Origin of the sequence: Phenylobacterium sp. J426 (genome assembly GCF_024699945.1) — a bacterium.
Taxonomy (GTDB): domain Bacteria; phylum Pseudomonadota; class Alphaproteobacteria; order Caulobacterales; family Caulobacteraceae; genus Phenylobacterium.
The window spans coordinates 2,325,050-2,378,004 of the sequence record NZ_JAJOMY010000001.1; the positions used below are offsets into that span (position 1 = coordinate 2,325,050).

The window sequence follows — 52,955 nt, forward strand, 5'->3', positions numbered from 1 at the left end:
GACGCATGAGGTCGACGAACTTGTCGATCTTGGACGGCGCGCCGGTCAGCTCGAAGACGAAGCTCTCGTGCGTGGTGTCGATCACCTTGGCGCGGAAGATGTCGGACACGCGCAGCGCCTCCACTCGATCGACGCCGGTCCCCTTGACCTTCACCAGCGCCAGCTCGCGCTCCAGGCCGTTCGGGTCCCGCGTAACGTCCTGGACGTGGCGGGTCGACACCATCTTCTGCAGCTGCGCCTCGATCTGGGCCAGCACCTGCGGCGTGCCGCGGGTGACGATCGTGATCCGGCTGGTGTGGGCCTTCCGATCGGTCTCCGCGACGGTCAGGCTCTCGATGTTGTAGCCCGCGCGCGGCGAACAGCCCGACCACGCGGTGCAGCACCCCCGGTTCGTTGTCCACCAGCACCGCGAAGGTCGCCAGGCTCTCCGGCGCCTCCTCGTGAGCGAGGTCGTAAACGGAGGCGGGCGCGGAAGCGGCTTGGGCGTCGGACATCGGTCGGGCTCCTTCGGTGGAGACGAGGTGTCACAGGACGCCGTCGGCCGCAACCGGCGTGGCCTCCGCGCCACAGGGGCTTAACCAATGCGTGCGCGCCGCAACCTTCGCCTTGCCCGCCGTCATCGGATCGTGAGAGACGAACGCCGTTCTCAGACGAGAGTCACCGAATGACGACGTGCAACCTCATGGCCAGCGAAACCCGCACCCGCCCCTGGGCCGGTGCGTCGGACGCTGCCGTGCGCGTCGGTTCGGATCCGGGCGCACTGATCACTCTGATCCCCCCACCGCCTGACCGCGGACGCTCCTGGAAGGAGGTCCGCTTGAGACCTCCGGGAGCTTCCAATGTTCATTCCGCTGACGGGCGCCGCTCCGGTTCCGAAAAGGGCCGCCCCGACTTCCCTCTTGCGACTGGTGGCCGGCGAGTTCGCCGACGCCGTCGCCCGCGTGTGGCCCGAGCCCCACGCCGCCTTCCTGGCCGCGCCCGCCGCGCGGCGGCACCTGGCTTGCCTGGGGTTCGCCGTGGGCGCCGAGGTCCGGGCGCTGGCGGCCGCCGTCATGGGCGCACGCCTGCGGCATGCGATCCAGGCCTTGCTGCCGCAGCCTCCGGCCGGACTGGAGCGGCTGCTGGGCCGAATGGGCGAGATCGCGCTGGACGCCGACGCCTACCGGCTGCTCCTGAGACTGCTGGATCGGCCGGCGCCCGCCAAGGTGCTGCGCCACGCCGAGCTGGTGGACGTGAGCCTGGTCCGCCGCCTGGCCGGCCTACCCGAGCCGATGGAGCAGGCGGTGCGGCTGGCCCGCGACCTGACGCCCGAGGCGATCGCGGTGCTGCGCGAGGCCTATGACGCGCTGGCCTTCCGCGACGGCCGCAACGCGGCGGAGGCCGCGGCCTCCGCCTGGGCGCGTGTGGGCTCTGCCAAGTCGCTGTTCGAGTTGGTTCGCGACGACCTGACGCCCGAGCCGGCGGCTCCGCCGCATCCGGGCGCGGGCCGGCTGCGTCCGCTTTCCAGCAAGGCTGCGATCCGCGAGGCGGCGCGCCGGTATCGGAACTGCCTGGCGGACCGGACGCCGCACGCGGCCTCCGGCTGGTCGGCCTTCTACGAGTGGGAGGGGCCGCCGGGCGCCATCGTCGAGATCAGCCGCGACCACGTGTTCGGCTGGCGGCTGGACGAGGCGCGCCTCGCCGACAACGCAGTGGTGCCGGAGCCGGTGCGCGACGAGATCGCCTGCGACCTCGCGCTCATGGGCGTCCACGTCGGCCGCTCGGGCTGGCAGCTCGACCGGCTGCTGCGCGAGGACGTCGGCCGCGGCTACCGGTTCTGGCCCGTGGAGGAAGACGTGGCGGAGGCGTTCGGCGAGGGGTGACCCCCCGCCGGACCCTCTTGGCCGTGCGCTCAAATCGGCGCGAGCACCGACTCCGGCCCGCCAGGCGTGGTACGATCGCCCGGTGACCAACAGGGTCAGACCCGAGAGCCAAAGGAGGCGGCATGTCCCCGCTCCGGATGCCTCAGCACCTCGCCGATCCTCCGCACGTCGACAGCGGCGAGGCGGTCCTGAGGTTCAAACTGCTCGAAGAGCTCGACACCGGCCTCAAACGCAACGAGGACCGCGTCGAAGCGGCCTTGGCCGCGTTGCGGCGGCACGACGCGGAGGGACGGCACGATCCTGACCTTCGAAGTCGGCTGCTGGAGCACGCCGCGGACGCCGTCTGGAGCCTGTTCGTGCAGCACGAGGCCTGCGATTGCGCCGACCACGATGAACTCGTCCGACGCTACGGCATCCCGCCCGAGGTCACCGCCCGGATCGGCGCGGCGCACTAGCCCATGAGCGTCAGGCCGAAACGTCGGTGACGGTCGCGTCCAGCAAACGAAGGAGGTCGGCGGGCGCGAGCCTGGCCTGCAGGCCGCGCTGACCGCCGTTGACGAACACCTGCGACTTCTTCAGCGCCGCAGCGTCCAGCACCGTGCGCACGCGCTTCTTCTGGCCGAAGGGGCTGACGCCGCCGACCTTGTAGCCGGTGACCCGCTCGGCGTCGGCGGGCTTCATCATTTCGGCGGCCTTGCCGCCAAGGGCCGCGGCGAGCTTCTTCATGGAGACCTCGCGGTCGGACGCCAGCACGACGCAGGCCGGCCTGCCGTCGACCAGCACCATCAGCGTCTTCAGCACTTCGTCGGGCGCAACGGCCAGGGCCTCGGCCGCCTGCAGCCCGACGCGCTCGGCGTTCGGGTCATAGTCGTAGGTCGCAAGCTCGAAGGCCACGCCCGCGCGGGTCAGCGCGAGCGTGGCTGGGGTCGTCCGGCTCACACCAGGCGCTTGCCGGCGTCGTCGATGATGGAACCCAGGTCGCGGGCCTCCTCGGCCATGATCATCTCGTTGTGGGCCTTGCCCGACGGGATCATGGGGAAGCAGTTCTCTTCCTTCGTCACGCGGCAGTCGAAGATCACCGGCTTCCGCACGTTGATCATCTCGAGGATCTTGTCGTCCAGTTCGTCAGGATGCTCGGCCCTCAGGCCGACGCCGCCGTACGCCTCGGCCAGCTTCACGAAGTCGGGCAGGGACGAGGAGTAGGAGTGCGAATAGCGCTCGCCGTGCAGCAACTGCTGCCACTGGCGGACCATGCCCATCCACTCGTTGTTCAGGATGAAGATCTTGATCGGCAGGTCGTACTGCACCGCCGTCGAGATCTCCTGCATGGTCATCTGCACGCTGGCGTCGCCGCCGATGTCGATGACCAGCGCGTCCGGGTGCGCCATCTGCACGCCCACCGCCGCCGGCAGACCGTAGCCCATGGTGCCCAGCCCGCCCGAGGTCATCCAGCGGTTCGGCTCCTCGAAGCGGTAGAACTGGGCGGCCCACATCTGGTGCTGGCCGACCTCGGTGGTGATGTAGGTGTCGCGGTCCTTGGTCAGTTCGTAGAGCCGCTGGATGGCGTGCTGCGGCTTGATCAGCTTGGCGTCGGGCCGGAAGCCGAACGAGTTGCGCGCGCGCCAGCCTTCGATCTCGGCCCACCAGCTCTTCATCGCGGCCTTGTCGGTGGCGAGGTTGCGGGCTTTCCAGGCGGCGATCATGTCTTCCAGCACGCTGGCGGCGTCGCCGACGAGGCCGACGTCGGCGCGGACGTTCTTGCCGATGGAGGACGGGTCGATGTCGATGTGGATCTTCTGCGAGGTGGGCGCGAACGCGTCGAGGCGGCCGGTCACGCGGTCGTCGAAGCGCGCGCCGATCGCCACCATCACGTCGCAGTCGTGCATGGCGTTGTTGCTCTCGAAGCTGCCGTGCATGCCGACCATGCCCAGCCACTTCGGATCCGACGCCGGGAAGGCGCCCAGCCCCATCAGGGTCGAGGTGACAGGCGCGCCGGTCAGTTCGGCGAATTCGCGGAGAAGCCGGGCGGCCTTGGGCCCGGCGTTGATGACGCCGCCGCCGGTGTAGAGGATCGGCTTGCGGGCGCGGGCGATCATCGCCACGGCCTCGGCGATCTTCGACGGCTCGGCCTTGGTGCGCGGGGCGTAGTTGTGGGCGTGGGTCACCTCGGCCGGACCGTGATAGGCGGCCTTGCCGAACTGGACGTCCTTCGGGATGTCGATGACCACCGGGCCCGGCCGGCCTGAGGTGGCGATGTGGAACGCCTCGTGGATGATCCGGGGCAGGTCCTCGACCGACTTCACCAGGTAGTTGTGCTTGGTGCAGGGCCGGGTGATGCCGATGGTGTCGCACTCCTGGAAGGCGTCGGTGCCGATCAGGTGGGTCGCGACCTGGCCGGTGATGACCACCATCGGGATGGAGTCCATCAGCGCGTCGACGATGCCGGTGACGGCGTTCGTCGCGCCGGGGCCGGAGGTGACCAACACCACGCCGGGCTTGCCGGTGGAACGCGCATAGCCTTCGGCCGCGTGGGTCGCCCCCTGCTCGTGGCGGACCAGGACGTGCTTCAGCCTGGGTTCGTTGAAGAGCGCATCGTAGATCGGCAACACCGCCCCGCCGGGGTAGCCGAACAGCACGTCCACGCCCTGATCGATGAGGGCGCGCACCACCATCTCGGCTCCGGAGATGATGTCGACTTCAGCTTCGATCGTCTGGTGGGCGGTCATGGGAGACTCTTTCGGAGAGGGCTCGGATGCGGACGGGCTTGAGGGCAATAAAAAAGGCCCGTGAGGGCCTGGGAACGAGCGACCGGTCGGTGCTGACGCCTATCGTCAGTCCGTTGTCGGCCGCCCGGTGATTACAAGAATGTTGCGCATGTAACGACCCTGCAGGGAGTGGTCAGGGAAATGACATGCCGGGATCAGACCGTCAAGGCCGGGTCCAGCGCAAGAAACTGCCTCCACTGTAGCTCCGGATCGGTTTCCATGAGGCGGGGCCAGCCCGACATCTGGCCGCGCATCCAGGTCATCTGGCGCTTGGCGTAGCGGCGGGTCTCCTGCTGGGCGGCGGTGATGGCGTCGTCGAGCGAGGCTTCGCCGCGCAGGTGGGCGGCGAGTTCGCGCACGCCCACGGCCTTCATGGCGGGCAGGGCAGGGTCGAGGTCGCGGGCCATCAGCGCCCGCACTTCGTCCAGAGCCCCGGCGTGGATCATGGCGTGCAGCCGCGCATCGCAGCGGACGTAGAGCGTCTCCCGCGGCGGCTCCAAGGCGACGGGGCTCCAGTGGGAGATGGCGGCTTCGCCGGTCCGCTGCAGATCGGTAAGCGCAGCGCCCGTGGCGGCGAACACCTCCCAGGCCCGGCAAAGCCGTTGCCGGTCGCCGGGCGCGATCCGCGCGGCCGCGGCGGGGTCGGCGCCGCTCAGCCGAGCGCGGAAGGCCTCTTCGCCCATCCGGTCGAAGTCGGCGGCGGCGGCGGCGCGGACCTCGGGCGGCACCTCGGGGATTTCCGCCAGACCCTGCGTCAGCGCCCGGAAATAGAGGCCCGTGCCGCCGACGACCACCGCGGGGCGGCCGCGCGCGGCGATGTCGGCCACGACCTCGGTCGCCGCCCGCAGCCAGCGGCCGACTGACCACCCGTCGGCCGGATCGACCGTCCCGAACAGGTGGTGCGGCGCGCGCGCCGTCTCCTCCGGGCTCGGCCCGGCCGTGATCACCCGCAGCCCGGCGTAGAGTTGCATGCTGTCGGCGTTGACGATCTCCGCGCCGACGGTTTCCGCCAGCCGCAGCGCGAGCGCCGACTTGCCGCTTGCCGTGGGGCCGGCGATCAGCCAGATGCGGGGCTCAATGGAGCTCGTCCTCACAACCGTCACGCCGGCTCAGGCCGGGTCCCTCTCGATCGGCTACGCCGACGCCTTCGCCACGCTCGACGTCGACATCCTCGACTCCGTCATGCTCTCGCCGCAGGCCTCCGACCTTGTCTTCGAGGCTGCCAGCCTGGAGACGGTGCGCAAAGCCCTGGCTGTCTCGTTTGCCGCCGCACCCTTCGACTGGTGCGTCCAACCCACAACGGGGCGCCGCAAGCGCCTGCTCGTGGCCGACATGGACTCAACCATCATCAATGTCGAGTGCCTGGACGAGCTCGCCGACTACGCCGGCAAGAAGGCCGAGATCGCCGCGATCACCGAGCGCGCCATGCGTGGCGAACTTGAGTTCGAGGGCGCCCTGCGGGAGCGGGTCGGCATGCTGAAGGGTCTGTCGACCACGGCGCTCCAGCAGGCCTATGACGAACGGGTCCGGCTGAATCCCGGCGCGCGGACCCTGGTTCGGACCATGGCCGCCAACGATGCGCGTTGCGTGCTGGTCTCCGGCGGCTTCACCTTCTTCACCGGCCGGGTGGCCGAAGCCGCGGGCTTCCATGCCGACCGCGCGAATACGTTGCTGGAAGGCGAGGGCTTGCTGACCGGCCTCGTCGGAGAGCCCATCCTGGGGCGCGAGGCCAAGCTTGCGGCGCTCAATGAGGAGGCTGCCGCCCTCGGCGTCCCGCTCTCGGAGACCCTGGCGATCGGCGACGGGGCCAACGACCTGGCGATGATCGAGGCGGCGGGCCTGGGCGTCGCCTATCGCGCCAAGCCGATCGTCGCCGCGCAGGCGGACGCCAAGGTGGATCACTCGGACCTGACCGCTCTGCTCTATTTCCAGGGCTACCGCGCGGACGAATTCGTGACCGACTGATGGCCTTCCCGCGCGCCGTGAAAGCCGTCGTGTTCGACATGGACGGCCTGCTGATCGACACCGAGACGGTGATCTATCGCGCCATGCAGCGCACGGCGGACAGCATCGCGCGCGAACTGCCGTTGACGACCTTTCAGCGGATGGTGGGTCTGCAGCACGCCGCCAGCGACCTGATCCTGCTGGAGCACTTCGGCGAGGATTTCGATCTCGCGGGCTGGTCGGCGGAGGTGAGCCGTCACTTCCGCGCCGAACTGGCCGCGGGCATTGCGCTGAAGGAAGGCGTGCTGGAGATCCTGGACCTTCTCGACCAAGCCGGCCTTCCGCGGGCGATCGCCACCTCGTCCAGCCTGCAGAGCGTGCAGCTGAGCCTTGGGCCCCATAGCCTGGTCGACCGCTTCCACGCCCTGATCACCCGCGACGTCCAGACGCGCGGCAAGCCGCATCCGGAACCGTTCCTGAAGGCGGCCGACGCCCTCGGCGTGGACCCGGCCGATTGCCTGGCCCTGGAGGACAGCCACAACGGCGTACGCTCGGCCTCGTCCGCCGGCATGATGACCATCATGGTTCCCGACATGCTGGACCCGACCGAGGAGATGGAGACGCTCTGCCTCCGGATCGCCCGCGACCTGCATGAGGTCCGAGACCTGCTGGCGGCGCAGGGCTGAGCGAAAGGCGGCTCCCCCTCGGGGTGGCGAGGGGGAGCCGTGAAGTCGTAGGTCGCCGGCTTGGAGCGGAGCGACCTCACTTGCGGTAAGCTGAATTACGCGCGTAATCCACGCTCAGATTGCGGGCGTAATTCCGAAAGTCAAGCGGCCTTAGCGGCTGCCGCCCGACCCCGACGGTCCGCGCTCGAAGTAGCGGAAGAACGCGCTGTCAGGCGAAAGCACCATGGTGGTGTCGCCCTGGCCGAGGCTGGCCTCATAGGCCTGCATCGAGCGCCAGAAAGCGGCGAAAGAGGGGTCGCGGCCGAAGCTCTGGGCGAAGATGCGCGTGCGCTCGCCGTCGCCTTGACCGCGGAGCGTCTCACCCTGTTCCTGCGCCTGGGCGAGCGTGATGGTCACATCGCGGTCAGCCTGGGCGATGATCTCGCGCTTCTGCTGCTCGCCCTCGGCGCGGATGCGGGCCGCCTCCTGCTGGCGGGAGGTCTGCATGCGGCGGAAGACGGCTTCCTGGTTCTCCGTAGGGAAGTCGGCGCGCTTGATCCGCACATCGATCACCTGGATGCCGAAGCGTGAAGCCTCGGCGCGGCGGGCGACATCGGTCCGCGCCTGCTGCATCAGTCGGCCCCGAGCGCCGGAGATGACGTCGCTCTGCTGGGCCGAGCCCAGGACCTGGCGCAGCGAGGAGTTCACCAGCCGCTCGATGCGGTCGGCGGCGATCCGCTCGTCGCGCAGGGTGCGGTAGAAGGCCAGCGGATCCGAGATGCGGTAGCGCACGAACGCGTCCACGACCAACCGCCGCTGGTCGGCGGTCGGGATCTCCGCCTGCTGGATTTCGACCGCGAGGTTCCGGCGGTCGAACTTCACGACGTTCTCCCAGAACGGGAACTTGGCGTTGAGGCCCGCGCCGGGGCGGCCCGGCGCATTGACGACCCTGACGGGTTCGCCGAACCGCAGCACGAGCGCCTGCTCGCGCTGATCGACGATGAACAGCGTGTTGGCGAGCAGCACCAGGGCGCCCACGCCGACGATCAGATAGGTCCAGAGGCGGCGGCTCATTGGGCGCTCCTCGCGCCTTGCGGCTGCACCGAGACGTCGGGCGTCGGTGCGCCCTGAGGCTGCGTGCGCGGCCGGAAGACGTCGGGCGGCAGGATGATCGGCGCGCTCGCGCCTTCGCTGTCGACGATCACCTTGTTCGAACGCTGCAGCACGCGCTGCATGGTCTCGATGTAGATGCGATCGCGCGTCGCGCCCGGCGCGCGCCGGTACTCGTTGAGGACGGCGTTGAAGCGGGAGGCGTCACCGGTGGCCTCTCGCACCGCCTGTTCGCGGTAGGCTTCCGCCGACTGGATGATCCTCGCCGCGTCACCCTGGGCCTCGTTGACCACGCGGTTGCGATAGCCGTTGGCTTCGTTGACGGCCGACTCCTGGTCCTGCTGTGCGCTGATCACGTCGCGGAACGCCGCCTGCACCTGCTGCGGCGCGTTGGCGGCGCTGATCTGCACTTCGTTGATCCGGACGCCGGTGCCCCAGGCGTCCAGCGTCCGTTGCATCAGTTCAGCGGTCTCGAGCTCGACCTGTCCCCGGCGCTTCGAGATGATGTCGAGCAGCGGCGTGCGTCCCACGACTTCGCGCATCGCGCTTTCGGCGACCGCCTTAACCGACTCCTCGGGATCGCGGATGGTGAAGACGAACTGGTCGGCGTCGGAGATGCGCCACGTCACGCTGAACTGCAGGTCGATGATGTTCTCGTCGCCTGTCACCATCAGGCTCTCCTCCGGCAACGCGCCGGGAGAGGCGCCGCCGATGGCGAGACGCTGCAGGCTGGTGACCGGCACCTTCTGCACGCGCTCGATCGGGGCCGGGAGGTGGTAGCGCAGCCCGGGACCTTCGTTGCGCGAGTAGGCGCCGAAGGTGGTGACGACCGCCTCCTCGTTGGACTCCACGACGTAGATGCCCGAGAGCGCCCATAGGCCCACCGCGGCGCCGGCGATCGCGGCGATTGCGCCAGGCCGGATTCCGCCGGGGCCGCCCATGAAGTCGCGCAGTCTGCGACCCAGCTGGTCGAAGCCGGCGTTGAAGTCCGGTCCATTCGGGCCGCGGCCGCCCCCTCCGTTGCGGGGACGTCGGGGCGGGGGATTGTTGCGGTCGCCGTCGCCGGACGGGGGCGAGCCCCACGGGCCGGGATTGGCGTTGTCGTTCCAGGGCATCAGCCGGGTTTTACTCGGTTGTTGTCGGGGCGTTCGCGGGTCTTCTGCTTATAGGTCCCGGCGGTGTTGTAAACCGGGCGGGCTTGTAAACCGGCGCTGTCAGCCGGATATGAGACCCCTTCCTTCGCAAGGCAAGTCAAAGCGGCATGATCCAACCGGCAGGCCCGGATAGAACGGTGGTCCTCCAGGCGCTGGACGCTGTGCCGGATCCGAGGTCCGGCCAGGGCCTGGCCAGCGCCGGCCTCGTGCGCGGTCTCGTCATCCGCGGCAGCCGCGCGGCCTTCATGCTGGAGGTCCCGCCCCAAGACATTGAACTCTACCGCGAGACCCGCGACGCCGCCGAGCGGGCGCTCGCGGGCGTGGCCGGTGTGGAGACCGCCCAGGTGGTTCTGACCGCCGAGACCGCCGCGCCCCAGCTTCGCACCGCGCCCAGCTCCGGACAGACCGGCGGTCGCCGCGCCCGCGTCACCGACGATCCCCAGGCCCGACTCCAGCCGATGGCCGAGGCCGAGCGACCGCCGCACGTCCGAAAGGTGATCGCCATCGCCAGCGGCAAGGGCGGGGTCGGCAAGTCGACCGTCGCCGTCAACCTGGCGGCCGCCTTTGCGCGGCTCGGCCTGCGCGCTGGCCTTCTGGACGCCGACATCTACGGCCCCTCGGCGCCGCACATGCTGGGCGCCGATGGCGAGCCGACGTTCGACGCCGACAAGAAGCTGAACCCGCTTGAGGCCTGGGGCGTGAAGGTCATGTCCATCGGCTTCATCGTCGAGCCGGGCCAGGCCAGCATCTGGCGCGGCCCGATGGCGTCGTCGGCGCTGCGCAGCCTGATGAACTCCAACTGGGGCACGGCGGCCGAGCCGCTGGACGTGCTGGTGGTCGACCTTCCGCCGGGCACCGGAGACATCCAGCTGACGCTCGTTCAGCGCCTGAAGCTGGACGGCGTGGTCATCGTCTCGACGCCGCAGGAGATCGCCCTGATCGACGCTCGCCGCGCCGCGGCCATGTTCGGCAAGACCGGCGCACCGATCCTGGGGGTCGTCGAGAACATGGCATGGTTCGAAGGCCCCGACGGCTCGCGCACCGCCATCTTCGGCGAGGGCGGCGCGGCAGAGGAGGCGCGTCGTCTCGGCGTGCCGCTGCTGGCGCAGATCCCGATCGAGGTCGCGCTCCGCCAGGGCGGCGACGAGGGCCGGCCGCTGGTGGCCACGACGCCGGATGCGCCCGCCTCCTGGGCCTTTCTTCAGATGGCCGAGAAACTCAGGCCCTAGGGCCTGGCGGCAGGTCCTTCGGCGGCAGGACCATGTCGTCGCCTGTCAGGGATCCGAGGCCAGGGGCCTCGGCGTAGGCCGCGTCGCGTGCGTCGAGTTCCCGGCGGATTTCGGCATGGCGCTCGGGGGTCAGCTTGTACCCGACGAAGCTGAAGCCGGCGGCCATCGACAGCACGATGGGGCCCACGATGTAGACGAGCTCCAGCGTCCGAATGGCCTCCGGGGAATTCACCGCCCCCTCGGCCGCCTGGTAGCCGAGCGCCGCCAGCAGCACGAACGTAAGGGCCGACAGTCCCGAGGCGATCTTCGTGGTCCCGATCGTCATGGCGTACATCAGGCCCATCCACTCGCGCCCGTTGGCCAGCCGCAGCTCGTCGGCGATGTCTCCGGTGAGCGCGCGGATCATCACCAGGAAGCCCGCGGCCATGGCGCCGACCAGGAACATGCCGGGCGCGAAGGCCAGGAAGTTGCCGGCCGGCAGGAAGGGCACCACGATCAGGCCCAGCGAATAGACCATGGTCGTCACCATCAGCGCCCGGTGCTTGCCGATCCGATTGCCGAGCCAGGCGACGGCAGGCGCGCCGGCGAAGCCGGCCGCCACATAGATCATCAGCAGGGTGTTGGCCTCGACCACACCGAATCCGCGGCTGTCCTGGAAGTAGAAGAGGTAGAGCGCCGCCATCCAGCCGGGCGCTGCGGTGGCCGCGAAATCGGCGGCCAGCAGGCGCAGCACGTTGCCGTGCTTCAGCAGCGTCAGATAGTCGCGCAGGGCGAAGCTCTTGCCGTGCTCCACCGTGATTGGCTCGCGCGTGGTGGCCAAGACCAGCAGCGCGGTCACCGGCAGGGCGGCGATAATGAACCAGACCATAGCCCGGACGCCGTCGCTGTCGGATGCGCCCTGTTGCTGCATCAGGATCGGAATGACCAGCACCGCCACGGCGCCCACCACGCCCAGCCCGATCACGGCGCCGAACACCCGGTTGCGCTGTTCGTACGTCGGGCCCAGCACGCCGCCCCAGGCGAGATGCGAGAGATAGACCATCGAATAGCCGATGTAGGTGAAGAGCAGGATCCCCGAGAGCGCGAGCTGGGTGGTCGATGGGCCCGCCTGCAACATCAGCCACAGGCCGAACATCATCACCGGCACGCCCAGCGCCAGCCAGACCCGGTAGCGGCCGAACCGGGTCCGTGTCCGGTCCATGGCCATGCCGATGCCCACGTCGATCGGGATGTCGATCAGGCGGACCATGGCGAAGGCCGTGCCGACCACGGCCAGCGACAGGCCCACGTGAGTCGCGAAGTAGCGGGGGAGGTGGACCGCGATGGCCAGCACCAGCGCCTGGATAGGAATGCTGGCGCTGGCGAACGCCAGGACGGTGAGCGGATTGAGGTGGCCGGCAGGAGTTCCAGACTTCGCCTTCGTCACCCAACCCTCCGCTCGATTGCGCCTCTGTCGGGCGCCGTTCTCAGGTTACGCGCGATCACCTGCGCCGGCGCAAGCCCAAAGAGATTACGGGCGCGAAACGGGCGCGGACCACGCTGAAGAAAAAGGCCCTCCTCGTCGCCGAGAAGGGCCTCCATCATTTCTCAGCGTGCGAGGCGGATCAGCCGCCCTGCATCTTGCGGAAGAACTTCGCCGTCTGCTCGCCGCCGTTCATGTAGGCCTGCTGACCCTCGGCGTCGGCGATCTTGGCGAAGTTGTCGCGCACCTGCTCCACCGTCGCCGAGCCGCCGAGGTACACGCCCTCGGTCTCGACGATGCGGGCCACGGCGAAGGCGCCGGCGCCGGCGGTCAGCACCGTGCCGGTAGGCGCCTCTTCCGAGCACAGGAACACGACGCCCGGCGTCACGAACTCGGGCTTCAGCTGCTCCAGCACCTGGGGCGGCATCAGGTTCTCGGTCATCCGGGTCGCGGCCACCGGGCTGATGGCGTTGACGTGGATGTTGTTCTTCTGTCCCTCGAGTTTCAGCGTGTTCATGAAGCCGACGAGGCCAAGCTTGGCCGCGCCGTAGTTCGACTGGCCGAAGTTGCCATACAGGCCCGTCGACGACGTGGTGACGACGATCCGGCCGTAGTTCTGCTGGCGCATGATCTCCCAGACCGCCTTGGCCGGCTTCACGGTGCCCAGCAGGTGGACGTCGACCACGACCTCGAAGTCGGGGATCTCCATCTTGGCGAAGGTCTTGTCCCGCAGGATGCCGGCGTTGGCGACGAGGATGTCGATCCGGCCCCAGGCGTCCATGGCGTCCTTGACCATGCGGGCCACGCCGGCGTCATCCGTGACCGACGAGCCGTTGGCGATCGCCTCGCCGCCGAGCGCCTTGATTTCTTCCACGACCTTGTTGGCCGCATCGGAGCCGCCGCCCGAACCGTCGACCGAGCCGCCGAGGTCGTTGACCACGACCTTCGCGCCGCGACGCGCGAGCTCGAGCGCATGCTGGCGGCCGAGGCCCCCGCCCGCGCCGGTGACGATGGCCACTTTGCCGTCGAAGCGGATGTCCGCCATGTGCGAGTTCCCTCTTGAACAGGTGTTCGGAATTTCGCCGCGCGTTGTGCGGTGCGGCGAAGAGGGCGTCAAGCTGACGTGACGGAGGTGGCTTGTAGGAGAGGGGCCTCCCCCGCCACCAGGACGAGACGGGGGAGGCCGGCGCTGCGACTAGGGAGCTTGGGGAGCCCTAGCCCTGCGGCGCTGTCTCGCTCTGCGCCTGCTGCTGGCGCACGAACTTCACCAGCACGCGCTGGCCGATGAGGAATGGCGCGCCGGAGCTGTCGACCACCACCTCGACCACGCGATCGTCAGTGCGCTCGTTCGGGTCGTCGGACTGCAGCTTGCGGGCGCCGAAGACCGCGGCCCGGCGCAGGACCTTGCCGTCGAAGGTCTTGGTGGGGTCGCTCTCGGGCGACATGGTCACGCTCTGGCCGACACTGACGAAGGGCAGGGCGCCCTCGGCGATCTCGGCGCGGACGATGCGTCCGGCGCGGGGCTCCAGGTCGAACATGTTCGAGACGTTCAGGGTCGAGGCCCCGGCGCCCGGGTTGGCGTAGCGGCGAACGATGCGGCCGTCGGCCGGGGCGCGGATGATGCTGAGCTCCTGATCGTAGCGGGCCTCGTTCAATCGGGCCTCGGCCGTGGCGACGACGGCCTGCTGGGCCATGATCTTGGCCTGGGCCTCGCGCACCGCGTCACGAGCCTGGTCCAGCTTCTGCGCGGCTACGAAGTTCGACGGCGCCAACCCCTGCATCCGGCGCTCCTCGCGCTGGGCGGACGACAGCTGCACCTCCAGCAGCGCCAGCGCCGCCCGGGCCTGGCGAACTTCGGCCGCGGCGCGCTCGGACTGCAGGCGCGGCTCGTCGTCCTCGAGGCGGGCGAGGATCTGGCCCTTCACCACGTCGTCGCCTTCTTGGGCCAGGACGTCGCGGACCACGCCGGCGCGACGGGCGGCCACCTGGATGATGCCGCCTTCGACGTCGGCCTTGCCGTTGGCCACGGCCGCGTAGGGGCTGGGCTTCACCTCGGCGGCTGCCTTGGCCTCGGCGGCCTTCCTGGCCTTGGCCTGACCCGAGACGAACATGAAGCCGCCACCCCCCAGCACGAGGACGAGGACGGCGATCCAGACGAAGCGGTTGCGGAGAATGGCAGGCATGGGTCTCTAGGCTCCAACGAGCTCGGGTTCGGGGCGGCGTTCGGCGGTGGAGGCCGTGGCCGGGGGGGTGGCCGTGCGGTCCTCCAGGATCTCGCCGTCTTCCAGGTGGATGATGCGGTCGGCGTAGGCTTCCAGGCGCGGATCGTGCGTCACGCAAATCACTGCGGCGCCGTGCTGCTTGGCGGCGCGCTGGAGCAGCTTGATCACGATCTGGCCGTTCTCCCCGTCCAGCGCCGAGGTGGGCTCGTCGGCGAACACCAGCCGCGGGTCCTTGGCGAGCGCCCGGGCGATGGCCACCCGCTGCTTCTCCCCGCCCGACATCTCGGCGGGGCGGGAGTTCAGGCGCTTGCCCAGGCCGACCTCTTCGAGCGCATGGGCGGCCTTCTCGCGCGCCACACTCTTGGGGTGGCCCTGATACTTCAGGATGATCTCGACCTGCTGCAGGGCGGTCAGCGCCGAGAACAAGTTGAAGCCCTGGAAGATGAACCCGCAGTGGTCGAGCCGGAACCGGTCCAGCTTGCCGGACCGAAGATTCCAGATGTCGGTGTCCAGCGCCCGGATCCGCCCTTCATCCGGCTTCAGCAGGCCGGACAGCGAGGCGACCAGCGTCGACTTGCCTGAGCCCGAGGGGCCCATGACCATCGTCACCTCGCCGTGGCGGGCGTCGAAATCCACGCGCTTCAGCACCTCGATGTGGGTGCGGCCGGTCTTGAAGCGCTTGTAGACGCCGTGCGCTTCGATGGCGGTCTTGTTCGCAAGGCTCATCGCAGGAGGTCCGCGGGTTGGCTCTTCTTGAGGATGCCGAGGGCGAGCAGGCCCGAGGCGCACGAGATGACGAGCAGCAGGACGGAGACGCCGATCACCCACGGCGCGGGGAAGCCCATCGGCAGGCCGCCGTTCTTGGCCAGCAGGAAGACGCCGAAGGTGAAGAGGCCGGTGGCGATCAGGCCGACGATGCCGACCCACACCGACAGCTCCATGACGATCATCCTCAGCGAGCCCATCGAGACGCCCAGCGCCCGCAGGCTCGCGAACTCCTTGATCGACGACAGGATGGCGCCGCGCAGCGTCTGCGAGGTGATGCCGACGCCGATCAGAAAGCCCAGGAAGACCGAGAAGCCGATGAAGATGCCGATGATCTGTTCCGACATCAGGGCGCCCTCGTTGGCCGCGCGCAGCTCTTCGCGGGTCCAGGCGCGGTAGGCGCCCTTGGCGGTGGCGTTCAGCTGGTCGCGGACGATGACCGCCCGGGCGGGGTCCTGGATGCGGACCATCAGCGGGCCGGTCTTGGACTGGTCCCGATTGAAGCCCAGCAGTCGGATGGTGTCGCGGGAGGCGACGACCGCGGCGTTGTTGATGTTGGGGTAGCCGTCGAGGATGGCGCGCACGCGCACCGTCTTGCCATTCAGCGAGGCGGCGTCGCCGAGCTGCACGCCCAGGCGCTTCAACTGGCTGCGATCGATGGCCACGGCGTAGGGCTCCATCAGAGCCTGCCGGGTGGCCTCGGTGTAGTCCGTGGGCAGGGTCACGGCGCCTGGCCGTGTGTCGACCATGTTCACATCGACGTAGGTGGTGACCGCCTTCTCGCCATCCTTCGGCTGGTTCACCCACCGGCCGCCCTCGATGTCCCAGGCGGCGACCTCGGTCACTTCCGGGTGGAGGTACATCTGCGGCTGCAGGCGGGCGGGCAGGGTGCCCCCGCCAGAGTTGATCAGGCTCTCCATCTTGGCCGGCAGGATCATCAGGTCGGCCCGGCTGCGCTCGAGCGTGGCGGTGACACCCTTCACGATGCCCACGAACATGCCGACCTGGGCCAGGATCAGCAGGCCCGAGAAGGCGAGCGCCACGACGGCGGCGGTATAGCGCCGCCATTCGTGGATCAGTGTGGCCAAGGCCAGCGACATGGCGGATGCGCCCTTCCCAAGCTTTGCGCGAAACAAGCGCGCTTCACCCGGAAAGAGGCCGCCGCAACTGGCGGTGGATGCGGACGGGCCGATTAAACCTTCGTAATGCGGAAACCGCTCGCGAGCAGTTCGTTCGACGGCTCGTCGGACGCCCATGGGGCGGCCAGCGACGATCTGCCCATCAATCGGCCCTCGATGTTCCAGCGCACGCCTTCGGCGCGCCAGCTGGCCTCCGCGGCGCCGCCGAATTCGTGGGCCAGTCCCCGCATGAGGCGGGAGCCGAAGCCTTCCGAGACGGGCGGCGCCACCGGGGGCCGCCATGCTCGGCCCACACCAGGTTCAGCCGATCGAAGGCCTCATGCGCTCCGCGCGGGACAACGCTCCAGCTCAGGTGAACCCGCCCGGCCGGCGCGCTCAGCGCGCCGTGCTTCACCGCGTTGGTCGCAAGCTCGTGCAGCGCGAGAGAAAGGGCGAGCGCCTCCTGCGGCGCCAGGCGCACGGAGGGACCTTGCAGGACGAAGCGCGCCGGGTCGTCGGCGCCGAACGGCTCGAGCGCGGCCGCAACTGTGGGCCGAAGCTCCGCCCCGGACCAATGCTCCGCCGTCAGCACGTCGTGCGCCCGCGACAGCGCCATCAGCCGGTCCAGGAAGGCGGCCTGGCCGGCGCGCGGGTCCTCGGCGCGGCCCGCCTGGGCGGCGAGGGACTGCACCGTCGCCAGGGTGTTCTTCACACGGTGGTTGAGCTCGTTGATCAGCAGCCGCTGGCGCGCCTCGGCGAGTTTCGCCTCGCTGATGTCCTCGATCACGGCCGTGACGAACTGGATGGATCCCGCGTCGTCCCGCTGGGCCGACACGTGGTTGCGAACCCAGACGGAGGAGCCGTCCGCACGCAGGTAGCGCTTTTCGATGACGAAGGGCTCGCCGGTTTCGCTCAGGCGCTCGAAGAACAGGAGGTTCGTGGGCAGGTCGTCGGGATGTGTGACCTGCTGCATGGTGAGGTCCAGCAGTTGCTCGCGCGACCTGCCGAGGATCTCGCACAGGCGGTCGTTGACCAGCAGAAAACGGCCGGCCATGTCGGTCTGGGAGATTCCGACCGTGGCCTGCGCGATCATGCCGGCCAACCGCGTCTCGCTGGCGCGCAGCTTCCGTTCGGCGAGCACCCGGTCGGTGATCTCGCTGCCCTGGGCGAAGATGCCGATCACCGCGCCCGAGGCGTCGACGATCGGCTGATAGACGAAGTCGAAGTAGCCATCCTCCAGGCGACCATCGTCGTCGCGGGGCAACTGGATGGCGATCTCGCGGCCCTCGAACGGCCGGCCGGTGCGGTAGACCTGGTCCAACAGTTCGATGAAGCCCTGGCCTTCGAGCTCCGGAACCGCGTCGCGGAGACGCCGGCCCTCCAGTTCGCGGCCGCCCATCAGGCGCCGGTAGCCGGGGTTCGCGTAGTCGAAGATGTGCTCGGGACCGCGCAAAACAACGGCCAGCGCGGGCGCCCGCTCGAACAGACGGCGAAGCTCCGCGGAGACGGCGAGCGCCGCCGCCGCCCTGCCCTCGTCGCCGCTGTGCTCCGTCACCTGCGCCCCATGCCAATCCGCGCCGAAAATGCTCGGCCGCCCGGCTAAGCAACGCTGCACAGGGGCTGTATGCTCCCGCGGACTTGTCGACGCCAAGACGCAGGCCCAAAGTTCGGCGCACCGTCCATCTCGCATCGCAAAGGAGCCCTCGCCATGCAGACGCGCAAGCTGGGAACCCAGGGTCTCGAAGTCTCGGCCATCGGCTTCGGCTGCATGGGCCTTTCGGGCGTCTACAATGCGCCGTTGGATGAGGCGCAGGCCGGGACGGTGGTCCGTCGGGCGCTGGATCTCGGCATCACCTTCTTCGACACCGCCGAGATCTACGGCATGACGACCAACGAGGTGCTGCTCGCCAAGGCCCTGGGCGGGGCTCGTGGTCGCGTGCGCATCGCCACCAAGTTCGGCTTCGACCTTGAGGCCGCCCGCGCCGCCGGTCGGCCCAGCGGCACCAACAGCCGGCCCGAGAACATCCGCGCGGTCGCCGACGCCTCGCTGAGGCGGCTCGGCGTCGAGGTCATCGACCTCTTCTACCAGCACCGCGTCGACCCGAACGTGCCGATCGAGGATGTGGCGGGCGCCGTCGGCGAGCTCGTGCAGGCGGGCAAGGTGCGCTACTTCGGCCTCTCCGAAGCAGGTCCCGAGACCATCCGCCGAGCGCATGCCGTGCATCCGGTCACCGCACTGCAGTCCGAGTACTCGCTGTGGACGCGCGATCCTGAAAAGACCGTTCTGCCGGTCACCCGCGAGCTCGGCATCGGTTTCGTCCCCTACAGCCCGCTGGGCCGCGGGTTCCTGGCCGGCGCTGTCCACGGCAAGGACTCCCTGGCCGACAACGACTTCCGGCGCTTCATGCCGCGGTTCCGCGACGGAGCGCTGGAGAAGAACCTGTCGCTGGTCGAAACGCTCACCGGGCTGGCGCGCGAGAAGGGGCGCACGCCGGCCCAGCTGGCGCTCGCCTGGCTGCTCGCCCAGGCGCCCGACATCGTGCCCATCCCGGGAACGACGAAGCCGTCGCGCGTCGAGGAGAACGTCGGCGCCGTCGACATCGAGCTGACGCCCGACGACCTCGCCGCCATCGAGGCCGCCGTGCCCGAGACCGCGGTCGAGGGCGCCCGCTACGACGAGCGGGGCCTCTCGATGGTCAACCTCTAGGCCTCGCTCACCCGGCGCGGCGCAGCGGCAGGACGTTCTCAGGCATCCGGTCCACCTGGAAGCGGCCGATCAACTCGGCAAGTTGCGCCGCCTCCTGTCGCAGCGAGTGGCTCGCGGCCGTGGTCTGCTCGACCATGGCGGCGTTCTGCTGGGTGACCTGGTCCATCTGGTTGACGGCGGTGTTCACCTCCTGAAGCCCGGTCGCCTGCTCGGCGGCCGAAGCGGCGATGTCGGCGACGACGTTGTTGATCTCGGCGACCTGGCCGACGATGCGCTGCAGGGCCTGGCCGGTCTCGCCCACCAGGGTGACGCCCTGGCCCACCTGCTGGGTTGAGGCCGAGATGAGCGTCTTGATCTCTTTGGCGGCGTCCGCCGACCGTTGCGCCAGGGCGCGAACTTCCGAGGCCACGACCGCGAAGCCCTTGCCGGCGTCCCCGGCGCGGGCGGCCTCCACGCCGGCGTTCAGGGCCAGCAGGTTGGTCTGGAACGCGATTTCGTCGATCACCCCGATGATCTGGCTGATCTGGGCGGAGGACTGCTCGATCTGGCCCATGGCGGCGACGGCGTCGCGCACGATCTGGCCCGATCGCTCGGCGTCCCCCTTGGCGGTGGCGACCACGCTGCGGGCGTGGTTGGCGCCCTCGGCGGTCGTCCGCACGGTGGCTGTGATCTGGTCCAGAGCTGCGGCGGTCTCCTCGAGGGAGGCGGCCTGCTGTTCGGTCCGGCGCGAGAGGTCGTCCGCGGCTTGGCCGATTTCGCCCGTGGCCGACCCGACGCGGTCGGCGGTGTCGATGATCACACCCATCACCTCCGCCAGCTGCCCGATGGCGGCGTTGAAGTCGGCCTGCACCGAGGCGTAGGCGGCAGGGAACTGCCCATCCAGCCGCGCCGAAAGATCGCCCGCGGCCAGCGCGGTGAGCCCGTCGGCCAGGCTGCGCATCGCGAACGTCTGGGCCTCCGCCGCCGCGCGGCGCTCCGCCTCGCCGGCGGCGCGTTCGTGCTCGACGGCGGTCACGTCGCTTGCGAACTTGATGACCTTGTAGGGCCGGCCTTCACGGTCGAGCATCGGATTGTAGGTCGCCTGAATCCAAACCTCGCGGCCGCCCTTACCCAGCCGCCGGTATTTGTCGGCGAAGAACTCGCCCCGGCCGAGCCGCGCCCAGAAGTCACGATAGGCATCGCTTGCGCCGTACTCGGCCTCGACGAAAAGGCTGTGGTGGCGCCCCACGACCTCCTCGGCGGTGTAGCCGAGCGTGGCCAGGAAGTTCTCGTTGGCCGCCAGGATGCGGCCCTCCAGATCGAATTCGATCACCGCCTGCGACCGCATGATGGCGGCCACCTTGGCTTCGAGTTCGGCGACGTAGTCCTCATGCGCTTTGCGGCGCTCGGTCTTCAGCTTGAACATGGGTCCCGCACATCACTGTTCGCGGCTCTGTGGCCGTTGAGCGGGGCGCTATGACGCAGGTTAGCTTAAGGAATGACTTATCGAACTCGATATAATCGCAGTTTAGCGTATAGAGTGCGATTAACCCTGTGTTTACAGGCTTGGGTTGTGCTGTGCTGGAACTCGGGGGAGTGAGCCATGTCATCTTTGCAGATCTCAGCGTGCGCCACGTCCGGCGAGCCGCTGGGCGAGGAGGCCTATGGCGACCTGCAGGTCGACCGGCAACTTTGCCTCGCGCTGCAGATCGCCGACAGCCAACTGACCCGCATCTACCGCGAGCTGCTGAAGCCGCTCGGCCTCACCCACCCGCAATACCTCGCGCTCCTCGTCCTGTGGGAGAAGTCGCGCTGCACCATGGGGGATCTTCGCCGCACGCTCTGCATGGACACCGGGGCGATCACGCCGCTGATCAAGCGGATGGAAAGCGAGGGGCTCCTGCGCCGGACCCGGGACACCGAGGACGAGCGTCGCGTCTGGGTGGACCTGACGCCCAAGGGCTGGGGCCTTAGGGACGACGTCGCGCGCGTGCGCCGCGAGGTGAAGCGCCGCCTGCCGCTGAGCCCCGACGAGCTGGCGGACCTGCGGAACGCCCTCCAACGGCTGAACGCCCAGCTGCTCGACGCGCACTGAACTGTCGCGGCCGCGCGCCGCTTGCGCTGGCCGGGCTTATGGCGCCTGTATCGCCGCTTACGGCCTGACTCGGACGATCTGAAATCGGGCGGCGCATCGGGGGATGCATGTTCAGTCTAGCGAACGCCCAGAGCCTGGTCGGTGTGGCGCTTGTCCTCGGCCTCTGCTGGACCATCTCCGAGAACCGCCGGAAGTTCCCCTGGAAACTGGCGATCGGCGCCATCGCGGTGCAGGCCCTGCTGGTGCTGGCGCTGTTCGGCCTGCCGGCGCTGCGGATCGCCCTGCAGGGCGTCGGGCACGCCGTCGACGGTCTGGCGGCCTCGACACAGGCCGGCGTCGCCTTCGTGTTCGGCTTCCTGGCCGGCACGCCCAGCCAGCCGTACCCGCTGACCGACCCCGGCTCGATGTTCGTCTTCGCCTTCCGCGTGCTCCCGGTGATCCTGGTCGTCTGCGCCCTGGCCGCCCTGTTGTGGCACTGGCGCATCCTGGTGTGGGTGACCCGCGGCTTCGGCGTGGTGTTCGAACGCACCATGGGCCTGCGCGGTCCGCCGGCGCTCGCCACCGCCGCCACCGTCTTCATGGGCCAGGTGGAGGGGCCGATCTTCATTCGCAGCTATCTGGCCGGCCTGTCCCGCTCGGAACTGTTCATGCTGATCGCCGTCGGCATGGCCTGCGTGTCGGGCTCGACCATGGTGGCCTACGCCACGATCCTGAAGGACGTGCTGCCGAACGCCGCGGCCCACGTGCTCACCGCCTCCATCGTCTCGGCGCCCGCCGGGGTGCTTCTGGCTCGGATCATCGTGCCGCGCGACCCCGACGTGGAGCAGGCCCAGGCCTATGACCCCGCCGCCTCCAAGCGCTACGAGAGCTCCATCGACGCCCTGATCAAGGGCACCACCGACGGCCTGCAGATCGTACTCAACGTGGGCGCGACGCTGATCGTCTTCGTGGCCCTGATCGCCATGGTCAACCTGATGCTCGGCGGCCTGCCGGAGGTGGGCGGGGCGCCGATCTCGGTCGAGCGCATCCTGGGCGTGGTGTTCGCGCCCCTGGCCTGGGCGATCGGCGTGCCCTGGCACGACGCGCCCACTGCTGGCTCCCTGCTGGGTGTGAAGCTGGTGCTGACCGAGTTCACGGCGTTCATCCGCATGGGCGGCATCCCGCTGGAGGCGATGGATGAACGCTCGCGCGTCCTGATGACCTATGCGCTGTGCGGCTTCGCCAACGTCGCCTCGGTGGGCATCAACCTGGCCGGCTATTCGGTGCTCGTGCCCGAGCGACGTAACGAGGTGGTGGGGATGGTCTGGAAGGCGATGTTCGCCGGCTTCCTCGCCACGTGCCTGACCGCCTCGGTGGTGGGTCTGCTGCCGGCGGGCTTGTTCGGGCGCGCTTGACCGAAAGTGAACGATCGGTCACTTTTGTTCCGACGACAGGAAGGGAGGCCGGTCATGAAGCTGTACGACACCCCGCTCGCGCCCAATCCGCGCCGCGTCCGCTGGTTCATGGCGGAAAAGGGCATCGAGGACATCGAGATCGAGACCCTCAACCTGATGGAGGGGACGCACAAGCAGGTCAGCTACCTGCGCAAGGCCGGCCTGCCGAACGTGCCGATGCTCGAGATGGACGACGGGACCTGCATCACCGAGTCCATCGCCATCTGCCGCTACCTCGAGAGCAAATACCCCGAGCCAAACCTCTTCGGCCGGACGCCGGAGGAGACCGCGGTCATCGAGATGTGGACGCGTCGGGCCGAGATGCTGGTCGCCACCCCGCTGATGCTTGGCGTCCGCCACACGCACCCGATGATGGGCAAGCTGGAGGCGCAGAACCCCGAGGTCGGCGACTACAACCTCAAGGCCGGGGTCAAGGCGCTGAAGGTGCTGGACCGCCAGCTCAAGGAGTCCGAATGGCTGGCGGCCGACCGGCTGACCATCGCCGACATCGTGGCCTTCGTCGGCGTCGACTTCGGCCGGATGATCAAGCTGCAGCCGCCCGAGGATCTGACCAACGTGCTCCGCTGGCACGCCGCCATGAAGGCTCGCCCTGCCGCCGCCGCCGGGATGCCGCAGAAGGTGGCCTGATCTAGCGCCCGCGCAGCGCGACCCAGCGCTCGCGCGGAATCCGCATGAAATAGTGGACGTCGTCGACGTCGTACTGTTCGAAGCCTTCGCGCTCATAGACGTGCCTGGCGCGCGGATTGCCGAGCGCAACGTCCAGCTTCATGGCCTTGGCCGCTGTGTTCTCGAACACCCAGGTCATGATCGCCCGCAACAGCGCCGTGCCGCGTCCGCCGCCGGGTTCCGCGACCGCGATCCGCCGGAGCAGGATGGTGGGCGCGTTGAATTCCTGCAGGATCACGAATCCCGCCAGCCGGTCGCCGTTCCGCAGGCCGAAGTAGCGCGCATCCGGCGAGGCGAATTGCTGCGCATGCTCGTCGGCCTCGAACCGCCCGATGAAGGCGTCGTAGCCGGGCAGGCGCTCGAGACGCATCACCTCGGGGATGTCGGCGGGGCTCAGCGGCGAGAGCAGGCTCATGGCCACGCTTAGGTCGGACGCTTGCCGACCTTCTTCAAGACCGAGGAGAAGCTCATCATCGGCTCGCCGCCGCGGGTGGCGTTCACGATCAGGCCGCGGACGAAGACCATGCTGCGCCCTTCCTTCACCACCTCGCCGGTGCACTCGATCAGATCGCCGACGCCGGCCGAGCCCACGAACTCGCCGTTGAACGTGGCGGTCACCGCCATGCTGCTGTTCAGCGCCTCGCGGGCGATCACGAACAGGCAGAAGTCGGCGAAGGTCATCATGCACCCGCCGTGCAGGAACATGCCGCCGTTCATGTGCCGCCGCTCGGCCCGGAAGGCGCAGACGCGGCCCTCCGGCCGATCCTGGAAGTAGAACGGTCCCGTCAGGTCCTCGTACGGGTCGCCGCCGGGATAGTACGACCACCCGGCCCACTCGCCCTCGGTCACCTGCGTCAGATGCGAGGTGTAGTTGTGCTCCTGATCGCCGCCGTCCATCGCCCCTCCGAACCGTTTGCAGACCGAACTTTCAAACACTAGTTTGCCGGCTCGCTTACAAGCCCGTCGAGGAGCCAAGATGCAAGGCCGGACCGTCTATCTCTGCACGGGCGCGCGCACGCCGATCGGCCGTTACGGCGGGGCGCTGGCCAAGGTGCGCGCCGACGACCTGGCGGCCCATCCGCTGAAGGTGCTGATGGAGCGGCTGCCGAACCTCGACTGGGAGGCGGTCGACGAGGTGGTCTACGGCTGCGTGAACCAGGCTGGCGAAGACAACCGCAACGTCGCGCGGATGGCCCTGCTGCTGGCCGGCCTGCCCGAGCGGACGCCCGGCATCACGGTGAACCGCCTCTGCGCCTCGGGCCTCGACGCCACCATTGCCGGAGCCCGGATGATCGCCACGGGCGAAGCCGACCTCGTCATCACCGGCGGCGTCGAGAGCATGACCCGTTCGCCCTTCGTCATGGGCAAGGCCGACGCGGCGTTCTCGCGCAGCGCGGAGATCTTCGACACCACCATCGGCTGGCGCTTCGTGAACCCCAAGATGCAGAAGGACTACGGCGTCGACTCCATGCCGGAGACCGCCGAGAACGTGGCGACCGACTACCAGATCGAGCGCGAGGCGCAGGACGCCTTCGCCTTCCGCAGCCAGCAGCGCGTCGGCGCCGCCCGCGCCCGCGGCTTCTTCGACGGCGAAATCGCGCCGATCACCATCAAGGACCGCAAGGGCGACGTGGTGGTCAGCCAGGACGAGCATCCGCGGCCCGACACGACGCTGGAGGCGCTGCAGTCGTTGAAGCCGATCGTCCGCCCGGACGGCACCGTCACCGCCGGCAACGCTTCGGGCGTCAACGATGGCGCCGCCGCCTTGGTGCTGGCCTCGGAAGAGGCGGTGCGGAGATACGGCCTCGAGCCGCTGGCCCGCGTCGAGGGCGGGGCGTCGGGCGGCGTCGCGCCGCGGATCATGGGCGTTGGCCCGATCCCGGCGGTCGAGCGGCTGACCGGCCGGCTGGGGATCAGCGCGCGCGACTTCGACGTCATCGAACTGAACGAGGCCTTCGCCGCGCAAGGGTTGGCCTGCACCCGCTCGTGGGGCCTGCCCGACGACGCCGAGCACGTGAACCCGCACGGCGGGGCCATCGCCATCGGCCATCCGCTGGGCGCGTCGGGGGCGAGGCTCGCGCTCACCGCCGCCCGGACGCTGAAGGAACGCGGCGGAGATCGTGCGCTGGCCACCATGTGCGTCGGCGTCGGCCAGGGCTCGGCGCTGGCGCTGGCCAGGGCATGAGGCCGGGGGCCGCGGTCCTCATGGCGACGCTGGCGGCGACGCCTGCGGCCGCCGAGGTCCGCTCGCAGGTGACCGCCGACGGCGCGCTGCGGCTCTGGGCCGGCGAGCGCGTCACCGTGCGCTTCAGCCCGGACGGCAAGCTCGAACTCGTCTCTGCTTTCGCCGCGCCGGAAGCCGACGTCCTGCCGCCGAAGCCGGGACAGGGGCGGTTCGACGAGACCCCCGAGGGCGTCGTCGTCTTCCTCGTCGGCCGCGACCGTGGCCGTCTTTGGCTGAAGACCGAGAGCGGCGTCGCCAAGGCCTTCGACCTGCGCGCCCAGGCGCTCAGCGGGCCGTCCGCCAAGCCCGAGATGCGGCCGATCAGCGCCTGCACCGTGCTGCCCCTGCTGACCGACTATCAGGATTGGCCCGGAGATGGCGCCGCGGGCCTGCAGTTGTATGAGGTCCGCTTCCGCGACACGAACGCGGTCGTCTGCACCAATCCCGCGAAGTACCCGCGACCCCAGTGAGCGCTGTCATGCTGTCCGCCGTCCTCGCCCTCGCTCTCGCCGCCCAGGCCGAGCCCGTCGCCACGGCGCCGAAGGCCCCTGCCGGCAAGGCCGCGCCCGCCGCCAAGGCGCCCAGCTCAGCCGCTGACCTTCAAGCCCGAGACGCTGGTCGACGGCGAGACCCTGCAGATCGTGCTGGGCCAGCGCGCCGTGTTCCGCCTCGACGATCGCGGCCAGCCGGTGCTGCTCAAGGTCGAGAAGGGCCAGCTCCCCGAGGCCCACGCGGACGGGACGGTCAAGGACGTCTTCGTCCCGCCGCCCGAGGGTCAGATCGCCGCCGCCCTCGATGGCTCGGCCGAGAAGCGAGCCACCGTGCTGAAGATCTGGAACCGCACCGGCAAGCCGCTCGACTACCGGGCGATGGCGCTGATCCTCGGCAAGGACAACAAGCTGAACCCGGCGCCCGCGCCGGTGTCCTGCTCGCTGCCCCCTCGCAGCGTTCACATCGAGACCTGGCGCGCGCCGATCGTGGCCGTGGGCCTCGGCCGCTTCAAGGAAGCGGTGACGACCAAAGCCTGCCAATAAGATCAAGACCAAGAGAGAAGGGGACCGCCCGATGGCGCTCGACGCCGAGACCCGCGACCAGCTCATCGACACCGTTCGTCGGTTCGTCACCGAACGCCTGCGCCCGCTGGAGGCCCCGGTGGCGGAAGACGACGCCATGCCGGACGACGTGGTCGAGGAGATGAAGGGCCTGGGCCTCTTCGGCCTTTCAATCCCGGAGGAGTACGGCGGCCTGGGTCTCTCCATGGAGGACGAGTGCCTGGTCGTCATCGAGATGGGGCGCACCAGCCCGGCCTTCCGTTCGACCTTCGGCACGAACGTCGGCATCGGCTCCCAGGCTTTGGTGATGTTCGGCACCGAGGCCCAGAAGCAGAAGTACCTGCCCGGCATCGCGTCGGGCGAGATCATCACCTCGTTCGCGCTGACCGAACCGGAGGCCGGTTCGGATTCCGCCGCCGTCCAGACCCGCGCCGTCCGTGACGGCGACCACTATGTGCTGAACGGCGCCAAGCGCTACATCACCAACGCCAACAAGGCCCACCTCTTCACCGTCATGGCCCGAACGGATGCGTCGAAGCCGGGCGCCGGCGGCGTCTCGGCCTTCCTCGTGCCGCGGGACACGCCAGGGCTCAGCGTCGGCAAGCCCGAGAAGAAGATGGGCCAGCAGGGCGCTCACGTCTGCGACGTCATCTTCGACAACGTCCGCGTGCCGGCCGAGAACCTGATCGGCGCGGAAGGCGAGGGCTTCAAGGTCGCCATGCAGGTGCTGGACAAGGGTCGCCTGCACATCTCCGCCCTGTGCGTCGGGGTGGCGGAGCGGCTGATCGCCGACAGCGTGGCTTATGCCTCCGAGCGCAAGCAGTTCGGCCAGGCGCTCACCGGCTTCCAGCTCGTTCAGGGCATGATCGCCGATTGTAAGACAGAAGCGTTGGCTGCAAGGGCCCTGACGCTGGAGACCGCTCGGAGCCGCGACGCCGGCCGGAACGTCACCATGGAAGGCGCGGCGGCGAAGTACTTCGCCTCCGAGATGGTGGGGCGCGTGGCCGACAAGGCGGTGCAGATCTTCGGCGGCGCCGGCTACATCACCGAGTACGGCATCGAGCGCTTCTACCGCGACGTGCGCATCTTCCGGATCTACGAGGGCACCAGCCAGATCCAGCAGGTGATCATCGCGCGCGAGACGATGAAGCGGGGCGGGTAGATGAGCCTCGAGGTGGAGAACGCCATCTTCGACCTGCTGGGCAGGCTCGCGCCCGGCAAGTCGGTCTCGCCCGAGGACGTGGCCAAGGCGGTGGACGCCGCCGGCTGGCGCCGCGAACTGGGCAAGGTGAAGCCGGTCGCCGTGGGGCTCGCCCGCGCCGGCAAGCTCCGCATCCTGCGTCACAACAAGCCGGTGAACCCGGAGAAGTTCAAGGGCGTCTGGCGGATGCGCCTGCCGCTGGAGGACGACCAGGTCCCGGCCGCCGACGCCCCGGAAGCCGACGAGGCCGAATAGGCGTTTCCCGGCCATGACGCGTCTCGCCGCCCTCCTGGTCTCGCTGCTGCTCCTTGGCGCCTGCTCGACCATGGCGGTGCAGGCCCCGGCCCAGCCGCCCGCCGGCTACCGCGGCCCCTACATCGGCGGCGACGTCGTCGCGAGCTTCGACGGCGCATTGCTCGGCCTGACGAAGTGGGAGGCCCCCGGCGAGCCCTGGGCGGTGATCGTCGCCCTGCACGGCATGAACGACTACGCGAACGCTTTCCACCTTGCCGCGCCGTATTGGGCGCAGAACGGCGTCACCACCTACGCCTACGACCAGCGGGGTTTCGGCCGCTCGCCTGGCCGCGGCATCTGGGCCGGCGAAGAGCTGATGATCGAGGACCTCCGGACGGTCACCGCCCTGGCGCGGGCGAAGCATCCGAACGCGCTCGTTGTCGTGGCCGGCGAGAGCATGGGCGGCGCCGTGGCCGCCGCCGCCTTCGCCAGCGACCGTCCGCCGCCGGCTGACCGCCTCGTGCTGCTGGCGCCGGCCGTCTGGGGCTGGCGCGACCAGCCGCTGCCCAACAGGACCATGCTCTGGCTGGCGGCGAACTTCACTGCGTCCAGGGTCTACACCCCGCCGCGCTGGCTCACCTCGCGCGTCACGCCGACCGACAACCGGGAGGAGCTGATCGCCATGGGCCGCGACCCGCTGATGATCTGGGGCGCGCGGTCGGACACGCTCTACGGCCTTGTCGGCGTGATGGACGCGGGCGCCGACAGCGTCGGCCAGGTCGCCGTGCCTACGCTCTACCTGTACGGCGCCAATGACCAGATCATCCCGAAGAACGCCGCCTTCCGCGCCGCCTCGACGCTGAAGCCGCACCAGCGGACCGCCTACTACGCCCGCGGCTACCACCTCCTCACGCGCGACCGGCAGGGTCCGGTGGTCTGGGCCGACATCCTTGCCTTCCTCAGGGACAAGGACGCTCCCCTGCCGTCAGGCGCGCCGCCGATCCCCACGGCTCCGGCCCGCGACACGGGAGCCGATCGCCACGCTGCGGGGTTGTGAGGTGCGTCGCCAGGGCGTAGAGGCTGGCGCGAAAACATTGCTTCTCACGGCGAAGAGTGCGGCATGACCTTGTTCGATTCACCGGCTTTCGAGGGCCATGAAGGCGTCCACGCCTTCTTCGACGAGAAAACCGGCCTGAAGAGCATTATCGCCGTCCACTCCACCGCCCGCGGCCCCGCCGCCGGCGGGTGCCGGATGTGGCCCTACGCCAGCGCCGAGGATGCGCTGACCGACGCGCTGAAACTGTCGCGGGCGATGTCGTACAAGAACGCCATGGCCGACCTGGAGCTGGGTGGCGGCAAGAGCGTGATCATCGGCGACAGCCGCACCCAGAAGACGCCGCAGCTGTTCGAAGCGTTCGGGGCGGCCGTCGAGGCCGTCGGCGGCCGCTACTGGACCGCCGAGGATGTCGGCGTCTCGCCCACCGACCTGATGTACGCCCGCAAGCACACCCGCTACGTCGCCGGCCTCGAAGGCCACGCGGCCGCCTCGGGCGACCCCAGTCCGGTGACCGCCGAGGGTGTATTCCGGGGCGTACGCCTCTGCGTCCGCCGCGCGCTGGGGCGCGATCTGAATGGCGTGACCGTCGCCATCCAGGGCGTGGGCCACGTGGGCGCCTATCTGGCCGAGAAGCTGCACGCCGCCGGCGCCAAGCTGATCATCGCCGACGTGAACCGCGAGGCGGTCGATCGCATCGCCGCAGCGACGGGCGCCGAGGTCGTGGCGCCTTCCGCCATCTTCGACGTCCCGGCCGACGTCTTCGCCCCCTGCGCCCTGGGCGGGGCGGTGAGCCTCGACACCCTCGCTCGCCTGCAGGTGAAGGTGATCGCCGGCGGCGCCAACAACCAGCTGGCCGACGCCGAGGCCGGCCGCGCCGTGTTCCAGCGCGGCATCCTCTACGCCCCCGATTACGTCATCAACGGCGGCGGTATCATCAACGTGGCGGGCGAGATCCGCGCGCTCGAGCGCGACGAGGCCTTCGACCCGGCCTGGGTCGACGCGAAGCTGGACCGGCTTGCCCAGACGCTCGATGAGGTCCTGGAACAGGCCGCCCACGAGCGCCGCCCGACCCACGAGGTCGCCAACGAGATCGCTCGCGCCCGCATCGCCGGCGGTCCGGGACAGCGGGCGGCCGCCTAGGTTCAGCGCCGCCGCGGGTCCTGCACGGCCAGCAGCAGGATGGCCAGCGCGACCACCAGGAAGCCGAGGGAAGCGCCGAACACGACAGTGTAGCCGAACGCCTCCGCCACCAGGCCCCCCACGAGCGGGCCCGCGGTGGCGGTGATGCTCTCGGCCGTGGCGGAGACGGCGATGCGCATGGGCAGGTCTTCGCGGGCGCCGAACTCCAGGATCATGGTCTGGGCGGCCATCATGTAGCCCGAGAGCGCGGCGCCGAGCCCCGCGAAGGCCACGAAGGTCGCGGCGACCTCGTGGACGTTGATCAGCAGCAGCGTCGCCCCGATCCACGCGGCGATCGAGGCGACGAGGACCAGCCGGAAGCCGGTCTTGTCGCCCAGGTAGCCCCAGACCAGATTCGACACCGTGTCGGCGCCGAGGAAGGCGAACGAGAGCAGGCCCAGCGTCGCGCCGTCGGTGCCGACCACCCGGCCGACGTAGAGGATGTAGAACGGGGTGGCGATCCGGGCCGAGGTCGCCAGCATCTGCACGATCAGGAAGGCGCCGTAGGCGCGGTCCTGGGCGATCAGCGCCGGGAATTCCCGCAGTCGGTCACGGAAGCGCGCCTGCGGCCGCGTCGTCGGCGGCTCGGGCTCCTTCATTAGGAACTGCAGCGCCCAGAGCCCCGATGTCATCAGCACGAAGGCGAGCACGAAGGTCGTGGAGTAGCCGTTGCCGAAGGCGTTCGGGCCGATCAGGTGCTTGCCCGCGAAATAGGCCAGCACGGCGGCGATCAACCCGCCCGTCGCATTGCGCCAGGCCTGCAGGCGGCCCCGCCGGCTGATCGGGATCACCTTGGACATCAGCAGCGAGAAGACCACCCGCTGAGCGCCCATGAAGACGCCGAACATGAAGATGAAGGCCAGCAGGGCCCAGACCAGGGGTTGGCCCGACAGCATCCAGCCGGCCGCCGCCATCCCGAGGATGGCCAGCCGGCCGCCCATGCCGATCCATATGGCGGCGGGCATCACCTTGGTGCGATGCTCGACCTTGGTCGCCCCGAAGATCGGCGCGATCACGCCGCCCAACTGCTGCAGCGCCAGACCCAGCCCGACGATGGCGTTGGAACCCGAAACGGCGTGGAGATAGGCCGGCAAGAAGGTGGGGGGCGCTCACCAGCCGGAAGCCCGTCATCCCCAGCATGCCGTGCAGGTAATGGCCGGCGTAGTTGCGCTTCAGGTTGTCCCAGACGAACCGCTCGTACTCGGCTTCGCGCGCCGCGAGGTCCTCCCGCGGCGGGTCGCCGGCGGTCGCCTCGTCGGGCGCCGCGTCGGGGGAGGTCCTTGGCGTTCAATCCCTAACGGCCGCGCGCGGGCGTGGCGGGCGGCTCCCTTGTCGGACCGGAGTGGTCTGCCGTTTCGTCTAGCAGACTCCTGCTGCGATCACAGCCTTCGATACTCGATCTTCGAACCATCGGCGCCACGGCCGGTCAGCGAGAGCCAGCGTCCCGCCGCGTCGTAGAAGTTATCGATCTGGGTCTCGCCGCGGATCGCCCAGTGCCCCGCCGCGAGACGGCTCGCCTGGACCTTCAGCAGCTTGCCGTGCTCCGGATGGAACATCGGCCCGCTGAAGGCCGCCGTGTTCCAGTGGGTGAGGGGCGCCGACCCGGCCGGTCGGCTGGCAGGGCCCTTGTGGCTCTCGACCTTGACATGGCCCTGGGCCGCCTCGGCCAAGAGCCGCCGCTGCTGGCCGTTGGCGAGCGTGGAAGTCCTGAGGCTCGCGAACCGTCCGCCCCGCCAGCGCTCCGACGCCTCGTGGCGGTATCGGAAGATCGTGACGCCGGCGACCTTCACCAGAAGATCGACCTGCGCGTCCGCCCCGCCGTTGGCCGGGTCGCCGCTGAAGGTCATCTGGTGCTCGCCGATCGGTGCGCCGTTCCGGAACACCTTGAAGCTGATGCGCTCTGCGGCTGTGGCGGGCCAGGGGGCGGCGAGGCCGATGGCGCCCAGAAACAGGCTGCGGCGGTCTATGAGGAGGTCGTTCGGCATGGCGTCCGCAGCTACGGACGTCGTCCAACGGCGGATGCGCGGTCGCCTAATGTCCGGGTCTGGGGACGAAGCTGCGCGGCTCGCGGGCCTTCACCGGTTGCGACGGCGGCTTCTGACCGTGCTGCGGCGTGGCCGCTGACCGGGGGATGCAGAAGCCGGCCAGGGTGTCCTGTTGCGGAAGACCTTGGGTGCTCATCGGCGGCGCCCTCTTGGGATTACGCCACAGCATGACTCAGGCGGCGGCCGGGAGCGATTCCACCGGACGCACATCCACGTGAACGGTCAGGGTCGCCTCGCCGCCGTCCCCCAGGATGGCGCCCGAGATCGGCGCCGCCTCGGCCGGGGTGCGCGCGACGGCCACCGGGATCAGGTCCTCGCTCTCCGCAAGGCCGTTGGTCGGGTCGAACTCGGTCCAGCCGAGGTCCGGCAGGAACACCTCGCACCAGGCATGGGTCGCGCCCGCGCCGCGTACGTCGGACTGTCCCGGCGAGTAAAGGTAGCCGGTCACGAACCGCGCGGCGTAGCCAAGGCGCCGGAGCGCCTCGACCATCAGCCAGGCGAAGTCACGGCAGGTCCCGGAGCCCACCTGCACCGTGAAGTGCGGCTCCTGGGCCGCGCCCAGGTCGCGCGCCTTGTACTCGAACTCGTCGCGGATCGAACGGTTGAGCCGCATCAGGAAGTCCAGGGCCGGCTCGTGCGGACTGCCGACCCGCGCTCTGAGCCATTTCAGGAGGAACCCGTCGGGATCGTCCGTCACCGGCTCGACGAAAGGCGCCAGCACCGCCCTGTCGGTGGGCGAATAGACGATGGGCGTCGCCGTCTGGGGATCGCGGATCGGGATGTCGGCCAGAGGCGCGGGATAACGCTCGATGACCAGCTCGCTGACGATGGACAGCGCCCGGCTCTCCCCGGCGGGCGTGAAGCTGCACACCGAGTTGCCCAGGGCGTCGTAAAGCCACCGTGTGTCGCCGGGTGGTGAGACGGTCATCACGGCCTCCACGACGCGGATGGCGTGACTGTCTCGGGGACGCAGCAGCAGCCTGTGGGCGGCGAAACCCACCGGTCGCTCGTAGGTGTAGAGCGTCTCGTGTCGGATGCGCAGCCTGACCATGCTGCCCGGAACCGTTCTGTCGCAGGCAAGTTCCACCTGGCCGTGCTGGACAGAACAAATGTGGAACCTTAGGTTGGGCGGATGGCGGTTCTAGACCTCAAGCGCAAGCTCGCCATCCTCTCCGATGCGGCCAAGTACGACGCGTCCTGCGCCTCCTCCGGGAGCGTGAAGCGCGACTCCATGGGTGGGAAGGGCGTGGGCTCCACCGACGGGATGGGCATCTGTCATGCCTATGCGCCGGACGGCCGATGCATTTCGTTGCTCAAGATCCTCCTGACCAACTTCTGCGTCTACGACTGCGCCTACTGCGTGAACCGGGTCAGCTCGAATACGCCCCGAGCGCGGTTCACCCCGGAGGAGGTGGTCGACCTCACACTCGGCTTCTACAAGCGCAACTACATCGAGGGGCTGTTCCTCTCGTCCGGCATCATCCGCAACGCCGACTATACGATGGAGCAGCTTGTCCGGGTCGCGAAGCTGCTGCGCGAGGTCCATGACTTCCGCGGCTACATCCACCTGAAGGTGATCCCCGAAGCGTCGCCGGCCCTGGTGAATGAGGCGGGTCTCTACGCCGACCGCCTGTCGATCAACATCGAGCTGCCGAAGGACGAGAGCCTGGCCGCCTTCGCTCCGGAGAAGGATCTCGGCGACATCAAGAAGGCCATGGGCGCGGTGCGCGTGGGCGTCGACGCCGCCAAGGAGCCGGCGCGTAAGGCGAGGCCTCCGAAGTTCGCGCCCGCTGGTCAGTCGACCCAGATGATCGTCGGCGCCGACGGGGCGTCGGACGGCGAGATTCTCAAGCGCTCGGAGACGCTGTACGGGGCCTACCGGCTGCGGCGGGTCTACTATTCCGCCTTCTCGCCGATCCCGGACTCCACCGCGCGTCTGCCGCTACAGCGGCCGCCGCTGGTGCGCGAGCACCGCCTCTACCAGGCGGACTGGCTGATGCGCTTCTACGGTTTCGAGCGCGCCGAGATCATCGGCGAGGGCGAGGACCTCGACCTCACCGTCGACCCCAAGCTCGCCTGGGCGCTGCGCAACCGTGGCGACTTCCCCGTCGACCTCAACAGCGCCGACCGTGAGCGGCTGCTGCGGGTGCCTGGGCTTGGCGTCCGCGCCTGCGATCGCATCCTCGACCTACGCGGCCACAAGCGCATCGTACTGGAGGACGTGAAGCGCCTGTCCCGCGGCCTCGCCAAGCTGAAGCCCTTCATCGTCACCGACGACTGGCGGCCGGGCGGTCTTACTGACGCCGCGGACCTGAAGGCGAGGCTGGCGCCGCCGCCGAAGCAGCTGGAGCTTTTCTGATGGAGGTCGTGCGGCTGGCCTCCGAGACCGACCTGGCAGGCTGGCGCAACGCCGCGCGCAACCTTCGCGCAGCCGGCGTCCCTCCGGAGGCCGCGCTCTGGACCGTCGATGGCGACGCCAGCCTGTTCGCCGGCGAGGGGGGGCCAGCGCCCGCGGCGGGCGCCGCCCCCTTCACCGTTCCGCGCGAGTTCGTTGAACTCGCCCAGCAGGTGATCCTCTACCGGTCGGACGAGCGCTTTTCCCTGCTTTACCGCCTGCTCTGGCGGCTGCAGGTCGAGCCGAACCTGATGAAGATCACGACCGATCCGGACGTCGACAAGGCCCGCCTTTTCGCCCGGGCAGTCTCGAAGGCCGCCCACAAGATGAAGGCGTTCGTCCGCTTCCGGGAGGTCTCCGACGAGGATGGGGAGGCCTTCGTCGCCTGGTTCGAGCCCGCTCACCGCGTCACCGAGGCCACCGCACCGTTCTTCGCCAAGCGCTTCGCCAACATGCGCTGGTCGATCCTGACGCCGGACGCCTGCGCCCACTGGGACACCCACACCCTGAGTTTCACGCGCGGCGCCGACCCTGCCGATGCGCCGATCTCGGACGCGCTGGAGGACTACTGGCGCACCTACTACGCCTCGATCTTCAACCCCGCCCGGCTGAAGGTTTCGGCCATGCAGAAGGAGATGCCCAAGCGCTATTGGCGGAACCTGCCGGAAGCCGGGCTCATTCCCGAACTGATCGCCCAAGCCGAGGCGAGGACGAGCGAGATGGTCCGCCAGGCGCCTTCAGAACCCGAACGCCGCATCGTCAAGGCTGAGCCCCGCGCCCGCGCCGCCGCGGCCGACGGCAGGATCGAGGGCCGCGCGCCCGCCAGTCTCGAGGAAATCGCCGAGGCCATCCAGGTCTGTCGCCGTTGCGACCTCTGGCGCGACGCCACGCAAGGCGTGCCCGGCGAGGGGCCGAAGCAGGCGCGGCTGATGTTCGTCGGCGAACAGCCCGGCGACCAGGAAGACCTCGCCGGTCACCCGTTCGTGGGTCCCGCCGGCCAGATGCTGGACAAGGCGCTGGCCGAGGCCGGCGTGCCGCGCGCCGAGACCTACGTCACCAACGCGGTGAAGCACTTCAAGCACGAACTGCGCGGCAAGCGGCGCATCCACCAGACGCCGAATACGAGCGAGGTGAGCGCCTGCCGCTGGTGGCTCGACCACGAGCGGCAGCTGGTTCGGCCGCGCGTGATCGTCGCCCTGGGCGCGTCGGCAGGCTTGTCGGTCTTCGGCAAGCCGACCCCCATCGCCAAGTTCCGCCAGCAGGGCCTGCAGCTGCCTGACCAAACCCAAGGCGTCGTCACCTATCACCCGTCCTACCTGCTGCGCGTGCCGGACGCGGACGCCAAGGCCAAGGCCTACGCCATGTTCGTCGAGGACCTGAAGTTCGCCTGGAAGCTGGCGGCCTAGAGGAGAACGCCGATGACCGACCCCGCGCCAACCCACATCGACCAGCAGGACCCAGGCAAACCGTCGGGCCTCTCGATCCGCGAGGAGGCCGACCGCGAGATCGAAGCCTACGACGACCTCGCCAACCTCATCCTGCTAATGCCGGAGGAGCGCTGGGCGGAGTTCCTTGAGGGTGAAGGCGTCCAGGCCGCCGACGCCGAAGGCGAAGCGCGATACCGCGGCGTGCTCTTCCGGAAGGCGGCCGTCACCGCGGTCGTCGCCCAGGAAGGCTTCTGACGCCGGCCGTCGCCAAGCTTTGCAATTCGCTGCTGCGCATCCCGCAGACCTTTGTTAGGTCAGCCCCTCCATGTCGGAGGGGTATCCATGCGTCAGCTCTCGGCGGTTGGAGCCGCCATCTTTGTCCTTGCCGCGTCTCCGGCGTTCGCCCAGCCGGCGGACCTCACGGCCCAGACCCGCCAGTTCCTGGACGCCTACGCCCGCGGCGACAAAGCGGCCGTCCTCTCCCAGCTCGATCCGTCCATCGTCATGTACGGCAGCGACGCCGCGGAGCTGTTCCGTGGCCCCGACGCTGTCGCGGGCCTGTTGGACCTGGATCAGAAGCTGTGGGGCGGGTCCGCGACCATCGGCGAGATCAAGGACCTCACCGTGACCGAGGGCTCCGACCTGCGCGTCGCCACCTTCCATGCGCCGTTCTCGGTCGGCGGTCGGCCGCCGCTACCGGTGCGCTTCACCATGGTCTGGAAGCGCTCGCCGGACGGCTGGCGGCTGGTCCACAGCACCAACACCGTGCCGACCACCGGGCAGAGCGCCGAGGCGCTGCTGAAGGGAGGCTAGATCGAGCCTTCCTTTTCGATGACCAGCACGCGCGCGGGACCAATCGGGTGGGCGACGTGCGCGTCGCCGGCCTCCGCCACGAACATGTCCGAGGGACTTAAGCGTACAGCCTTTTCGGAGCCGGCCTCGCGATAGCGCATCTCGACCTCGCCCTCGAGCACCAGGAAGACCTCGACCCCGTCGTTGACGTGCCAGTCGTAGGGCTGGTCCGTCCAATGCAGGCGCACGCTGGCGCCCTCCACCCGGGCGATGTCGCGCGCCCCCAGGCGCGAGGGGCTGTGAAGGTGCGGGCGTCGTTGACGATCTTCGGCATGGCAGGGATATGGCGCAGCTTCGCCGTCACGCCAGTCGTCTGGCCGAAATCGTCACGAAGCTTGTCCGGATCGGCGGCGTTAAGCCAGGAAGCCGGCTTCGGCGAAGTCCAGCATCCGCTTCAGCAGCGCCGCCACGTCGCCCTCGCGGGTGGCGCCGCCGGACAGGTGGTGCAGCCGGTCGAACTCGGCGAAGCGGTTGTTGTGGACCATGCCCAGGACGAAGTGCAGCCGCCAGTAGACGTCTTCCTTCGGCAGGTCCGGTCGGGCCGCCAGCAGGGCGTCGGCGAAGCGCGCGAGGTGGCTGACGTCGTTGCGCAGCACATCCCGCATCTCCTCGGTCCCCTCTGAGCGGGCGCGGATGATGAACTGGATCGAGATGCGGCGTTCGTTGTCCGGGGCCGACCAGCGCAGAGGCGGTGCGAAATAGGCTTCGAGGATCTCACGCACCGGCGGGCGGCCGCCGTGCCGGCTGGCGGCCTCGTGCAGCTGCCTGGCGCGCTCGCGGTTCAGTTCGGACGTGCGGCGCTTGAAGATCTCGAAGAGCAGCGCGTCCTTCGAGCCGAAGTGATAGTTCACCGAGGCGAGGTTCACCCCGGCCTCGGCGGTGATGTCTCGCACCGAGACGTTCTGGAACCCGTGCAGGGCGAACAGCCGCTCGGCGGCGTTGAACACCGCGGCCTTGGTGGCGGCCTGGGCCTCCTCCGTCTCCGGCGGGTCCTGGATCAGGGGATCGTTCATGCGAATCCCTTAAGCATCCCGCGAGCTTAGGTCGATCTGGCGCAAGCGCACACCCATAAGCGTCAGCGCGCGAGCTCCTTCATCGCCTTCTCCAGTCCCTCGATCGTCAGCGGGAACATCCGGTCGTTCACCAGCTGCTTCAGCACGCCGATCGACGGCGTGTAGTCCCAGTGCCGTTCGGCGGTGGGGTTCAGCCACACGCAGTGCTCGTAGATCTGCGTCACCCGGTCGATCCAGACCGCGCCCGCCTCCTCGTTCCAGTGCTCCACCGAGCCGCCCGGATAGGTGATCTCGTAGGGGCTCATCGTGGCGTCGCCCACGAAGATGACCTTGTAGTCATGCGGGAACTTGTGGAGCACGTCCCAGGTCGGGATCTTCTCGGCGTGCCGGCGCCGGTTGTCCTTCCACACCGCCTCGTAGAGGCAGTTGTGGAAATAATAGAACTCCATGTTCTTGAACTCGGAGCGGGCGGCGCTGAACAGCTCCTCGCACACCTTGATGTGGCTATCCATAGACCCACCGATGTCGAAGAAGATCAGGACGCTGATCTTGTTGCGGCGCTCGGGACGCAGGTGAATGTCGAGATAGCCCTTCTCAGCAGTGCCCTTGATGGTGCCGTCGAGGTCCAGCTCCTCCGGCGCGCCGTCTCGGACCCACTTGCGGAGGCGGCGCAGGGCGACCTTGATGTTGCGGGTGCCGAGCTCGACCTGGTCGTCGAGGTTCTTGTACTCGCGCTGGTCCCAGACCTTCACCGCCTTGCCATGGCGGCTCTTGTCCTGGCCGATCCGGACGCCTTCGGGATTGTAGCCGTTGGCCCCGAACGGCGAGGTGCCGCCCGTGCCGATCATCTTGTTGCCGCCCTCGTGGCGCTCCTTCTGCTCACGGATCCGCTCGGCCAGCGCCTCCATCAGCTTGTCGAAGCCGCCCATGGCCTCGATCTGCGCCTTCTCCTCCTCGGTGAGGAATTTCTCGGACAGCTTCTTCAGCCACTCGGCCGGGATGTCGGCGGCCAGGCCTTCATCGACGCTCTCCAGGCCCTTGAAGACGTGGCCGAAGACGCGGTCGAACTTGTCCAGGTTCTTCTCGTCCTTCACCAGCGCCGCGCGGGACAGGTAGTAGAAGTCGTCGACCGAGCGATCGATGACGCCCTTGTCCAGGCCCTCCATCAGGGCGAGGTACTCCTTCAGCGTCACCGGCACGCGGGCCTCGCGGAGCTCGGTGAAGAAGCGCATGAACATCGGGGCGGGCTTTCGAACGTCCGTTTGAACGCCGAGGATGGGGCTCCGGCGCCCCGATGTCCAGTACGCGGAGCGCTCGCTAACCCTTCTCGCTGTCCAGCATCGCCATCATGGGCGTCGCATAGCGGTCTCCCGCCGCCGCGCCCTTCGGCATGGCGGCCGGCGCCGATCAGCGGGATGATGTCCTCGCCGCGTGACGCGACCCACGCGATGGCGGCCTGCGCCGGCGTGACACCAGCCGCCTCGGCGACGGTGCGCAGGGCTTCGGCCAGCTTCAGGTTCTTCTCCAGGTTCTCGCCCTGGAAACGCGGCGCATGCGCCCGGAAGTCGTGGCCCGTGGGGGCCGCCGTCATGTGGCCGCCGATCAGTCCGCGGGAGAGCACGCCGTAGGCGGTGATGGCGATCCCCAGTTCGCGGCAGGTCTCGAGCACGCCGTCCTCGATGCCTCGCGACAGCAGGCTGTACTCGATCTGCAGGTCGCTGATCGGGTGGACCGCGGCCGCCCGCCGGATGGTTTCCGAGCCCACCTCGGAGAGCCCGATGTGGCGAACGTAGCCGGCCTGCACCAGCTCGGCGATCGCGCCGATTCGAGCGCGCGGGGGAGAGCGTCCGCCTGGCGCCCGAAGGTCCGCTGATCTCCAGCAACCTCGCCCTCATGATGGAAGCGGCCGTCGCAGGCCTGGGCTTCGCCGCCGTGTTCGATGGCTATGTGCAGCCCTACCTCGAGCGCGGGGACCTGGTGGAGGTGCTGGCCGACTGGTCGGAGACGTTCGACGAACCCTATCTATACTACCCGAGCCGTCGCATTCCGCCGTCGCCGCTCAGGGCGTTCGTCGACTTCGTGCAGGCCCAGCGTCGGGGCTAGTTGTGGGCTTCCATCTCGCGGAGCTTGCGCCAGACGGTCATGCGCGACACGCCAAGCCGGCGTGCGATCTCCACGGGTCCGACGCCCGCCCGTTTCAGGGCCCGGATCTGCTGGACCTCGGCGGGGCTGCCGCGGCGCTTGCGCGTCGCGTCGGACGCCAGCGCGCCGACGGCCTGGAGCACGGCGCGCAGCGCGCGGCCGCTCTCGCCCTGGCTGCTGATGCCGGCGTCGGCGACGTAAAGCGTGGGCGCCGCGGGCTTCGAGTCGCGCCACGACGTCCAGGAGCTCGTGACTTGTGGTGGCCAGGTCTTCCAGCCGACCGACCACAAGCTGGTCGCCGGCGGCGATGAAGTCGAGGATCGAGGCCAGGACGGGCGCCGCCGCGCCTTCGGCCAGGGAGGCTTCGGTCCGGACGACCTGGCATCCGAGGTCTTCGAGAGCCTGGACCTGCTCGCCCAGGTTCGCGTCGCTGGGTCGAACGTAGCCGATCTTGAGCATGCCGCCCTCTGAAGCACTCGCCACTCGGAGTTCCAGAGTCCCAGAAGAGGCCTTCGAAGTGAAGGTCTCAGCAGGTTAAATCTCGGCAATATTCGCCCTGCATCCTGCCCGCTCAGCCGTATTAGCGTTCGGCGAACCCCAATTATGGCAGAATTGTAGCAAAATCTTCCGCGTTTCGTCTGAGGATGAACTCGGCGTCGACTGTCCGGCCGACATGGAAGCCGTATTCGCCCACCTTCTGGAAGCCTTGGCGGGCATAGAAGCGTTGCGCGCCGTAGTTCTCAGACCAGACGCCGATCCACACATTGCGTGGGCCATCCGCCAACAGCCAGGCCATCGTCTCCGAGAACAGCCGCTTGCCCAACCCGCCGCCCTGCCAGCCCTTCAGGAAGTAGATGCGTTTCAGCTCCCCACAGCCGTCCGTGACTTCGTCGTGGGGCAGGGCGCACGGTCCCGCCTGGGCATAACCGACCGGCCGGCCCCCGACCTCGACCAGCCAGGCCGCCTTGGCGGGGTCGGCGAGATCGGCCCGGGTCCGCGGTAGGCCGTAGGCCTCGCGCAGGAAGGTCGCCAGATCAGAGGGCGGATAGAGGTGGCCGAAGGTTTCGCTGAAGGTCTGGGCGCCGAGCGCCGACAGCGTCTCGGCGTCCTCCGGCCCCGCACGGCGGATCAAGGCGTCGCTCATCTGGCCCCCCGCGGCGTCCGTCGCGGATCGCCGGAATTCGAACTCGGGAGCGCCTTGCGTTAGGATGCCCCCCATGGACGTCGCGCTTTATACCCACGTGGACATGTTGGACCACCGTCCGGGCGAGGGTCACCCTGAGCGGCCGGAGCGGCTGCGGGCCGTGATCGACGCCCTCGACGACGCCTCGGACCTGGCCCTGATCCCCAACGACGCACCGCTCGCCGAGGAGCCGGATCTGGCCCGGGTCCACGACCCGGCTCACCTCCAGCGCATCTTCGGCCTGTCGCCGGCCCGCGAGCTGCACGTCCTCGACGAGGACACCTACATGTCGGCCGGCAGCCTGATCGCAGCGCGACGGGCGGCCGGGGCGGCTGTCCAGGCGGTGCGCGACGTGGCCCAGGGCCGGGCGCAGCGGGCGTTCTGCGCGGTCCGACCGCCCGGCCACCACGCCGAGCCCGGCCTGCCGATGGGCTTCTGCATCTTCTCCAACGTGGCCGTGGCGGCAAAGGCCGCCCAGGCGGCCGGGCTGAAGCGCGTCGCCGTGGTCGACTTCGACATCCATCACGGCAACGGCACCCAGGCTGCCTTCGCCGGTCAGGACGGCCTGCTTCTCGCCTCCATCCAGCAGTGGCCGATGTGGCCCGGCACCGGACACCCCTCCGAAAACGTCGCGGGCAATATCGCCAACGCCGTCGCCCCGCCCGGAGCGCCCGCCGCCGTCTGGCGCGGGGCTTTCGAAGGGCTGATGGACGAGGTCGACGCCTTCCGGCCGGATCTGATCATCGTGTCCGCCGGCTTCGATGCTCACCGGCGCGACCCGATCGGCGGCGCGGGCCAGAGCCTGGAGGAGGACGACTTCGCCTGGGCCACGCGGGCCATCGTCTCGGTCGCGGCCCGCACGGCCAAGGGTCGGGTTGTGTCCTCGCTCGAGGGCGGGTACGACCTCGAAGCTCTGGGCCGCTCCGCGCTTGCGCATGTGAGAGCCCTGGCGGACGGGTGAGGGGCTTTCAGTTGCGCTTTGGCGCCAACGGCAAGGGCGTACGGGTCTGATGAGTAGGGCCCTGACCGACGAGCCTCCGGCGAAGCCCGCCGCGATCCGCCATGGCGCGATCATCCTTGCGCGGCACGGAGAGCCGGCGCTGTCGCGCAAGGTCCGGCTGAATGCCGCCGAGTACCGCGAGTTCTGGGCCAATTACGAGATCCTGGGCCTGCTGCCGGGCCAGACGCCGCCCAAGCAGCTGCTGAGCTTCGTGGAATCCTGCGGGGCGCTGATCTCCTCGACCCGCCTGCGCTCGATCGAGAGCGTCCAGGCGCTGGCGAAGGATCGCGTCTTCGATCGCCACGACCTGCTGATCGAGGCGCCCCTCCCGCCGCCGAACTGGCCGCGCTGGATCCGGATGTCGCCCTCGCTCTGGGGCTTCTTCGCCCGCCTCTGGTGGTGGTTCTTCGACCATCACGAGGGGCAGGAGACGCGCTCCCAGGCCGAGGAGCGCGCAGATCGCGCCGCCGCCATGCTGATCGGCCTGGCCGCCAGCGGCGAGAACGTGGTGGTCCTCGCCCACGGCTTCTTCAACTTCATGGTCGGCCGGTCCTTGCGGAAGCTCGGCTGGAAGCTCGTCGAGAGCGAGGGCTACAAGTACTGGTCCATGCGTCGCTTCGAACGCGGCTGACCTCTTACGCCCTGAGCTTCTTCCACGGCCCGGTGATCGCCAGGGTCATCCCCGGGAAGTAGATGTTCACGAAGCAGGTCGAACCGTCCGGCGAGAAGCAGACCCCAGCGAGTTCGGTGTTGGGCGCCAGCGGCAGGGCGGGCTTCTGCGCATTGCGGCCGACCGTATAGATCTGCCCCTTGGGCGTGACCGCCTTCAGCATGTTGTAGCCGGCATACTTGTCCTCGCAGAGGAACAGATGCCCGTTCGGCGCGATGGCGAGGTTGTCGGGCATCGACAGCCGCTGCTTGTCGGTGGTCTCCAGGAACAGCTCGATGTCGCCGGGATGGTCCGCTTCGCCCGGCTTGCCCTCGTGCGGCGAGGGCCGATAGCGCATCACCTGGCCGTCGCGGCTCGGCCCGCCGCTGGTGCAGGTGAAATAGAGCTCGCCGTCCCCGAAGTAGATGCCCTCGCCTCGGGCGAAATAGGCCGCGCCCTTGCCGTGGCCCCGGTGGCGCAGGTCGTTGTGCGGGTTGTCCACGCCTTCGAGGTCCACCCAGACCACCTTTTTGCGGTCGCCCGTCTTCCAGAACGGCTTGTCCCAGTTCCGCGGGTCGGCGCTGGCGCCTTCGCGGAAGCCCAGCGCCTGCAGCCGGCCGCCGGCGTGCAGCCGCGCGGGATCGTTCGGCAGGTAGCGGTAGAACAGGCCTGAGCCGTCCGAGGCGTCCTCGGTCAGATAGACGATGCCCGTCCGCGGGTCGGTGGCCGTGGCCTCGTGCTTGTAGCGGCCCATGCTGGTGATGGGGGCGGGGTCGGCCAAGCCGCGCAGGTCGGCCGGAACCTCGAACACCCAGCCGTGGTCCTTCGTCCCGCCGTCGCCGGCCTTGATCTCGGTCTCCTCGCAGCTGAGCCAGCTGCGCTGCGGCGTGTGTCCGCCGGCGCAGTTCACCGCCGTCCCGGCGAGGCTCAGATGGTGCGTGACCAGGCGCTGCTGCTTGAGGTCCCAGACCAGAGTGGTCGTCCCGCCGTCCATCGGCACGCCGGACGCGATGCGGTCATAGGCCTTGTCGGCCGGAACCTTGGACGCGAGGCCCCCGTCCTTGCCGAAGGCCGAGCGGTCCGGCTCGGTGGGCCGCTGTTCGTGATTGCGCACCAGGATCACCCGGTTCCGGTCGGCGACGTCGGGGAAGCAGGCCATGCCGTCGTGCTTGCCGGGCGTCAGCAGGCCGTCGTCCATCACCTGTCCGGCGCGCGAGACCACCTTGTACGAGAAGCCCTCCGGCAGGTCGAAGACGCCGGCGGGGTCAGGCTGCAGCGGGCCGTAGCCCACGATGTCATCCTTGGAGCCGCCGAGCGATTGCGCGGTGGCGCGTGAGAGGCCGGCGAAGGCGGCGGAGGTGGCCGCGAGGGCCAGGAAGCTGCGACGGCTGACGGACATGATCTTCGGATTGCACCCCTGCTGGCCGCGAGCTATCCGCCGTCCGTTGCAATCCGATGACGGAGTCGCCGCCGGCCAGCCTTAGCGGGTGGACCGCCCGGGACGCCAGTTCTAGGTTCGCCGCAAGCCTGAAGAGAGACCTTATGTCCGAGCCCGCCGACATCGCCGCCATGAGCTTCGAGCAGGCGCTGGCCGAGCTGGAGCAGATCGTCGGGCGGCTGGAGTCCGGTCAGGCTCCGCTCGAGGACTCGATCCGGATGTACGAGCGCGGCGCGGCGTTGAAGGCCCACTGCGAGGCCCGCCTGGAAGCCGCGCGCCTGCGGGTCGAGAAGATCGTCATGGGCGCCAACGGCGGGCAGCCCTCGGCCGAGCCCGCCGAGTTCGGCTGATGGACCTCTCGCGCCGGGTGGCGGAGGCCGCCGACCTCGTGACGGTGGCGCTCGACGAGCTCCTTCCCCGGGCCGATGGGCCGGAGAGCCGGCTCACCGAAGCCATGCGCTATGCGGTGCTCGGGCCCGGCAAGCGGCTTCGCACCTTCTTCGCCCTCGAGACGGGCCGCATGTTCGATCTCGACGATCGGGCCGTCCTGCGCTCGGCCTGCGCGCTGGAGTGCATCCACGCCTACAGCCTCGTCCACGACGATCTGCCGTGCATGGACGACGACGACGTCCGCCGCGGGCGACCCACCGTGCATCGGGCCTACGACGAAGCGACGGCGGTGCTGGCCGGCGACGCCCTGCAGACCGCCGCCTTCGAGATCCTGGCCCACCCCGACACACATTCGGACGGCGGCGTGCGCAGCGAGCTGATCATGCGTCTGGCCCTGGCCTCGGGCGCCCGTGGCATGGCCGGCGGCCAGATGATCGACATCCTGGGCGTCCGTGACGACCTCGGCGGCGTCGCCCGGATGCAACGCCTGAAGACCGGCGCCCTGATCGCCTGCGCGTTCGAGCTGCCGCTGGTGCTGGCCCGCGCCAAGGAAGCCGAGCGCCACGCCTTGATGGCCTTCGCCCATGATCTGGGCCTGGCCTATCAGATCGTCGACGACCTGCTGGACGCCGAGGGCGACGAGGCGGCGATGGGCAAGGCGGCCCGCAAGGACGCCCAGAAGGGCAAGGCGAATTTCGTCACCCTGCTCGGCGTCGACGCCGCGCGCGAGCGCCTCGGCCTGCTCGAAAAGCAGACGAAATCCCACCTGGACCCCTTTGGCGACCGGGCCGATTTCCTGCGGGCCAGCGTCGATTTCGTGCTAGAGCGCCGGCAGTAGCCCGGAAAGACGTACCCGCGTTCCCCATGCCGCCCGCAACACCTCTCCTCGACAACGTCCATTCGCCCGCCGACACGCGCGGCCTCTCGATCCCGCAGCTGCGCCAGCTTGCGGACGAGGTGCGCGCCGAGACCATCGATGCGGTGTCGCAGACGGGCGGCCACCTCGGCGCAGGCCTGGGCGTGGTCGAGCTCACCGTGGCCCTGCACCACGTCTATGAGACGCCCAGGGACATCCTGATCTGGGACGTGGGCCACCAGGCCTATCCGCACAAGATCCTCACCGGTCGCCGCGACCGCATCCGCACCCTGAGACAGGGCGGCGGCCTTTCGGGCTTCACCAAGCGGGCCGAGAGCGAATACGACCCGTTCGGGGCCGCCCACGCGGCGACCTCGATTTCGGCGGCGCTCGGCTTCTGCGCGGCGCGCGACGCCGCCGGTCGCGACAACAGGGTGGTGGCCGTCATCGGCGACGGCTCGATGAGCGCCGGCATGGCCTATGAGGCCATGAACACCGCCTACGACACGACCAAGCAGCTCACCGTCATCCTGAACGACAACGACATGTCGATCGCGCCGCCTGTGGGCGGCATGAGCGCCTACATGGCGAGGCTTGTCTCGGGCGGCGGCTACCAGTCGCTGCGTAATGTCGGCAAGGCGGTCGCCAAGGCCTTCCCGCGCCCGATCCAGGAGGCCGCCCGCAAGGCCGAGGAATTCGCCCGCGGCATGGTCACCGGCGGCACGTTCTTCGAGGAGCTCGGCTTCTATTATGTCGGCCCGATCGATGGCCACGACATGGACGCCCTGGTCCACGTGCTGCAGAACGCCCGCAAGATCGACGACAAGCCCGTGCTGGTCCACGTCGTCACTCAGAAGGGCAAGGGCTACGCCCCCCGCCGAGAACGCCGCCGACAAGTATCACGGCGTGGTCAAGTTCGACGTCGTCACCGGCCAGCAGGCCAAGCCTGCCCAGGCCGGCGCGCCCAGCTACACCAAGGTCTTCGCCCAGGAGCTGATCAAGCACGCCGAGCGCGACGACAAGATCGTCGCCATTACTGCGGCCATGCCGTCGGGCACCGGTCTCGACCTCTTCGGTCAGAAGTTCCCGGACCGGACCTTCGACGTCGGCATCGCCGAACAGCACGCGGTGACCTTCGCCGCCGGCCTCGCCGCCGACGGCATGAAGCCCTTTGCGGCGATCTATTCCACCTTCCTGCAGCGCGGCTACGACCAGGTCGTCCACGACGTGGCGATCCAGGGCCTGCCGGTTCGCTTCGCCATCGACCGCGCTGGCCTGGTCGGCGCCGACGGTCCGACGCACGCCGGCTCGTTCGACGTCGGCTACCTCGGGCAACTCCCCGGCATGGTGCTGATGGGCCCGTCCGACGAGGCCGAGCTCGCGCGCGCCATCGCCACGGCCGTGGCTATCGACGGCCGGCCTTCGGCCTTCCGCTATCCGCGCGGCGAAGGCGTGGGCGTCGAGATCCCGGCGCTCGCCGACCCGCTGGAGATCGGTAAGGGCCGCATCGTCCGCGAGGGCACAGCGGTCGCGATCCTGTCGTTCGGCACGCGGCTGACCGAAAGCCTGCGGGCCGCCGACCTGCTGGCCGCGCGCGGCCTCTCCGCCACCGTCGCCGACGCCCGCTTCGCCAAGCCCCTCGACCTCGACCTGCTGCTTCGGCTCGCCCGCGAGCACGAGGCCCTGATCACGGTGGAGGAGGGCGCGCTGGGCGGCTTCGGCGCCTTCGTGCTGCATGCGCTGGCCGAGCACGGCGCGCTCGACCGTGGTCTGAAGATCCGCACGCTCACCCTGCCCGACGTGTTCCAGGATCAGGACAAGCCCGAGATCATGTACGCCCAGGCAGGGCTTGATGCCGAAGGCATCGTTCGCGCCGCGCTGGGCGCGCTGGGCGCCGACAACGCCTCGGCGGCGGGGCGCCGGGCCTAAGCCGCGCGGCAGCCTTCCACGAAGCGGCGCCCTTCGTCCGCCGCCGGCGGCAGCTGCGTCCGGCGGGCGCCGACCTGCACGGTCAGCGGCTCGCCGCGCCGGAAACGCTCGAGCGTCGGGTCGGTCGCCGCCGTCACCGCCTCGATAAGGAAGCCACCAGTCATCATGTCGGGCTGCGCCTCCGCCGGCCGACGCGAGGCGGCGCGCCCCACATGGAGGGTCATGACCGGCGCGGCGCGATCTTCATGGTCCACGAGCGTCACCAGCACCTCGCCGGAGCGAGGCTCGCAGGCCAGCATGAGGACCACATTGTCCGTGCCCGGCTCGCCGTAGGCCAGCTTGTTCTCGTCCGGCGTCTCGACGAGACCCCAGCTCATCGGCTCGACCGGGACGGGCGTCACCGGATGGGCGCAGGCCGCGACGCTGAGTGCGGCGAAAAGGCTGAAAAGACAACGGCGGCGCATGACGCTCCCTCTATGGGGTTAACGCCAGCGCCCGCGCATTGATCCCGATCACATTCTTAGAACGGCGAGAAGCGCTCGATCAGCGACTGGCCGGCCGGCGTCTTCTGCACGCGGCTGATGTCGCCGCGACCGCCGTAGCTGATACGCGCCTCGGCGATCTGGGTGTGGCGGATGGTGTTGGACGCCGTGATGTCCTCGGGCCGCACGATGCCCGCCACCGTCAGCTGCCGGATGTCGGTGTTCGTGCGGACCTCCTGGGTCCCCTGGATCGTCATGTTGCCGTTCGGCAGGATGCCAGTGACCACGGCGGCGATGGTCAGGCTGATCTTCTCGGCCCGGTTCACCGCGCCGGCCCCGGTGTTCGCGAACTTCGAGCTCGTCGAGATGGCGTTGGCGGGGTCGTACTCTCCCGGCAGCAGCCTGCCGAGGCTGCTCTCCAGGCCCAGCAGGTGGGGAATGCCGGCGGTGGCGCCCGAGCTGCGCGAGCTGGTCGTCGAATTGATCGTCTTGGCGCTGTCGTCGATGTCGATCTGCACCGTCAGGATGTCTCCCACCCGGCCGGCGCGCTGGTCGGTGAAGAACGTGCGGGCGCCGACACGCCACAGCGAGTTGGCGCTGGCCGGCTGGGGCAGGGGCTCGCGGACCGAGGCCAGGGGCACGACCTGCTGCTGCACGCCGACGATTGCGGCGGGGTACCCCACGGGGGCCAGTTCCGGGCCGCGCACCGCCTCGGTCACCGTCGAACAGGCGGCCAGCGGAGCGCCAAGAAGCAGGGGGGCGAGCAGGGCGAGGGGGGCGGAGACGCATGGGGGCTTCCTTCAGCGGAGCGCGACGCGGGTGGAACGGTTGAGCAGCTTGAGCTGGTCGGCGGCCGGGCCGACGGCGGCCTGGCCGGGACCGGTGACGACGGCCTGGACGACCTTCTTCGAGGAGACGTTCTGGACGTTGATGGTCTCGCCCACGCCGCCGCCGGTGACGGCCTTGGCCTGCAGGGCCAGGGACACGCCGTCGGCCTCGTAGGTCAGGGTGACGATCTCGCCGGCCTTCACCACCTCGACGGCGGCGATGTCGCGACCGGCCACGGCGGCGCCCATGCGCAGCGGCCGCCGGGCAGCGAGACCTACCACCATGTCCGGGTCCGACGGCGCGTCGGTCGGCGCCATGGCGGCCTTGCCCCAGATGAGATCGGTGGCCTGGATGGTTTCGCCCGCCATGATGTTGCGCGACCAGGTCAGCACCTCGACGTTGCCGCGCTGGGCCACGGCGGGCGCGCCGCCGCGCACGACGATCTGGCGGATGCCCTGGGCGTTGGCCCAGTCGAGGCCGGCGCGCCGCGCCGCGGCCTGAACCGTGGCGGCGTTCAGCATCATCGTCTGGCCCGTGCGCGCCGCGAGCGGGACGCCGGCCGCCGCGCCCGCGCCGTCGAACAGGTCGCCCAGGGTGACCAGGCCATCGGCGTCGGTCACGTCGGCCTTGAGTGTCACGGGCGTGCCCGCCAGCGCGGGGCCGGCGACCAGCAGGGCGGCGAAGGTGAGGGAGGCCAGCGCCTTCATGGCTCTACGCCTTCACCTGGTTGGCGGTCTGCAGCATGTTGTCGGCGGTTGAGATGACCTTGGAGTTCATCTCGTAGGCGCGCTGGGCGACGATCAGGGCGGTGATTTCCGACACCGCGTCGACGTTCGACGCCTCGGTGTAGCCCTGGATCAGGTGGCCGACGCCGTTCTCGCCCGGGACGCCCGTCGTCGGCGCGCCGGAGGCCGCGGTTTCCATGAACAGGTTCGAGCCCAGAGCCTTCAGCCCGCCCTCGTTGAGGAAGGTGGCGAGCTCCAGCTGGCCCACGACCGCGGGCGCGACCTGGCCAGCCTGGGTCACCTGCACCTGACCGCTCTTGGAGATGGCGATGTCGACCGCATCCTGCGGGATCGTGATGCCCGGCTGGATCTGGTAGCCGTCCTGGGTGACCAGCTGCCCCTGGTCGTTGACGGCCAGGTTGCCGGCGCGGCTGTAGGCCGTCTCGCCCGAGGGCAGCAGCACCTGCAGGTAGCCCAGCCCATCGATCGCCATGTCGAGCTTGTTGTCGGTGCGCGTCAGCGTGCCCTGGGTCTGGATGCGATAGACGCTGCCGGCCTTCACGCCCGCGCCCACCTGCACCCCCGTCGGCACGATGGTGCCCTGGTCCGAGGACTGGACGCCGGCCGCCTCGAACGTCTGGTAGAGCAGGTCCTGGAACTCCGCCCGCTGACGCTTGAAGCCGACGGTGTTCATGTTGGCGATGTTGTTCGAGATGACCTCGACGTTCAGCTGCTGGGCGGCCATGCCCGTCGCGGCGGTGCGGAGCGCTTGCATCGGACGCTATCCCCTTACTGGACCCGGCCCAGGCGCTCGACGGAGCGGCGCGACAGGTCGGCTTCGGAATCGATCATCTTGGCGGTGGACTCGTAGGCGCGGCTCACCTCGACCATGCGGGTGATCTGCAGGATGGCCTGGACGTTGGACCCTTCGAGCATGCCCTGCCGCAGGGCGGCCTCGGCCGCCGGCTGCGGCATCAGGTTCGAGGTGTTGCGGTACTGGTTGTCGCCGGTCTTCTCGAGCGCGGCGAGGCTCTCGAACGTGAACACGCCCACCTTGCCGATCCGCTCGGCGCCCTGGCTGACGGTGCCGTCCTTGGCGATGGAGACCGGCCCCTTCTCCGGGTCGATGGTGATCTCGCCGCCGCCCTCGTCCATCACCGGCTGCCCCTGCTGGGTCGTCAGGCGGCCGATCTCGTCGGTGCGGAAGCGGCCGTCGCGGGTGAACCGCTCGCCGTCGTCCGCCTGGACGCGGAAGAAGCCCTGGCCATCGATGGCCAGGTCCAGTTCGCCGCCCGTCTGGCGCAGCGCGCCCTGCCCGAAGTCCCGGGCAACGCCATCGGTCGAGACGAACTTCACCGGCTTGGGCCCGCCGAGCGTCATGGCCGGCGCCTGGGGATCGGTCTTGTGCAGCAGCGACTCCACCTTGAACCCGGTGGTGTCCAGGTTGGCGATGTTGTTCGCGATGATGTCCATCTCCTTGCGGAGCACCATCTGGCGCGACAGTCCGACGTAGAGGGCGTTGTCCATCTTAACCGGCAAGCCTTGCAGGGCGACGTTTTCAGCCCCTCTCGCTGCAAGGTTCGGGCCACTCCGAAACCTCAACAATTTCAACGGATAATAAAGTTAACGGGCGCCGGGCGGCGGAAAATGCCGGGCAGGCTTGGCCGCCGTTAAGGTCCGTTAAAAACCGGTTCTTAACCAAACCGGCGTCACACGTGTGCGGGACAGGATTCTAAGGAACGCGCGCGTGGCCAAGGACAAGGTCAAGGAGGCTCCGGAAGGCGAGGCTCCCGCCGAGGGCGAGGAGGGCGCTGCGCCGGCCAAGAAGAAGCTGCCGCTCAAGCTTCTCATCATCGGCGGCGTGGCCGCGGTGGTCGTGCTGGGCGGCGGCGGGACAGCCGCCTTCATGTTCCTTTCGCCCAAGCCCGACGAGGCGGCGGCCCACGGCGAGGCCAAGCCGAAGAAGAAGGAAAAGAAGAAGGAAGAGAAGGGCGCCAAGGGCAAGGAAGGCGAGAAGGGCGCCGCGGTTGTGCGCGAAGGCCCCGACGGCGTGGTCTTCTACACGATGCCCGACGTGGTCGTGAACATGCAGACCGCGGACGGTCGGCCCACCTTCCTGAAGCTGAAGCTCACCCTCGAGCTGCCCGACGAGGCGGCGGTCGAGGAGCTCGATCCGAACATGCCGAGGCTCCAGGACATGTTCCAGAGCTTCCTGCGCGAGCTGCGCCCGGAGGACCTGGCCGGCAGCCAGGGCAGCTATCAGCTCCGCATGGAGATCCTGCGCCGGGTGAACCTGGTGATCGCCCCATCCAAGGCCAACGCCGTCCTGATCGAGGAGATGCTCATCAACTAGGGCCTCCGGGTCCTAGTCGAGAGCGCCAGTCGCATGAGCGAAGACGTCGAAGCCCCGCAAACCGACAGCGCCGACGCCGGATGGGCGGCGCCGAAAAGCGCTTCCGAGAGTCTGATCGGCTCCGAACGGATCCTCAATCAGGATGAGATCGACAGCCTGCTGGGCTTCGATCTCTCCGACGACGAGGTCTCCGAGCGCACGGGCATCCGGGCCATCATCAACTCGGCGCTCGTCTCTTACGAACGCCTCCCGATGCTCGAGATCGTCTTCGACCGCCTGGTGCGGTTGATGACCACGAGCCTGCGGAACTTCACGTCCGACAACGTCGAGGTCAGCCTCGACAACATCAGCTCTATCCGCTTCGGCGATTACCTGAACTCGATCCCGCTGCCGGCCATCCTGTCGGTGTTCCGCGCCGAGGAGCTGAACAACTACGGCCTGCTGACGGTCGACTCCAACCTGATCTACTCGATCGTCGACGTGCTGCTGGGCGGCCGCCGCGGCACGGCGGCCATGCGGATCGAAGGCCGCCCCTACACCACAATCGAGCGCGTGCTGGTTCAGCGCATGGTGGAGGTCGTACTCGCTGACGCTCGAGAGGCCTTCGAGCCGCTGACGCCTGTCAGCTTCACCCTCGATCGCCTCGAGACCAACCCGCGGTTCGCGGCCATCGCGCGGCCCGCCAACGCGGCCATCCTGGTGAAGCTGCGGATCGACATGGAAGACCGCGGCGGGCGGATCGAGCTCCTGCTGCCTTACGCCACCCTCGAGCCCATTCGGAAGATGCTGCTGCAGCAGTTCATGGGCGAGAAGTTCGGGCGCGACAACATCTGGGAAAGCCACCTCGCCACCGAGTTGTGGACCACCAACATGGAGGTGCGCGCCGTGCTCGACGAGCAGCAGGTCAGCCTCCAGCGCGTCCTCGACCTGAAGGTCGGCGACACCTTGATGCTGAACGCCACCCCCGACAGCCTCATCGAGCTGCGGGCCGGGGCGATTCCCTGACCCGCGGCCGGATGGGCCGCCGCAACGCCCACATCGCCGTCCGGGTCGAGGCGCCTCTTACGCCGCACGCCCGCCAAGCCGTCACGAGGTCCCAATGAG

At 69.2% G+C, this 52,955-nt stretch carries 57 protein-coding genes and 4 pseudogenes (2 of these 61 running past the window's edge); 29 read left to right on the forward strand and 32 right to left on the reverse strand.

From position 1 onward, the window contains the following. Positions 1-494: pseudogene (gene ilvN / locus LRS10_RS12215) on the reverse strand (acetolactate synthase small subunit); it reaches 68 nt to the left of the window's first position. Positions 495-839: 345 nt separating this feature from the next. Between ilvN and LRS10_RS12220 the strand changes: the two are divergent. Further along, positions 840-1,862, forward strand: a complete 1,023-nt coding sequence (locus LRS10_RS12220) for a hypothetical protein (protein WP_257837496.1) — start codon at positions 840-842, stop codon at positions 1,860-1,862. Between the two features lie 122 nt (positions 1,863-1,984). Beyond that, positions 1,985-2,317 (forward strand): DUF6665 family protein, encoded by a 333-nt coding sequence (locus LRS10_RS12225; RefSeq protein WP_257837497.1) that lies wholly within the window; start codon positions 1,985-1,987, stop codon positions 2,315-2,317. Between the two features lie 10 nt (positions 2,318-2,327). Here the strand turns inward: LRS10_RS12225 and ybaK are convergent, their stop codons facing one another. The 3 genes from ybaK to miaA form a co-directional block, all read right to left on the reverse strand. Continuing rightward, complete coding sequence (gene ybaK, locus LRS10_RS12230; protein ID WP_257837498.1) at positions 2,328-2,801, reverse strand: Cys-tRNA(Pro) deacylase; 474 nt, start codon at positions 2,799-2,801, stop codon at positions 2,328-2,330. Further along, entirely contained in the window at positions 2,798-4,588 is a 1,791-nt protein-coding gene (locus tag LRS10_RS12235; RefSeq protein ID WP_257837499.1) for an acetolactate synthase 3 large subunit, read from the reverse strand. Before LRS10_RS12235 ends, ybaK begins: the two co-directional genes overlap by 4 nt. A 194-nt stretch (positions 4,589-4,782) precedes the next feature. Continuing rightward, positions 4,783-5,721 (reverse strand): tRNA (adenosine(37)-N6)-dimethylallyltransferase MiaA, encoded by a 939-nt coding sequence (gene miaA / locus LRS10_RS12240; RefSeq protein WP_257839151.1) that lies wholly within the window; start codon positions 5,719-5,721, stop codon positions 4,783-4,785. Between miaA and serB the strand changes: the two genes are divergently transcribed. Next, on the forward strand, positions 5,705-6,592 hold the full coding sequence (gene serB / locus LRS10_RS12245; RefSeq protein ID WP_257837500.1) for a phosphoserine phosphatase SerB: 888 nt from the start codon (positions 5,705-5,707) through the stop codon (positions 6,590-6,592). The genes miaA and serB overlap by 17 nt on opposite strands. Continuing rightward, positions 6,592-7,257, forward strand: coding sequence for an HAD family phosphatase (locus LRS10_RS12250; protein WP_257837501.1), 666 nt, complete (start codon positions 6,592-6,594; stop codon positions 7,255-7,257). The genes serB and LRS10_RS12250 overlap by 1 nt, the downstream gene beginning before the upstream one ends. 150 nt (positions 7,258-7,407) lie before the next feature. Here the strand turns inward: LRS10_RS12250 and hflC are convergent, their stop codons facing one another. Both hflC and hflK read right to left on the reverse strand, forming a co-directional pair. Next, entirely contained in the window at positions 7,408-8,310 is a 903-nt protein-coding gene (gene hflC / locus LRS10_RS12255) for a protease modulator HflC (protein ID WP_257837502.1), read from the reverse strand. Further along, positions 8,307-9,461, reverse strand: coding sequence for an FtsH protease activity modulator HflK (hflK, locus tag LRS10_RS12260; RefSeq protein WP_257837503.1), 1,155 nt, complete (start codon positions 9,459-9,461; stop codon positions 8,307-8,309). Before hflK ends, hflC begins: the two co-directional genes overlap by 4 nt. Before the next feature lie 146 nt (positions 9,462-9,607). On the opposite strand from hflK, the gene LRS10_RS12265 reads away from it, so the two are divergent. Next, the gene (locus tag LRS10_RS12265; RefSeq protein WP_257837504.1) at positions 9,608-10,729 is read left to right on the forward strand and encodes an Mrp/NBP35 family ATP-binding protein; all 1,122 of its coding nucleotides are present in this window, start codon (positions 9,608-9,610) and stop codon (positions 10,727-10,729) included. Here LRS10_RS12265 and LRS10_RS12270 read toward each other — a convergent pair. From LRS10_RS12270 to LRS10_RS12295, 6 genes are all read right to left on the reverse strand, one after another. After that, a complete protein-coding gene (locus LRS10_RS12270) occupies positions 10,719-12,155 on the reverse strand; it encodes an MFS transporter (protein WP_257837505.1) in 1,437 nt (478 codons plus the stop codon). The genes LRS10_RS12265 and LRS10_RS12270 overlap by 11 nt on opposite strands. A gap of 178 nt (positions 12,156-12,333) precedes the next feature. Beyond that, entirely contained in the window at positions 12,334-13,236 is a 903-nt protein-coding gene (locus tag LRS10_RS12275) for an SDR family NAD(P)-dependent oxidoreductase (RefSeq protein ID WP_257837506.1), read from the reverse strand. Positions 13,237-13,405: 169 nt separating this feature from the next. Then, the gene (locus LRS10_RS12280) at positions 13,406-14,374 is read right to left on the reverse strand and encodes an efflux RND transporter periplasmic adaptor subunit (protein ID WP_257837507.1); all 969 of its coding nucleotides are present in this window, start codon (positions 14,372-14,374) and stop codon (positions 13,406-13,408) included. Between the two features lie 6 nt (positions 14,375-14,380). Then, positions 14,381-15,139: an ABC transporter ATP-binding protein gene (locus tag LRS10_RS12285; protein ID WP_257837508.1), complete on the reverse strand. Its 759-nt coding sequence runs from the start codon at positions 15,137-15,139 to the stop codon at positions 14,381-14,383. Next, entirely contained in the window at positions 15,136-16,278 is a 1,143-nt protein-coding gene (locus LRS10_RS12290) for an ABC transporter permease (RefSeq protein WP_257837509.1), read from the reverse strand. The genes LRS10_RS12285 and LRS10_RS12290 overlap by 4 nt, the downstream gene beginning before the upstream one ends. 181 nt (positions 16,279-16,459) lie before the next feature. Further along, complete coding sequence (locus tag LRS10_RS12295; protein ID WP_257837510.1) at positions 16,460-17,851, reverse strand: sensor histidine kinase; 1,392 nt, start codon at positions 17,849-17,851, stop codon at positions 16,460-16,462. Positions 17,852-18,004: 153 nt separating this feature from the next. Between LRS10_RS12295 and LRS10_RS12300 the strand changes: the two genes are divergently transcribed. Further along, positions 18,005-19,003 (forward strand): aldo/keto reductase, encoded by a 999-nt coding sequence (locus LRS10_RS12300; protein WP_257837511.1) that lies wholly within the window; start codon positions 18,005-18,007, stop codon positions 19,001-19,003. 7 nt (positions 19,004-19,010) lie between these two features. Here the strand turns inward: LRS10_RS12300 and LRS10_RS12305 are convergent, their stop codons facing one another. Further along, complete coding sequence (locus LRS10_RS12305) at positions 19,011-20,408, reverse strand: PAS domain-containing methyl-accepting chemotaxis protein (protein ID WP_257837512.1); 1,398 nt, start codon at positions 20,406-20,408, stop codon at positions 19,011-19,013. Between the two features lie 177 nt (positions 20,409-20,585). Between LRS10_RS12305 and LRS10_RS12310 the strand changes: the two genes are divergently transcribed. The 3 genes from LRS10_RS12310 (at position 20,586) to LRS10_RS12320 (ending at position 23,158) form a co-directional block, all read left to right on the forward strand. Next, positions 20,586-21,077, forward strand: a complete 492-nt coding sequence (locus LRS10_RS12310; RefSeq protein WP_257837513.1) for a MarR family winged helix-turn-helix transcriptional regulator — start codon at positions 20,586-20,588, stop codon at positions 21,075-21,077. 107 nt (positions 21,078-21,184) lie between these two features. Beyond that, entirely contained in the window at positions 21,185-22,471 is a 1,287-nt protein-coding gene (locus LRS10_RS12315; protein WP_257837514.1) for a NupC/NupG family nucleoside CNT transporter, read from the forward strand. 54 nt (positions 22,472-22,525) lie between these two features. Continuing rightward, the gene (locus LRS10_RS12320; RefSeq protein WP_257837515.1) at positions 22,526-23,158 is read left to right on the forward strand and encodes a glutathione S-transferase family protein; all 633 of its coding nucleotides are present in this window, start codon (positions 22,526-22,528) and stop codon (positions 23,156-23,158) included. Position 23,159: 1 nt separating this feature from the next. On the opposite strand, the gene LRS10_RS12325 is transcribed toward LRS10_RS12320, so the two are convergent. Together LRS10_RS12325 and LRS10_RS12330 are read right to left on the reverse strand one after the other, a co-directional pair. Then, positions 23,160-23,612: a GNAT family N-acetyltransferase gene (locus LRS10_RS12325; protein WP_257837516.1), complete on the reverse strand. Its 453-nt coding sequence runs from the start codon at positions 23,610-23,612 to the stop codon at positions 23,160-23,162. Positions 23,613-23,620: 8 nt separating this feature from the next. Then, a complete protein-coding gene (locus LRS10_RS12330; RefSeq protein WP_257837517.1) occupies positions 23,621-24,094 on the reverse strand; it encodes a PaaI family thioesterase in 474 nt (157 codons plus the stop codon). A gap of 79 nt (positions 24,095-24,173) precedes the next feature. Here LRS10_RS12330 and pcaF point away from each other — a divergent pair, with 79 nt between their 5' ends. From pcaF to LRS10_RS12365, 7 genes are all read left to right on the forward strand, one after another. Beyond that, positions 24,174-25,382: a 3-oxoadipyl-CoA thiolase gene (gene pcaF, locus LRS10_RS12335; protein ID WP_257837518.1), complete on the forward strand. Its 1,209-nt coding sequence runs from the start codon at positions 24,174-24,176 to the stop codon at positions 25,380-25,382. Further along, complete coding sequence (locus LRS10_RS12340; RefSeq protein ID WP_257837519.1) at positions 25,379-25,891, forward strand: hypothetical protein; 513 nt, start codon at positions 25,379-25,381, stop codon at positions 25,889-25,891. Before pcaF ends, LRS10_RS12340 begins: the two co-directional genes overlap by 4 nt. A gap of 171 nt (positions 25,892-26,062) precedes the next feature. Continuing rightward, positions 26,063-26,455: a hypothetical protein gene (locus LRS10_RS12345; RefSeq protein WP_257837520.1), complete on the forward strand. Its 393-nt coding sequence runs from the start codon at positions 26,063-26,065 to the stop codon at positions 26,453-26,455. Between the two features lie 31 nt (positions 26,456-26,486). Beyond that, positions 26,487-27,635 (forward strand): acyl-CoA dehydrogenase family protein, encoded by a 1,149-nt coding sequence (locus tag LRS10_RS12350; RefSeq protein WP_257837521.1) that lies wholly within the window; start codon positions 26,487-26,489, stop codon positions 27,633-27,635. Continuing rightward, positions 27,636-27,929: a DUF3253 domain-containing protein gene (locus tag LRS10_RS12355; protein WP_257837522.1), complete on the forward strand. Its 294-nt coding sequence runs from the start codon at positions 27,636-27,638 to the stop codon at positions 27,927-27,929. It begins immediately after the preceding gene. Positions 27,930-27,942: 13 nt separating this feature from the next. Then, a complete protein-coding gene (locus LRS10_RS12360; protein ID WP_257837523.1) occupies positions 27,943-28,965 on the forward strand; it encodes a lysophospholipase in 1,023 nt (340 codons plus the stop codon). Positions 28,966-29,028: 63 nt separating this feature from the next. After that, positions 29,029-30,105, forward strand: coding sequence for a Glu/Leu/Phe/Val dehydrogenase dimerization domain-containing protein (locus LRS10_RS12365; RefSeq protein WP_257837524.1), 1,077 nt, complete (start codon positions 29,029-29,031; stop codon positions 30,103-30,105). A 2-nt stretch (positions 30,106-30,107) separates the two neighbouring features. Here LRS10_RS12365 and LRS10_RS12370 read toward each other — a convergent pair whose 3' ends face one another. The 4 genes from LRS10_RS12370 to LRS10_RS12385 form a co-directional block, all read right to left on the reverse strand. Beyond that, entirely contained in the window at positions 30,108-31,238 is a 1,131-nt protein-coding gene (locus LRS10_RS12370) for an MFS transporter (RefSeq protein WP_257837525.1), read from the reverse strand. A 285-nt stretch (positions 31,239-31,523) separates the two neighbouring features. Next, a complete protein-coding gene (locus LRS10_RS12375; RefSeq protein ID WP_257837526.1) occupies positions 31,524-32,129 on the reverse strand; it encodes a DUF6134 family protein in 606 nt (201 codons plus the stop codon). A 46-nt stretch (positions 32,130-32,175) separates the two neighbouring features. Next, the gene (locus LRS10_RS12380; protein ID WP_257837527.1) at positions 32,176-32,325 is read right to left on the reverse strand and encodes a hypothetical protein; all 150 of its coding nucleotides are present in this window, start codon (positions 32,323-32,325) and stop codon (positions 32,176-32,178) included. Positions 32,326-32,361: 36 nt separating this feature from the next. Continuing rightward, on the reverse strand, positions 32,362-33,240 hold the full coding sequence (locus tag LRS10_RS12385) for a transglutaminase family protein (protein WP_257837528.1): 879 nt from the start codon (positions 33,238-33,240) through the stop codon (positions 32,362-32,364). Between the two features lie 81 nt (positions 33,241-33,321). Here LRS10_RS12385 and LRS10_RS12390 point away from each other — a divergent pair, with 81 nt between their 5' ends. From LRS10_RS12390 to LRS10_RS12405, 4 genes are all read left to right on the forward strand, one after another. Further along, entirely contained in the window at positions 33,322-34,548 is a 1,227-nt protein-coding gene (locus tag LRS10_RS12390) for a putative DNA modification/repair radical SAM protein (protein ID WP_257837529.1), read from the forward strand. Then, positions 34,548-35,990, forward strand: a complete 1,443-nt coding sequence (locus LRS10_RS12395; protein WP_257837530.1) for a UdgX family uracil-DNA binding protein — start codon at positions 34,548-34,550, stop codon at positions 35,988-35,990. Before LRS10_RS12390 ends, LRS10_RS12395 begins: the two co-directional genes overlap by 1 nt. A 12-nt stretch (positions 35,991-36,002) precedes the next feature. Then, a complete protein-coding gene (locus LRS10_RS12400; RefSeq protein ID WP_257837531.1) occupies positions 36,003-36,266 on the forward strand; it encodes a hypothetical protein in 264 nt (87 codons plus the stop codon). A gap of 87 nt (positions 36,267-36,353) precedes the next feature. After that, complete coding sequence (locus LRS10_RS12405) at positions 36,354-36,824, forward strand: nuclear transport factor 2 family protein (protein WP_257837532.1); 471 nt, start codon at positions 36,354-36,356, stop codon at positions 36,822-36,824. Here the strand turns inward: LRS10_RS12405 and LRS10_RS12410 are convergent. The 4 genes from LRS10_RS12410 to LRS10_RS12425 all read right to left on the reverse strand — a co-directional run bounded on the left by LRS10_RS12410 (position 36,821) and on the right by LRS10_RS12425 (position 39,680). Then, positions 36,821-37,051 carry a cupin domain-containing protein gene (locus LRS10_RS12410; protein WP_257837533.1) on the reverse strand — a complete coding sequence of 77 codons (231 nt, stop codon included), beginning with the start codon at positions 37,049-37,051 and terminating at the stop codon, positions 36,821-36,823. The two genes, LRS10_RS12405 and LRS10_RS12410, sit on opposite strands and share 4 nt — an antisense overlap. 165 nt (positions 37,052-37,216) lie before the next feature. Next, positions 37,217-37,876 (reverse strand): TetR/AcrR family transcriptional regulator, encoded by a 660-nt coding sequence (locus LRS10_RS12415; RefSeq protein ID WP_257837534.1) that lies wholly within the window; start codon positions 37,874-37,876, stop codon positions 37,217-37,219. A 62-nt stretch (positions 37,877-37,938) separates the two neighbouring features. Next, positions 37,939-39,114 (reverse strand): VWA domain-containing protein, encoded by a 1,176-nt coding sequence (locus LRS10_RS12420; protein WP_257837535.1) that lies wholly within the window; start codon positions 39,112-39,114, stop codon positions 37,939-37,941. After that, positions 39,066-39,680, reverse strand: coding sequence for an aldo/keto reductase (locus LRS10_RS12425; protein WP_257837536.1), 615 nt, complete (start codon positions 39,678-39,680; stop codon positions 39,066-39,068). Before LRS10_RS12425 ends, LRS10_RS12420 begins: the two co-directional genes overlap by 49 nt. A 47-nt stretch (positions 39,681-39,727) precedes the next feature. On the opposite strand from LRS10_RS12425, the gene LRS10_RS12430 reads away from it, so the two are divergent. After that, positions 39,728-39,979: a LysR substrate-binding domain-containing protein gene (locus tag LRS10_RS12430; RefSeq protein WP_257839152.1), complete on the forward strand. Its 252-nt coding sequence runs from the start codon at positions 39,728-39,730 to the stop codon at positions 39,977-39,979. Here the strand turns inward: LRS10_RS12430 and LRS10_RS12435 are convergent. From LRS10_RS12435 to LRS10_RS12445, 3 genes and pseudogenes are all read right to left on the reverse strand, one after another. Continuing rightward, positions 39,976-40,161 carry a helix-turn-helix domain-containing protein gene (locus LRS10_RS12435; protein WP_257837537.1) on the reverse strand — a complete coding sequence of 62 codons (186 nt, stop codon included), beginning with the start codon at positions 40,159-40,161 and terminating at the stop codon, positions 39,976-39,978. The genes LRS10_RS12430 and LRS10_RS12435 overlap by 4 nt on opposite strands. A 121-nt stretch (positions 40,162-40,282) precedes the next feature. Next, a pseudogene (locus LRS10_RS25150) lies at positions 40,283-40,477 on the reverse strand (transposon DNA-invertase); the annotation flags it as partial. Between the two features lie 142 nt (positions 40,478-40,619). Then, positions 40,620-41,162 carry a GNAT family N-acetyltransferase gene (locus tag LRS10_RS12445; RefSeq protein ID WP_257837539.1) on the reverse strand — a complete coding sequence of 181 codons (543 nt, stop codon included), beginning with the start codon at positions 41,160-41,162 and terminating at the stop codon, positions 40,620-40,622. A gap of 73 nt (positions 41,163-41,235) precedes the next feature. On the opposite strand from LRS10_RS12445, the gene LRS10_RS12450 reads away from it, so the two are divergent. Then, positions 41,236-42,162 (forward strand): histone deacetylase family protein, encoded by a 927-nt coding sequence (locus tag LRS10_RS12450; protein ID WP_257837540.1) that lies wholly within the window; start codon positions 41,236-41,238, stop codon positions 42,160-42,162. A gap of 49 nt (positions 42,163-42,211) precedes the next feature. Further along, complete coding sequence (locus LRS10_RS12455; protein ID WP_257837541.1) at positions 42,212-42,832, forward strand: histidine phosphatase family protein; 621 nt, start codon at positions 42,212-42,214, stop codon at positions 42,830-42,832. A gap of 4 nt (positions 42,833-42,836) precedes the next feature. On the opposite strand, the gene LRS10_RS12460 is transcribed toward LRS10_RS12455, so the two are convergent. Further along, positions 42,837-44,249 carry a PhoX family protein gene (locus tag LRS10_RS12460; RefSeq protein WP_257837542.1) on the reverse strand — a complete coding sequence of 471 codons (1,413 nt, stop codon included), beginning with the start codon at positions 44,247-44,249 and terminating at the stop codon, positions 42,837-42,839. Between the two features lie 143 nt (positions 44,250-44,392). On the opposite strand from LRS10_RS12460, the gene LRS10_RS12465 reads away from it, so the two are divergent. From LRS10_RS12465 to dxs, 3 genes and pseudogenes are all read left to right on the forward strand, one after another. Next, positions 44,393-44,638, forward strand: coding sequence for an exodeoxyribonuclease VII small subunit (locus LRS10_RS12465; RefSeq protein ID WP_257837543.1), 246 nt, complete (start codon positions 44,393-44,395; stop codon positions 44,636-44,638). After that, on the forward strand, positions 44,638-45,516 hold the full coding sequence (locus LRS10_RS12470; protein WP_374569895.1) for a polyprenyl synthetase family protein: 879 nt from the start codon (positions 44,638-44,640) through the stop codon (positions 45,514-45,516). The genes LRS10_RS12465 and LRS10_RS12470 overlap by 1 nt, the downstream gene beginning before the upstream one ends. Positions 45,517-45,542: 26 nt before the next feature. Continuing rightward, positions 45,543-47,463: pseudogene (gene dxs, locus LRS10_RS12475) on the forward strand (1-deoxy-D-xylulose-5-phosphate synthase). Here dxs and LRS10_RS12480 read toward each other — a convergent pair. The 5 genes from LRS10_RS12480 to flgF are packed head-to-tail and all read right to left on the reverse strand — an operon-like array spanning position 47,460 to position 51,025. Further along, positions 47,460-47,927, reverse strand: coding sequence for a hypothetical protein (locus LRS10_RS12480; RefSeq protein ID WP_257837544.1), 468 nt, complete (start codon positions 47,925-47,927; stop codon positions 47,460-47,462). The pseudogene dxs and the gene LRS10_RS12480 sit on opposite strands and share 4 nt — an antisense overlap. A gap of 56 nt (positions 47,928-47,983) precedes the next feature. Beyond that, on the reverse strand, positions 47,984-48,712 hold the full coding sequence (flgH, locus tag LRS10_RS12485) for a flagellar basal body L-ring protein FlgH (RefSeq protein WP_257839154.1): 729 nt from the start codon (positions 48,710-48,712) through the stop codon (positions 47,984-47,986). Positions 48,713-48,745: 33 nt separating this feature from the next. Then, positions 48,746-49,480: a flagellar basal body P-ring formation chaperone FlgA gene (gene flgA, locus LRS10_RS12490; RefSeq protein WP_257837545.1), complete on the reverse strand. Its 735-nt coding sequence runs from the start codon at positions 49,478-49,480 to the stop codon at positions 48,746-48,748. 4 nt (positions 49,481-49,484) lie between these two features. Beyond that, entirely contained in the window at positions 49,485-50,273 is a 789-nt protein-coding gene (flgG, locus tag LRS10_RS12495) for a flagellar basal-body rod protein FlgG (RefSeq protein WP_257837546.1), read from the reverse strand. Positions 50,274-50,287: 14 nt separating this feature from the next. Then, positions 50,288-51,025 (reverse strand): flagellar basal-body rod protein FlgF, encoded by a 738-nt coding sequence (gene flgF, locus LRS10_RS12500; protein ID WP_257837547.1) that lies wholly within the window; start codon positions 51,023-51,025, stop codon positions 50,288-50,290. 220 nt (positions 51,026-51,245) lie between these two features. On the opposite strand from flgF, the gene LRS10_RS12505 reads away from it, so the two are divergent. The 3 genes and pseudogenes from LRS10_RS12505 to LRS10_RS12515 form a co-directional block, all read left to right on the forward strand. Beyond that, entirely contained in the window at positions 51,246-51,851 is a 606-nt protein-coding gene (locus LRS10_RS12505) for a flagellar basal body-associated FliL family protein (RefSeq protein ID WP_257837548.1), read from the forward strand. A 33-nt stretch (positions 51,852-51,884) separates the two neighbouring features. After that, positions 51,885-52,954, forward strand: a pseudogene (gene fliM, locus LRS10_RS12510) (flagellar motor switch protein FliM). Next, positions 52,951-52,955, forward strand: partial view of a DUF6468 domain-containing protein gene (locus LRS10_RS12515; RefSeq protein ID WP_257837549.1) — the 5' portion only. 499 nt of this gene lie beyond the right edge of the window; only the first 5 of its 504 coding nucleotides appear in the window; it begins with the start codon at positions 52,951-52,953; its stop codon lies beyond the right edge, outside the window. The pseudogene fliM and the gene LRS10_RS12515 overlap by 4 nt, the downstream one beginning before the upstream one ends.

What these genes read in the sequence shown, in the direction of transcription:
- LRS10_RS12280 (WP_257837507.1), bottom strand. Translation starts at nt 14,374, where the DNA reads ATGCCTGCCATTCTCCGCAACCGCTTCGTCTGGATCGCCGTCCTCGTC.
- pcaF (WP_257837518.1), top strand. Translation starts at nt 24,174, where the DNA reads ATGCAAGGCCGGACCGTCTATCTCTGCACGGGCGCGCGCACGCCGATC.
- LRS10_RS12290 (WP_257837509.1), bottom strand. Translation starts at nt 16,278, where the DNA reads ATGTCGCTGGCCTTGGCCACACTGATCCACGAATGGCGGCGCTATACC.
- LRS10_RS12320 (WP_257837515.1), top strand. Translation starts at nt 22,526, where the DNA reads ATGAAGCTGTACGACACCCCGCTCGCGCCCAATCCGCGCCGCGTCCGC.
- LRS10_RS12375 (WP_257837526.1), bottom strand. Translation starts at nt 32,129, where the DNA reads ATGCCGAACGACCTCCTCATAGACCGCCGCAGCCTGTTTCTGGGCGCC.
- flgF (WP_257837547.1), bottom strand. Translation starts at nt 51,025, where the DNA reads ATGGACAACGCCCTCTACGTCGGACTGTCGCGCCAGATGGTGCTCCGC.
- LRS10_RS12450 (WP_257837540.1), top strand. Translation starts at nt 41,236, where the DNA reads ATGGACGTCGCGCTTTATACCCACGTGGACATGTTGGACCACCGTCCG.
- LRS10_RS12405 (WP_257837532.1), top strand. Translation starts at nt 36,354, where the DNA reads ATGCGTCAGCTCTCGGCGGTTGGAGCCGCCATCTTTGTCCTTGCCGCG.
- LRS10_RS12380 (WP_257837527.1), bottom strand. Translation starts at nt 32,325, where the DNA reads ATGAGCACCCAAGGTCTTCCGCAACAGGACACCCTGGCCGGCTTCTGC.
- LRS10_RS12305 (WP_257837512.1), bottom strand. Translation starts at nt 20,408, where the DNA reads ATGTTCAAGCTGAAGACCGAGCGCCGCAAAGCGCATGAGGACTACGTC.
- hflK (WP_257837503.1), bottom strand. Translation starts at nt 9,461, where the DNA reads ATGCCCTGGAACGACAACGCCAATCCCGGCCCGTGGGGCTCGCCCCCG.
- LRS10_RS12395 (WP_257837530.1), top strand. Translation starts at nt 34,548, where the DNA reads ATGGAGGTCGTGCGGCTGGCCTCCGAGACCGACCTGGCAGGCTGGCGC.
- flgA (WP_257837545.1), bottom strand. Translation starts at nt 49,480, where the DNA reads ATGAAGGCGCTGGCCTCCCTCACCTTCGCCGCCCTGCTGGTCGCCGGC.
- LRS10_RS12265 (WP_257837504.1), top strand. Translation starts at nt 9,608, where the DNA reads ATGATCCAACCGGCAGGCCCGGATAGAACGGTGGTCCTCCAGGCGCTG.
- serB (WP_257837500.1), top strand. Translation starts at nt 5,705, where the DNA reads ATGGAGCTCGTCCTCACAACCGTCACGCCGGCTCAGGCCGGGTCCCTC.
- flgG (WP_257837546.1), bottom strand. Translation starts at nt 50,273, where the DNA reads ATGCAAGCGCTCCGCACCGCCGCGACGGGCATGGCCGCCCAGCAGCTG.
- LRS10_RS12420 (WP_257837535.1), bottom strand. Translation starts at nt 39,114, where the DNA reads ATGTTCATGCGCTTCTTCACCGAGCTCCGCGAGGCCCGCGTGCCGGTG.
- LRS10_RS12225 (WP_257837497.1), top strand. Translation starts at nt 1,985, where the DNA reads ATGTCCCCGCTCCGGATGCCTCAGCACCTCGCCGATCCTCCGCACGTC.
- LRS10_RS12470 (WP_374569895.1), top strand. Translation starts at nt 44,638, where the DNA reads ATGGACCTCTCGCGCCGGGTGGCGGAGGCCGCCGACCTCGTGACGGTG.
- LRS10_RS12480 (WP_257837544.1), bottom strand. Translation starts at nt 47,927, where the DNA reads ATGCGCCGCCGTTGTCTTTTCAGCCTTTTCGCCGCACTCAGCGTCGCG.
- LRS10_RS12455 (WP_257837541.1), top strand. Translation starts at nt 42,212, where the DNA reads ATGAGTAGGGCCCTGACCGACGAGCCTCCGGCGAAGCCCGCCGCGATC.
- LRS10_RS12340 (WP_257837519.1), top strand. Translation starts at nt 25,379, where the DNA reads ATGAGGCCGGGGGCCGCGGTCCTCATGGCGACGCTGGCGGCGACGCCT.
- LRS10_RS12235 (WP_257837499.1), bottom strand. Translation starts at nt 4,588, where the DNA reads ATGACCGCCCACCAGACGATCGAAGCTGAAGTCGACATCATCTCCGGA.
- LRS10_RS12390 (WP_257837529.1), top strand. Translation starts at nt 33,322, where the DNA reads ATGGCGGTTCTAGACCTCAAGCGCAAGCTCGCCATCCTCTCCGATGCG.
- LRS10_RS12250 (WP_257837501.1), top strand. Translation starts at nt 6,592, where the DNA reads ATGGCCTTCCCGCGCGCCGTGAAAGCCGTCGTGTTCGACATGGACGGC.
- LRS10_RS12300 (WP_257837511.1), top strand. Translation starts at nt 18,005, where the DNA reads ATGCAGACGCGCAAGCTGGGAACCCAGGGTCTCGAAGTCTCGGCCATC.
- LRS10_RS12460 (WP_257837542.1), bottom strand. Translation starts at nt 44,249, where the DNA reads ATGTCCGTCAGCCGTCGCAGCTTCCTGGCCCTCGCGGCCACCTCCGCC.
- LRS10_RS12315 (WP_257837514.1), top strand. Translation starts at nt 21,185, where the DNA reads ATGTTCAGTCTAGCGAACGCCCAGAGCCTGGTCGGTGTGGCGCTTGTC.
- LRS10_RS12465 (WP_257837543.1), top strand. Translation starts at nt 44,393, where the DNA reads ATGTCCGAGCCCGCCGACATCGCCGCCATGAGCTTCGAGCAGGCGCTG.
- LRS10_RS12400 (WP_257837531.1), top strand. Translation starts at nt 36,003, where the DNA reads ATGACCGACCCCGCGCCAACCCACATCGACCAGCAGGACCCAGGCAAA.
- LRS10_RS12350 (WP_257837521.1), top strand. Translation starts at nt 26,487, where the DNA reads ATGGCGCTCGACGCCGAGACCCGCGACCAGCTCATCGACACCGTTCGT.
- LRS10_RS12325 (WP_257837516.1), bottom strand. Translation starts at nt 23,612, where the DNA reads ATGAGCCTGCTCTCGCCGCTGAGCCCCGCCGACATCCCCGAGGTGATG.
- LRS10_RS12220 (WP_257837496.1), top strand. Translation starts at nt 840, where the DNA reads ATGTTCATTCCGCTGACGGGCGCCGCTCCGGTTCCGAAAAGGGCCGCC.
- LRS10_RS12310 (WP_257837513.1), top strand. Translation starts at nt 20,586, where the DNA reads ATGTCATCTTTGCAGATCTCAGCGTGCGCCACGTCCGGCGAGCCGCTG.
- hflC (WP_257837502.1), bottom strand. Translation starts at nt 8,310, where the DNA reads ATGAGCCGCCGCCTCTGGACCTATCTGATCGTCGGCGTGGGCGCCCTG.
- LRS10_RS12330 (WP_257837517.1), bottom strand. Translation starts at nt 24,094, where the DNA reads ATGGACGGCGGCGATCAGGAGCACAACTACACCTCGCATCTGACGCAG.
- LRS10_RS12355 (WP_257837522.1), top strand. Translation starts at nt 27,636, where the DNA reads ATGAGCCTCGAGGTGGAGAACGCCATCTTCGACCTGCTGGGCAGGCTC.
- LRS10_RS12385 (WP_257837528.1), bottom strand. Translation starts at nt 33,240, where the DNA reads ATGGTCAGGCTGCGCATCCGACACGAGACGCTCTACACCTACGAGCGA.
- LRS10_RS12415 (WP_257837534.1), bottom strand. Translation starts at nt 37,876, where the DNA reads ATGAACGATCCCCTGATCCAGGACCCGCCGGAGACGGAGGAGGCCCAG.
- LRS10_RS12445 (WP_257837539.1), bottom strand. Translation starts at nt 41,162, where the DNA reads ATGAGCGACGCCTTGATCCGCCGTGCGGGGCCGGAGGACGCCGAGACG.
- LRS10_RS12360 (WP_257837523.1), top strand. Translation starts at nt 27,943, where the DNA reads ATGACGCGTCTCGCCGCCCTCCTGGTCTCGCTGCTGCTCCTTGGCGCC.
- LRS10_RS12275 (WP_257837506.1), bottom strand. Translation starts at nt 13,236, where the DNA reads ATGGCGGACATCCGCTTCGACGGCAAAGTGGCCATCGTCACCGGCGCG.
- LRS10_RS12365 (WP_257837524.1), top strand. Translation starts at nt 29,029, where the DNA reads ATGACCTTGTTCGATTCACCGGCTTTCGAGGGCCATGAAGGCGTCCAC.
- LRS10_RS12285 (WP_257837508.1), bottom strand. Translation starts at nt 15,139, where the DNA reads ATGAGCCTTGCGAACAAGACCGCCATCGAAGCGCACGGCGTCTACAAG.